This is a genomic window from Curtobacterium sp. BRB10, from assembly GCF_031844325.1.
GTDB classification, from domain to species: domain Bacteria; phylum Actinomycetota; class Actinomycetes; order Actinomycetales; family Microbacteriaceae; genus Curtobacterium; species Curtobacterium poinsettiae_A.
In genome coordinates, this window is record NZ_JAUZVA010000010.1 from 1 (window position 1) to 54,115 (window position 54,115).

The 54,115-nt window shown below is 71.7% G+C and carries 62 protein-coding genes (1 of these 62 cut by a window edge); 38 read left to right on the forward strand and 24 right to left on the reverse strand.

All coding sequences use genetic code 11. The features are described from left to right. The first annotated feature begins 95 nt into the window (after nucleotides 1-95). The 8 genes from Q9R26_RS17195 (at nucleotide 96) to Q9R26_RS17230 (ending at nucleotide 5,097) form a co-directional block, all read left to right on the forward strand. Complete coding sequence (locus Q9R26_RS17195) at nucleotides 96-272, forward strand: hypothetical protein (RefSeq protein ID WP_209132789.1); 177 nt, start codon at nucleotides 96-98, stop codon at nucleotides 270-272. Between the two features lie 49 nt (nucleotides 273-321). Further along, nucleotides 322-1,320, forward strand: coding sequence for a diacylglycerol kinase family protein (locus Q9R26_RS17200; RefSeq protein WP_311228006.1), 999 nt, complete (start codon nucleotides 322-324; stop codon nucleotides 1,318-1,320). Between the two features lie 129 nt (nucleotides 1,321-1,449). Continuing rightward, complete coding sequence (locus tag Q9R26_RS17205) at nucleotides 1,450-2,181, forward strand: S1 family peptidase (RefSeq protein ID WP_311228007.1); 732 nt, start codon at nucleotides 1,450-1,452, stop codon at nucleotides 2,179-2,181. Between the two features lie 144 nt (nucleotides 2,182-2,325). Further along, nucleotides 2,326-3,213, forward strand: a complete 888-nt coding sequence (locus Q9R26_RS17210; RefSeq protein WP_182066864.1) for an SDR family oxidoreductase — start codon at nucleotides 2,326-2,328, stop codon at nucleotides 3,211-3,213. Between the two features lie 49 nt (nucleotides 3,214-3,262). Continuing rightward, on the forward strand, nucleotides 3,263-3,562 hold the full coding sequence (locus Q9R26_RS17215) for a Dabb family protein (protein WP_311228008.1): 300 nt from the start codon (nucleotides 3,263-3,265) through the stop codon (nucleotides 3,560-3,562). Nucleotides 3,563-3,769: 207 nt separating this feature from the next. Next, nucleotides 3,770-3,964, forward strand: coding sequence for a hypothetical protein (locus tag Q9R26_RS17220; RefSeq protein WP_262139859.1), 195 nt, complete (start codon nucleotides 3,770-3,772; stop codon nucleotides 3,962-3,964). Nucleotides 3,965-3,987: 23 nt separating this feature from the next. Next, entirely contained in the window at nucleotides 3,988-4,635 is a 648-nt protein-coding gene (locus Q9R26_RS17225) for a hypothetical protein (RefSeq protein ID WP_311228009.1), read from the forward strand. A 42-nt stretch (nucleotides 4,636-4,677) separates the two neighbouring features. Then, nucleotides 4,678-5,097 (forward strand): Rid family hydrolase, encoded by a 420-nt coding sequence (locus tag Q9R26_RS17230; RefSeq protein ID WP_311228010.1) that lies wholly within the window; start codon nucleotides 4,678-4,680, stop codon nucleotides 5,095-5,097. Nucleotides 5,098-5,149: 52 nt separating this feature from the next. Here the strand turns inward: Q9R26_RS17230 and Q9R26_RS17235 are convergent, their stop codons facing one another. The 3 genes from Q9R26_RS17235 to Q9R26_RS17245 form a co-directional block, all read right to left on the reverse strand. After that, nucleotides 5,150-5,650, reverse strand: a complete 501-nt coding sequence (locus Q9R26_RS17235; RefSeq protein WP_311228011.1) for a hypothetical protein — start codon at nucleotides 5,648-5,650, stop codon at nucleotides 5,150-5,152. 20 nt (nucleotides 5,651-5,670) lie between these two features. Continuing rightward, a complete protein-coding gene (locus tag Q9R26_RS17240) occupies nucleotides 5,671-6,468 on the reverse strand; it encodes a Sua5/YciO/YrdC/YwlC family protein (protein WP_311228012.1) in 798 nt (265 codons plus the stop codon). 209 nt (nucleotides 6,469-6,677) lie between these two features. Next, on the reverse strand, nucleotides 6,678-7,520 hold the full coding sequence (locus tag Q9R26_RS17245) for a helix-turn-helix transcriptional regulator (RefSeq protein ID WP_311228013.1): 843 nt from the start codon (nucleotides 7,518-7,520) through the stop codon (nucleotides 6,678-6,680). A 102-nt stretch (nucleotides 7,521-7,622) separates the two neighbouring features. On the opposite strand from Q9R26_RS17245, the gene Q9R26_RS17250 reads away from it, so the two are divergent. After that, nucleotides 7,623-8,306 carry an SDR family NAD(P)-dependent oxidoreductase gene (locus Q9R26_RS17250; protein ID WP_182066870.1) on the forward strand — a complete coding sequence of 228 codons (684 nt, stop codon included), beginning with the start codon at nucleotides 7,623-7,625 and terminating at the stop codon, nucleotides 8,304-8,306. 66 nt (nucleotides 8,307-8,372) lie between these two features. On the opposite strand, the gene poxB is transcribed toward Q9R26_RS17250, so the two are convergent. After that, nucleotides 8,373-10,097 (reverse strand): ubiquinone-dependent pyruvate dehydrogenase, encoded by a 1,725-nt coding sequence (poxB, locus tag Q9R26_RS17255; protein WP_311228014.1) that lies wholly within the window; start codon nucleotides 10,095-10,097, stop codon nucleotides 8,373-8,375. 98 nt (nucleotides 10,098-10,195) lie between these two features. Between poxB and Q9R26_RS17260 the strand changes: the two genes are divergently transcribed. Next, nucleotides 10,196-10,510, forward strand: coding sequence for a hypothetical protein (locus tag Q9R26_RS17260; protein ID WP_311228015.1), 315 nt, complete (start codon nucleotides 10,196-10,198; stop codon nucleotides 10,508-10,510). Continuing rightward, nucleotides 10,480-10,902 (forward strand): phosphatase PAP2 family protein, encoded by a 423-nt coding sequence (locus tag Q9R26_RS17265; RefSeq protein ID WP_311228016.1) that lies wholly within the window; start codon nucleotides 10,480-10,482, stop codon nucleotides 10,900-10,902. The genes Q9R26_RS17260 and Q9R26_RS17265 overlap by 31 nt, the downstream gene beginning before the upstream one ends. Nucleotides 10,903-11,025: 123 nt before the next feature. Here Q9R26_RS17265 and Q9R26_RS17270 read toward each other — a convergent pair whose 3' ends face one another. Continuing rightward, nucleotides 11,026-12,270, reverse strand: a complete 1,245-nt coding sequence (locus Q9R26_RS17270) for a multidrug effflux MFS transporter (RefSeq protein ID WP_311228017.1) — start codon at nucleotides 12,268-12,270, stop codon at nucleotides 11,026-11,028. Nucleotides 12,271-12,316: 46 nt separating this feature from the next. On the opposite strand from Q9R26_RS17270, the gene Q9R26_RS17275 reads away from it, so the two are divergent. After that, nucleotides 12,317-12,757, forward strand: coding sequence for a MarR family winged helix-turn-helix transcriptional regulator (locus Q9R26_RS17275; RefSeq protein ID WP_216852147.1), 441 nt, complete (start codon nucleotides 12,317-12,319; stop codon nucleotides 12,755-12,757). Here Q9R26_RS17275 and soxR read toward each other — a convergent pair. From soxR to Q9R26_RS17290, 3 genes are read right to left on the reverse strand one after another with little or no spacing between them, the layout of a single operon-like run. Further along, nucleotides 12,754-13,269 carry a redox-sensitive transcriptional activator SoxR gene (soxR, locus tag Q9R26_RS17280; RefSeq protein WP_311228018.1) on the reverse strand — a complete coding sequence of 172 codons (516 nt, stop codon included), beginning with the start codon at nucleotides 13,267-13,269 and terminating at the stop codon, nucleotides 12,754-12,756. The genes Q9R26_RS17275 and soxR overlap by 4 nt on opposite strands. 10 nt (nucleotides 13,270-13,279) lie before the next feature. Beyond that, nucleotides 13,280-14,323: a YdcF family protein gene (locus Q9R26_RS17285; protein ID WP_311228019.1), complete on the reverse strand. Its 1,044-nt coding sequence runs from the start codon at nucleotides 14,321-14,323 to the stop codon at nucleotides 13,280-13,282. A 2-nt stretch (nucleotides 14,324-14,325) separates the two neighbouring features. After that, on the reverse strand, nucleotides 14,326-14,781 hold the full coding sequence (locus tag Q9R26_RS17290; protein ID WP_311228020.1) for a DUF1801 domain-containing protein: 456 nt from the start codon (nucleotides 14,779-14,781) through the stop codon (nucleotides 14,326-14,328). A 90-nt stretch (nucleotides 14,782-14,871) separates the two neighbouring features. On the opposite strand from Q9R26_RS17290, the gene mgrA reads away from it, so the two are divergent. Then, nucleotides 14,872-15,915 (forward strand): L-glyceraldehyde 3-phosphate reductase, encoded by a 1,044-nt coding sequence (gene mgrA, locus Q9R26_RS17295; RefSeq protein WP_182066874.1) that lies wholly within the window; start codon nucleotides 14,872-14,874, stop codon nucleotides 15,913-15,915. Between the two features lie 560 nt (nucleotides 15,916-16,475). Next, nucleotides 16,476-17,717, forward strand: a complete 1,242-nt coding sequence (locus tag Q9R26_RS17300; protein WP_311228021.1) for an MFS transporter — start codon at nucleotides 16,476-16,478, stop codon at nucleotides 17,715-17,717. 77 nt (nucleotides 17,718-17,794) lie between these two features. On the opposite strand, the gene mnhG is transcribed toward Q9R26_RS17300, so the two are convergent. The 7 genes from mnhG to Q9R26_RS17335 all read right to left on the reverse strand — a co-directional run bounded on the left by mnhG (nucleotide 17,795) and on the right by Q9R26_RS17335 (nucleotide 24,922). Next, on the reverse strand, nucleotides 17,795-18,151 hold the full coding sequence (gene mnhG / locus Q9R26_RS17305; protein WP_311228022.1) for a monovalent cation/H(+) antiporter subunit G: 357 nt from the start codon (nucleotides 18,149-18,151) through the stop codon (nucleotides 17,795-17,797). After that, complete coding sequence (locus Q9R26_RS17310) at nucleotides 18,148-18,486, reverse strand: sodium:proton antiporter (RefSeq protein WP_182066876.1); 339 nt, start codon at nucleotides 18,484-18,486, stop codon at nucleotides 18,148-18,150. Before Q9R26_RS17310 ends, mnhG begins: the two co-directional genes overlap by 4 nt. Beyond that, nucleotides 18,483-19,064 carry a Na+/H+ antiporter subunit E gene (locus Q9R26_RS17315; RefSeq protein WP_311228023.1) on the reverse strand — a complete coding sequence of 194 codons (582 nt, stop codon included), beginning with the start codon at nucleotides 19,062-19,064 and terminating at the stop codon, nucleotides 18,483-18,485. The genes Q9R26_RS17310 and Q9R26_RS17315 overlap by 4 nt, the downstream gene beginning before the upstream one ends. Beyond that, nucleotides 19,061-20,752 (reverse strand): Na+/H+ antiporter subunit D, encoded by a 1,692-nt coding sequence (locus tag Q9R26_RS17320; protein ID WP_209132806.1) that lies wholly within the window; start codon nucleotides 20,750-20,752, stop codon nucleotides 19,061-19,063. Before Q9R26_RS17320 ends, Q9R26_RS17315 begins: the two co-directional genes overlap by 4 nt. Then, on the reverse strand, nucleotides 20,749-21,159 hold the full coding sequence (locus Q9R26_RS17325) for a Na(+)/H(+) antiporter subunit C (protein WP_311228024.1): 411 nt from the start codon (nucleotides 21,157-21,159) through the stop codon (nucleotides 20,749-20,751). Before Q9R26_RS17325 ends, Q9R26_RS17320 begins: the two co-directional genes overlap by 4 nt. After that, entirely contained in the window at nucleotides 21,156-24,068 is a 2,913-nt protein-coding gene (locus tag Q9R26_RS17330; protein ID WP_311228025.1) for a Na+/H+ antiporter subunit A, read from the reverse strand. The genes Q9R26_RS17325 and Q9R26_RS17330 overlap by 4 nt, the downstream gene beginning before the upstream one ends. A gap of 101 nt (nucleotides 24,069-24,169) precedes the next feature. Next, nucleotides 24,170-24,922 (reverse strand): SDR family NAD(P)-dependent oxidoreductase, encoded by a 753-nt coding sequence (locus Q9R26_RS17335; protein WP_311228026.1) that lies wholly within the window; start codon nucleotides 24,920-24,922, stop codon nucleotides 24,170-24,172. A 45-nt stretch (nucleotides 24,923-24,967) separates the two neighbouring features. Here Q9R26_RS17335 and Q9R26_RS17340 point away from each other — a divergent pair, with 45 nt between their 5' ends. The 6 genes from Q9R26_RS17340 to Q9R26_RS17365 all read left to right on the forward strand — a co-directional run bounded on the left by Q9R26_RS17340 (nucleotide 24,968) and on the right by Q9R26_RS17365 (nucleotide 29,568). After that, complete coding sequence (locus tag Q9R26_RS17340; protein WP_262139885.1) at nucleotides 24,968-25,690, forward strand: SDR family oxidoreductase; 723 nt, start codon at nucleotides 24,968-24,970, stop codon at nucleotides 25,688-25,690. Next, on the forward strand, nucleotides 25,687-25,812 hold the full coding sequence (locus Q9R26_RS17345) for a hypothetical protein (protein WP_259362948.1): 126 nt from the start codon (nucleotides 25,687-25,689) through the stop codon (nucleotides 25,810-25,812). The genes Q9R26_RS17340 and Q9R26_RS17345 overlap by 4 nt, the downstream gene beginning before the upstream one ends. Before the next feature lie 67 nt (nucleotides 25,813-25,879). Then, nucleotides 25,880-26,500: a DedA family protein gene (locus tag Q9R26_RS17350; protein ID WP_259578319.1), complete on the forward strand. Its 621-nt coding sequence runs from the start codon at nucleotides 25,880-25,882 to the stop codon at nucleotides 26,498-26,500. Nucleotides 26,501-26,540: 40 nt separating this feature from the next. After that, nucleotides 26,541-27,407, forward strand: coding sequence for an SMP-30/gluconolactonase/LRE family protein (locus tag Q9R26_RS17355; protein ID WP_247737413.1), 867 nt, complete (start codon nucleotides 26,541-26,543; stop codon nucleotides 27,405-27,407). Nucleotides 27,408-27,414: 7 nt separating this feature from the next. Beyond that, nucleotides 27,415-28,566 (forward strand): 23S rRNA (uracil(747)-C(5))-methyltransferase RlmC, encoded by a 1,152-nt coding sequence (gene rlmC, locus Q9R26_RS17360; RefSeq protein WP_311228027.1) that lies wholly within the window; start codon nucleotides 27,415-27,417, stop codon nucleotides 28,564-28,566. A 303-nt stretch (nucleotides 28,567-28,869) separates the two neighbouring features. Beyond that, nucleotides 28,870-29,568 (forward strand): transglycosylase family protein, encoded by a 699-nt coding sequence (locus tag Q9R26_RS17365; protein ID WP_311228028.1) that lies wholly within the window; start codon nucleotides 28,870-28,872, stop codon nucleotides 29,566-29,568. Between the two features lie 69 nt (nucleotides 29,569-29,637). Here Q9R26_RS17365 and Q9R26_RS17370 read toward each other — a convergent pair whose 3' ends face one another. Together Q9R26_RS17370 and Q9R26_RS17375 are read right to left on the reverse strand one after the other, a co-directional pair. Then, nucleotides 29,638-30,681: an LCP family protein gene (locus tag Q9R26_RS17370; protein WP_262139892.1), complete on the reverse strand. Its 1,044-nt coding sequence runs from the start codon at nucleotides 30,679-30,681 to the stop codon at nucleotides 29,638-29,640. A gap of 75 nt (nucleotides 30,682-30,756) precedes the next feature. After that, the gene (locus Q9R26_RS17375) at nucleotides 30,757-31,164 is read right to left on the reverse strand and encodes a MarR family transcriptional regulator (RefSeq protein WP_311228029.1); all 408 of its coding nucleotides are present in this window, start codon (nucleotides 31,162-31,164) and stop codon (nucleotides 30,757-30,759) included. Nucleotides 31,165-31,241: 77 nt separating this feature from the next. On the opposite strand from Q9R26_RS17375, the gene Q9R26_RS17380 reads away from it, so the two are divergent. The 4 genes from Q9R26_RS17380 to Q9R26_RS17395 all read left to right on the forward strand — a co-directional run bounded on the left by Q9R26_RS17380 (nucleotide 31,242) and on the right by Q9R26_RS17395 (nucleotide 36,489). Then, entirely contained in the window at nucleotides 31,242-33,356 is a 2,115-nt protein-coding gene (locus Q9R26_RS17380; RefSeq protein ID WP_311228030.1) for an efflux RND transporter permease subunit, read from the forward strand. 12 nt (nucleotides 33,357-33,368) lie between these two features. Continuing rightward, a complete protein-coding gene (locus Q9R26_RS17385; protein WP_182066573.1) occupies nucleotides 33,369-34,019 on the forward strand; it encodes a GntR family transcriptional regulator in 651 nt (216 codons plus the stop codon). A 146-nt stretch (nucleotides 34,020-34,165) separates the two neighbouring features. Beyond that, nucleotides 34,166-35,668 (forward strand): LCP family protein, encoded by a 1,503-nt coding sequence (locus Q9R26_RS17390; RefSeq protein ID WP_262139893.1) that lies wholly within the window; start codon nucleotides 34,166-34,168, stop codon nucleotides 35,666-35,668. 38 nt (nucleotides 35,669-35,706) lie between these two features. After that, the gene (locus Q9R26_RS17395; RefSeq protein WP_311228031.1) at nucleotides 35,707-36,489 is read left to right on the forward strand and encodes an endonuclease/exonuclease/phosphatase family protein; all 783 of its coding nucleotides are present in this window, start codon (nucleotides 35,707-35,709) and stop codon (nucleotides 36,487-36,489) included. 136 nt (nucleotides 36,490-36,625) lie between these two features. Here the strand turns inward: Q9R26_RS17395 and Q9R26_RS17400 are convergent, their stop codons facing one another. Beyond that, a complete protein-coding gene (locus Q9R26_RS17400; RefSeq protein WP_311228032.1) occupies nucleotides 36,626-37,372 on the reverse strand; it encodes a hypothetical protein in 747 nt (248 codons plus the stop codon). 198 nt (nucleotides 37,373-37,570) lie between these two features. On the opposite strand from Q9R26_RS17400, the gene Q9R26_RS17405 reads away from it, so the two are divergent. Next, a complete protein-coding gene (locus Q9R26_RS17405; protein WP_182066569.1) occupies nucleotides 37,571-38,497 on the forward strand; it encodes an SDR family oxidoreductase in 927 nt (308 codons plus the stop codon). Between the two features lie 129 nt (nucleotides 38,498-38,626). On the opposite strand, the gene Q9R26_RS17410 is transcribed toward Q9R26_RS17405, so the two are convergent. Next, the gene (locus Q9R26_RS17410) at nucleotides 38,627-38,944 is read right to left on the reverse strand and encodes a hypothetical protein (RefSeq protein ID WP_182066568.1); all 318 of its coding nucleotides are present in this window, start codon (nucleotides 38,942-38,944) and stop codon (nucleotides 38,627-38,629) included. Between the two features lie 169 nt (nucleotides 38,945-39,113). Here Q9R26_RS17410 and Q9R26_RS17415 point away from each other — a divergent pair, with 169 nt between their 5' ends. Both Q9R26_RS17415 and Q9R26_RS17420 read left to right on the forward strand, forming a co-directional pair. Then, nucleotides 39,114-39,797 (forward strand): TetR/AcrR family transcriptional regulator, encoded by a 684-nt coding sequence (locus Q9R26_RS17415; protein ID WP_027467173.1) that lies wholly within the window; start codon nucleotides 39,114-39,116, stop codon nucleotides 39,795-39,797. Nucleotides 39,798-39,888: 91 nt separating this feature from the next. Then, nucleotides 39,889-40,083 (forward strand): DUF2795 domain-containing protein, encoded by a 195-nt coding sequence (locus Q9R26_RS17420; protein WP_027467172.1) that lies wholly within the window; start codon nucleotides 39,889-39,891, stop codon nucleotides 40,081-40,083. Between the two features lie 94 nt (nucleotides 40,084-40,177). Here the strand turns inward: Q9R26_RS17420 and Q9R26_RS17425 are convergent, their stop codons facing one another. The 3 genes from Q9R26_RS17425 to Q9R26_RS17435 all read right to left on the reverse strand — a co-directional run bounded on the left by Q9R26_RS17425 (nucleotide 40,178) and on the right by Q9R26_RS17435 (nucleotide 42,561). Next, entirely contained in the window at nucleotides 40,178-41,695 is a 1,518-nt protein-coding gene (locus Q9R26_RS17425; RefSeq protein ID WP_209132830.1) for a threonine/serine exporter ThrE family protein, read from the reverse strand. Nucleotides 41,696-41,752: 57 nt separating this feature from the next. Continuing rightward, nucleotides 41,753-42,007, reverse strand: a complete 255-nt coding sequence (locus Q9R26_RS17430; RefSeq protein ID WP_209132831.1) for a hypothetical protein — start codon at nucleotides 42,005-42,007, stop codon at nucleotides 41,753-41,755. 113 nt (nucleotides 42,008-42,120) lie between these two features. Continuing rightward, entirely contained in the window at nucleotides 42,121-42,561 is a 441-nt protein-coding gene (locus tag Q9R26_RS17435; RefSeq protein ID WP_182066564.1) for an OsmC family peroxiredoxin, read from the reverse strand. A 137-nt stretch (nucleotides 42,562-42,698) separates the two neighbouring features. Here Q9R26_RS17435 and Q9R26_RS17440 point away from each other — a divergent pair, with 137 nt between their 5' ends. Continuing rightward, the gene (locus Q9R26_RS17440) at nucleotides 42,699-43,298 is read left to right on the forward strand and encodes a DUF805 domain-containing protein (RefSeq protein ID WP_182066563.1); all 600 of its coding nucleotides are present in this window, start codon (nucleotides 42,699-42,701) and stop codon (nucleotides 43,296-43,298) included. 21 nt (nucleotides 43,299-43,319) lie between these two features. Then, nucleotides 43,320-44,363 (forward strand): NAD(P)-dependent alcohol dehydrogenase, encoded by a 1,044-nt coding sequence (locus Q9R26_RS17445; protein ID WP_209132832.1) that lies wholly within the window; start codon nucleotides 43,320-43,322, stop codon nucleotides 44,361-44,363. Nucleotides 44,364-44,472: 109 nt separating this feature from the next. Here the strand turns inward: Q9R26_RS17445 and Q9R26_RS17450 are convergent, their stop codons facing one another. Next, nucleotides 44,473-46,353: a gamma-glutamyltransferase family protein gene (locus Q9R26_RS17450; protein ID WP_374222204.1), complete on the reverse strand. Its 1,881-nt coding sequence runs from the start codon at nucleotides 46,351-46,353 to the stop codon at nucleotides 44,473-44,475. Between the two features lie 159 nt (nucleotides 46,354-46,512). On the opposite strand from Q9R26_RS17450, the gene Q9R26_RS17455 reads away from it, so the two are divergent. From Q9R26_RS17455 to Q9R26_RS17495, 9 genes are all read left to right on the forward strand, one after another. Next, nucleotides 46,513-47,709 (forward strand): peptidoglycan DD-metalloendopeptidase family protein, encoded by a 1,197-nt coding sequence (locus tag Q9R26_RS17455; protein ID WP_182066560.1) that lies wholly within the window; start codon nucleotides 46,513-46,515, stop codon nucleotides 47,707-47,709. Nucleotides 47,710-47,859: 150 nt separating this feature from the next. Continuing rightward, nucleotides 47,860-48,663, forward strand: a complete 804-nt coding sequence (locus Q9R26_RS17460) for a sulfite exporter TauE/SafE family protein (RefSeq protein ID WP_311228033.1) — start codon at nucleotides 47,860-47,862, stop codon at nucleotides 48,661-48,663. Then, on the forward strand, nucleotides 48,660-49,295 hold the full coding sequence (locus Q9R26_RS17465; RefSeq protein ID WP_182066558.1) for a DNA alkylation repair protein: 636 nt from the start codon (nucleotides 48,660-48,662) through the stop codon (nucleotides 49,293-49,295). The genes Q9R26_RS17460 and Q9R26_RS17465 overlap by 4 nt, the downstream gene beginning before the upstream one ends. A gap of 139 nt (nucleotides 49,296-49,434) precedes the next feature. Further along, nucleotides 49,435-50,628, forward strand: coding sequence for a zinc-dependent alcohol dehydrogenase (locus tag Q9R26_RS17470; protein ID WP_071404842.1), 1,194 nt, complete (start codon nucleotides 49,435-49,437; stop codon nucleotides 50,626-50,628). Then, nucleotides 50,628-51,707 carry an NAD-dependent epimerase/dehydratase family protein gene (locus Q9R26_RS17475; RefSeq protein WP_259578287.1) on the forward strand — a complete coding sequence of 360 codons (1,080 nt, stop codon included), beginning with the start codon at nucleotides 50,628-50,630 and terminating at the stop codon, nucleotides 51,705-51,707. Before Q9R26_RS17470 ends, Q9R26_RS17475 begins: the two co-directional genes overlap by 1 nt. Nucleotides 51,708-51,911: 204 nt before the next feature. Then, nucleotides 51,912-52,265 carry an SHOCT domain-containing protein gene (locus Q9R26_RS17480; protein ID WP_209132839.1) on the forward strand — a complete coding sequence of 118 codons (354 nt, stop codon included), beginning with the start codon at nucleotides 51,912-51,914 and terminating at the stop codon, nucleotides 52,263-52,265. Next, a complete protein-coding gene (locus tag Q9R26_RS17485) occupies nucleotides 52,262-52,519 on the forward strand; it encodes a hypothetical protein (RefSeq protein WP_209132840.1) in 258 nt (85 codons plus the stop codon). Before Q9R26_RS17480 ends, Q9R26_RS17485 begins: the two co-directional genes overlap by 4 nt. 9 nt (nucleotides 52,520-52,528) lie before the next feature. Next, on the forward strand, nucleotides 52,529-52,939 hold the full coding sequence (locus Q9R26_RS17490; protein ID WP_311228034.1) for a DUF6314 family protein: 411 nt from the start codon (nucleotides 52,529-52,531) through the stop codon (nucleotides 52,937-52,939). Between the two features lie 35 nt (nucleotides 52,940-52,974). Beyond that, a complete protein-coding gene (locus Q9R26_RS17495) occupies nucleotides 52,975-53,640 on the forward strand; it encodes a pentapeptide repeat-containing protein (RefSeq protein WP_209132843.1) in 666 nt (221 codons plus the stop codon). Here the strand turns inward: Q9R26_RS17495 and Q9R26_RS17500 are convergent. Further along, nucleotides 53,625-54,115 carry the end of an NAD(P)/FAD-dependent oxidoreductase gene (locus tag Q9R26_RS17500; protein WP_311228035.1) on the reverse strand. 517 nt of this gene lie beyond the right edge of the window, so only the last 491 of its 1,008 coding nucleotides appear in the window; the start codon falls outside the window, past its right edge; the stop codon is at nucleotides 53,625-53,627. The genes Q9R26_RS17495 and Q9R26_RS17500 overlap by 16 nt on opposite strands.

Genomic DNA, 54,115 nt, shown 5'->3' on the forward strand with positions numbered 1-54,115 from the left:
TCTGCCCCATGGTGACCGAGCTCCGGATCCACTGACACGCCCACCCCCCCCCACCCCACCCGCACGCACCACACCCCACTGAAGGAACCACCACCGTGAAGACCGTCATCGTCCTCGTCGTCCTCTGGGCAGTCCTGTCCATCGTCGGCTTCGCCCTGAAAGGCCTGCTCTGGCTCGGCGTCATCGGCATCGTCCTGCTGCTCGGCACGATCGTCTTCGGGGCCGTCCGCCGAAGCGGCAACAAGGCCCGCAACGCGGGCCGGACCAACTAGTCCGCCACTGGCGAAGCGCACCACCAGCAGGATTCCCCGCACCGACCGCATGCCGAACCTCCCGAACGAACCCCAGCAGCTCCGAGCAGCGGTGGTCGTGAACCCGACGAAGATCGAACAGGCCCGCCTCCGAGCGGTGCTCGGCGAGGAAGAGCGCGCACACGGTTGGGCCGAGTCGCTCTGGTTCGAGACGAGTGCCGACGACGACGGGCGTGCTGCTGCGCGGGCCGCGCGCGACGCCCACCCGAGCGTCGTCCTCGTCGCGGGTGGTGACGGCACGCTCCGGGTCGTCGCCGCGGAGCTCCGCGGCACCGGGACGCCGGTGGCGCTCGTCCCCAGCGGCACCGGCAACCTGTTCGCTCGGAACCTCGGTCTGCCCCTCGGCGACCTGGTGCGCTCGGTCCGAGCGGGCTTCAGCGGGACGGACCGCCCGATCGACGTCGGACTGGCCGACCTGACCGACCCGGCGGGCACCACGACGTCGCACGCGTTCCTGGTGATGACCGGCATCGGGCTCGATGCGAGCATGGCCGCGGACACGAACGCGTGGGTGAAGAAGCGGTTCGGATGGGTCGCCTACTCGGATCCCATCGCACGGTCCGTGATCGGCAACCGGCAGATCCCCGTGCACTACGGGATCGACGACGGCCCGCTCCGCAGCATGAGCGCCCACACGATCATCGTCGGGAACTGCGGCACCCTGACCGCGGGCATCCTGCTGCTCCCCGCGGCCCGACCGGACGACGGCATCCTCGACGCCGTGGCGTTCCGGCCGACCGGGTGGTTCGGCTGGACCAAGGTCGGGTACGCGCTGACGCTCAACCGCTTCTTCGCGCGCACCGGGTTCGGACGGCTCCTCGCTCGCGTGTTGCCGACCTCACGCGCGCTCCGGTACACGCGGGCACGAACGCTGCGGCTGACCGTGGACACCCCGGAGCGCGTGCAGCTCGACGGCGATGCGTTCGGCGAGGTGGTCGCGGTGACGCTCACCACGCACCACCACGGACTGCTGCTCCGCACCGAGTCGCGACCGCGGGGCTCGGCCTGACCCGTCCCGACGGGGTCACACGTCGCGTCCGTCGAAGTGCGGACTGGTGCGACCCCTCGACCGGGGGTCAGGATGACGCATCAGTTGCACAGAGCAACTGGCAGGTGCTTCACCGACAGAGGAGTCGTCATGAAGAAGTCCATCGCAGCCGCGTTCGCCGCGGTCGCCGTCATCACCGCCGGCGTGTTCGCCGCTTCGCCCGCCTCCGCGCTGCCCGTCAGCACGAAGGTCGTCGGCGGCGAGAAGGCCCCCACCACCTCGTGGGCGGTGCAGCTCGAAGCCTCCGGCGGCAGCATCCCCTCCGGCTACGTCAGCAACTGCACCGGCGAGCAGCTCAACGCCTCGTGGATCCTGACCGCCCGGCACTGCATCGACGGCATCGGCGCGATGAACGTCTACCACTCCAACTCCACCGTCAACCGCGGCACGGCCGTCGCCGTCGACCGCGTCAGCGCCTCGCCGGCGGGTGACATCGCGCTCGTGCACCTGCGGACCGCGTACTCGCTGTCCACCTACGCCCCCCTCGACCTCACCGCGACGGCCAAGTCGAGCGGCACCGGCACCATCCAGGGCTACGGCCTGCGTGCGAACGCGACGCAGTCCGACGGCCTGTACCAGGCGACCGTCTCGCTCACCGGTGCGAGCACCGACGCGTACAGCGGCCGTGCCCAGCACCTCACCGGCGTGACCGGGGCCTCGAACCACGGTGACTCGGGCGGCCCGCTGCTCGTGAACGGCAAGGTCGTCGCCGTCTGCTCCACCGGCGACAGCGCCGACCCCGGCGCGAACACCAAGGCCGGCTCGAACTACGCCCTGCTGTCGCAGGCCTCGTCCTGGATCCGGACCACGGCCGGCGTCTGAACCACCTGACGGACGGGAGGCGCGGTGCGGGCCCGCACCGCGCCTCCAGTCCGTCCCGTCCACCTGCAGGGCGGTGCTCGCCTGTTCAGCGTCCGTCACCCACCAGCTGAGCGCCCGTGCGGGCGCGACGACGACAGTGGGGCCATGAGCCAGTACGAGAAGCGCGATCCGAACACCCTCTACCCGGCCCCGCCGTACCCGAAGCAGGAGCAGTCGCTGCCGGGTGCCGCGTGGAAGATGGACCCGAAGCCCGACCACGGCGAGGAGAGCTACGTCGGTCTCGGTCGGCTGAAGGGCTTCCGCGGCATCGTCACCGGTGCCGACTCCGGCATCGGCCGTGCCGCCGCGATCGCGCTGTCGCGCGAGGGCGCCGACCTGGTGCTGTCCTACTTGCCCGACGAGCAGGAGGACGCGGAACAGGTCCGCGACCTGCTCGAGTCCGAGGGCCGTCGCGCCGTGCTGTTCCCCGGTGACATCGCCGACGAGCAGTACTGCATCGACCTGGTGCAGAAGGGCGTCGACGAGCTCGGCGGTCTCGACACGCTCGTCATGGTCGCCGGCCGCATGGACAGCAACGAGGACATCCTGACGCTCGACACGTCGATGTTCGACTCGACGTTCAAGACCAACATCTACTCGCTGTTCTGGCTGACGAAGGCCGCCGTGCCGCACCTCGAGCCGGGATCGACGATCGTGACGACCGGTTCGATCCAGGCGTCGACGCCCTCGCCGGACAAGATCGACTACGCCGTGTCGAAGGGTGCGATCAAGCTCTTCACCGAGGCCGTCGCGCAGCAGCTCGCGCCGAAGGGCATCCGTGTGAACTCCGTGGCGCCGGGGCCGGTGTGGACGCCGCTGCAGCCGGGTTCCGACGATGCCGAGACGGTGTCGCACTTCGGTGAGAGCTCGCCGTTCGGCCGTCCGGGTCAGCCCGCCGAACTCGGTGCCGCCTACGTGCACCTGGTCAGCCCGGAGTCGAGCTACCAGTCCGGGTCGACCATCACGATCGCCGGTGGGACGCCGGCGTTCTGATCCGACGCTCTGGGGTTCTGGCGTTCTTGCATCCGAGGAAGGGGACCACGTGTCCGGAGTGACGCACACCGTGCTGGTCGAGTGGGACGCGGAGGACCGGTCGTCCGAGGCCTCCGCCCTGTCGCGTGCGCACCTGCCACGGATCGAGGGGGTCGAGTCGGTGCAGTCCGGAACGAGCGTGAGCACCGAGGGGCTGGAGGGCGGGTTCCACTGGATGCTCGTCGTCCGGTTCCGCGATCGTGCCGCGCTCGCCGGGTACCTGCCGCACCCGGAGCACCGGCCGGTGGCCGAGTTCATCGGTGCGGCGAGTGCGCGGGTCGTCGTGTTCGACGTCGAGGACGCCGACTGATCGCTGCGTCGGAAGCTGTGTAACGCTCTGGTTGCGATGGCGGACGAGGGGTTCCGTCCCTCGTGGAGGCTCGACGTACGGTGGACCGGCCATCGCAACGGCGCGGGGGTGACCGGCCGGCGCTGCGGCTCTCCGGAGCCCGCGCCGGTCGGGTCCCCGCCTGCGGGCGGGGGCCGTTCGACATCTGCCGACGGAGGGAAACAGACGATGCCCGGCAACCCGGACCCGTTCGTCCACGACGACGCGAAGATCCTGCTCGGCGAGGCGGGAGCGGCGCACTGCGACGAATGCGGGGACGCCGTCCGGCTCGACCCGCGGATCGGCAGCTGGAGGACCGTGCGGCAACCCGGCCCCCAGCTCCCGCCGGATCGGAAGCCGCGGAGTTCGGCGGGGGCCGCGTGAACGGTGCGGCCCGGACCGCTGGGGTGACCCTCGGGCTCGTCGCAGCGATGGCGCTGACCGCCTGTTCCGGCTCGCCGGCTGCGACGCCGACCCGGACCGTGACTGCGACTGCGACCCCGGAGACGCCGTCTGACCCCGACACCCCGACCCCCGCTGCGACCCCGACCACGACGGACACGGCCTTCAGTCTGTCGGACCCCGCGACGTGGACCATCTCGACCGACGAGGTCGGACCGATCGCCCTCGGTGGTCCGGTGCAGGGCGAGATCGACGACCTGACAGCTGCCTACACGCGGAGTACGGATGCGTGCCCGGCCAGTCCGGAGACGACCTTCTGGGAGCGGTCCGACGCTCCCGGCCTCATCGTCATCCCGCGCGACGGAAAGGTCGCCGGGGTGACCATCGGTGGGCTGGGGCCGGACCCGGTGACGACGAACTCGCCCGAGACCGACGCCGGGATCGGCATCGGAGCGCCCCTGACCGAGGTGCGCTCCGCGTACCCGGACCTGCGGTACACCGGCACCTACGGTGAGGAGCAGGGGCCGTACTCGATGTGGAGCGTGCAGGCCGACGGACGCTTCATGACGTTCCAGCTCGGGACGGACGGCACCACCGTGGGTGCGATCTGGGTTGGGCCGGTCGCGATGTTGCCGTACGAGTACTGCGCCTGACGCTGGCGAGGGGTGAACGCCGCTGCTGGCAGGATGACCGGCATGGCCAGCGCTGTCCGTCTCATCCGATCTGACGTCCTGAGCGACGCGGCGCAGTACGCGTACGCATCCACCGTGCCGGCTGGAACGCGGCTCGTGTTCCTCGCCGGGGCCTGCCCGCTCGCCCCGGACGGCTCGACTGTGGCGGTGGGTGACTACGCGGGCCAGGCGGTCAGGTGCATCGAGACGATGCAGGAGGCGCTGCGTGCCGCAGGAGCGTCCATCGAGGACGTCGTGAGCACCCGGGTGCTCGTGGCGTCCTCGCGGCAGGCCGACCTCGTCACCGCATGGCAGGTGGTGCGCGATTCCTTCGGCGCGCACGACGTGCCGAGCACCCTGCTCGGGGTGACGGTGCTCGGCTACGACGACCAGCTGGTCGAGATCGAAGCCGTCGCGGCCGTCGCCGACGGACAGGCCACGTGACGGCGCGAGGTGTCGAGGCTCCCGTACCCCCGTGCTCCCGTGCACGCTCGCCTCAGAAGCCCGGACCCGCTTTCACCAGGGCGATGCCGACACCGACGAGCGCGAGGACGAGGCCGGCCACGAACGTCCGCGGGGACGGCTTCTCCCCGCGGAGCCTGGCCACGACGGGCCCGAGGAGGGCGAGTCGGACCACGAGGTACCCGATCGCGATGATCTCGGCCGCGAGCCCGGACGTCCCGGTCAGCCAGGCGTAGGCGAGGACGGCAGCCGGGAGGAGCCCGGAGGTGAGGACGGGCAGCGAGTCTCGCACCTCGGCGCGGACGGTCTCCCCGGTGAGGCGGTGATCGCTCCGCGCACGTCGGCCGACCGACTCGGCGAAGGTGTGTGCGAGGAAGGTCGAGAACGCGGTGGCGAGCACGTACCAGAGCCCCCGACCACTCTCGGCGGTGTCCGGGACCATCGGCGCGATCGTCCCGAGGATCACGATGTTGCCGTACACGAACGCGGTGATGCGGCTCGCGGCGTCCTCACGCGACAGGCGGTTCCGGCCCACGGAGGTCCGCTCGTGCGGGCTCAGTAGTACTCACCCTGCCGGTAGTCCCAGCTCGTGAACGTGTCCGCGAGCAGCCCCATGATCCGGTCGACGTCGAGACCCTTGCGGATGAGCGTCGGTGCGGGGACGACCGATCGGCGTCCGTCCTGCAGCGGGATCAGGGCTCCGGTGCTGTCGACCATCGACACCATGACGCCCTGCTCGTAGCGGGTCTCGGCGGTCTGCTCCGGCTGGATGGACGCGACGTAGTCGTCCGCCTCGACGATCACGTCGGCGCGCTCGGCGATGCGCTCGCCGATGCCGTCGACCACGCCACGGTTGCCGGTACCGGACGGGTTGGCCGAGCTCGCGAAGGCGAACTTGCCGTGCTCGGTCCAGAGTTCGCGGGCGGCGAGCTCACCGGGAACGCCGAACTTGATGACGAAGCAGGACGTGCCACGGGTGTCCATCATGAGTTCGTCGGAGCCGTCCGACGGCAACGCCGCTCGACCCTCTTCGCTCCAGGGCAGGATGCACCCGAGCAGGACGTCCTCGTCCCAGCACCGCTGGTACAGGGCGTCGATCTCGGGGGTGAGCTGCGCGATGCTCCGGAGCATCTCGAGCGAACTCACGAGCACGACGCCCGGCTTGTTGCGGTTGCGTTCCTTCGCGTCGAACTTGCGCTCCAGACCCGCGCGGTCCGAGGTCATCAGGATGTAGCCGACCTTGGTCGGGACCACCGCCAGTCCGCCGTCGTGCAGGAGTGCGTCCACCGCACTGCGCGGCACGCCACCGTTCCAGTGCACGCGGTTCATGCTGACCTGCGTCTCGTCGTTCATGCCCGTCCTCGTCCCGTTCTGGAGTCAGACGATCGTCTGACAGCGGGAGCCTATGGACGACGTCCGGGCCGGACAAGGGCGAAGGACGCGACCTGTGGGCCTTCTCCGAAGGGTTCAGGCGGGCTCGCAGCGAGCGACCGCGGCTGGCCGGTGCTGAACCGTGCACAAAGACTGAGCCGCGCACAACCAGAGCGCCCCCGCCCCGAGCGTCACTCCACCAACGACTGCGTCCCCACGACGATGGCCAGGGCCAGCCGCTCCGCGTCCACCGACCCGGGCTCGGCCGTGTACGCCAGGATCCGCAGGTCCTCCGGTCCGACGACCAGGGTGTCGCAGTCGAGCGTGATGAGCCCGACGTCCGGGTGGTCGATCACCTTCCGCCGGGCGGTCTCGCCGAGCGCGGTCGCGCCGGAGTCCCACAGCTCGACGAACCGCGGGCTCGCCGCGCGCAGCTCCCGCACGAGCTGCTGCAGCTGGCGGTCGAGCGGGTAGCGCGCCGCGGTCATCCGGAGCCCGGCCACCAGGTTCGCCTCGAACGCCGCCTGCTCCTCCGGCGTGTGCACGGCGCGGCTGCCCGAACCGACCAGGTGCCGCCACGCGGTGTTCCGGTCGTTCCCGCGCAGTGCCCCGATCGGCCCCATCAGGGCGTCGTACGGGGCGTTGGCGACGAGCAGGTTCCCGGCGGCGTCGAGGACAGCGACGGGGGTGTCCGCCAGCCGGTCGAGCAGTCGCTGCACGCTCGGCGGGATCCGCGACGGCACCACGTCGGCGCCGGGGACCGCGTGCCCGGCGAGTCGGTAGAGCAGCTCGCGGTCGGCATCGACGACCCGTAGCGCCCGCGCGAGCGCCTCGACGACCTGGGCGGACGGCGAGGTCGCCCGCCCCTGCTCGAGCCGGGTCAGGTAGTCGGCCGAGATCCCCGCGAGGCCGGCCAGTTCCTCTCGCCGCAGACCGGCCGCACGCCGACGCGGCCCGACGACCACGCCCGCCGCCTCGGGGGAGACGTGGTCGCGCAGCCGCCGCAGGGTGTGCCCGAAGTCCGTGTCCGCCATGTCCCCAGTCTGCGCGCGACGAGCGACCCCGGTCCTGGCCCTGCCGGTCCTACGACAACGGGTCGACTCCCTGCGGTCGCCGCCGAGCACGACGCTGGACCCATGACAACGACACTCATCACCGGGGCCACCCGCGGCCTCGGCAAGGAAACCGCCCGTCAGCTCGTCGAGGCGGGCCACACCGTCTGGATCGGCGCCCGCGACGCCGACCAGGGCGCCGCGGTCGCCGCCGAGATCGGCGCACGCTCCGTGCAGCTCGACGTCCGCGACGACGACTCGGTCGCCGCGGCCTTCGCCCACGTCGACGCGAACGGCGGCCTCGACGTCCTCGTGAACAACGCCGGCATCGCCGTGTGGGGGCAGGACGGCCCCCAGGCGCTCGACGTGTTCGACACGAACGCCGTCGGCACGATCCGCGCGACCGAGGCCGCGCTGCCGCTCCTGCGTCGCTCCGCGAACCCGATCGTGGTGAACCTGTCGAGTGCGCTCGGCTCGTTCACCGCCACCCACGACCCGTCGAAGCCCGCGTTCACCGTGCCGGCCGTGGTCTACGGCGCCTCCAAGGCGGCCGTCTCGATGCTGACGGTGCAGTACGCGAAGATCGCGCCCGAGGTGCACTTCGTCGCGATCGAGCCCGGTTACACGGCCACCGAGTTCGGGGGCATGCCGAACCCGCACGGTCGCCCCGTCGAGGTCAGCGCCGCGACGATCGCGGCCGCCGCGAGCGCGGGCCCGGAGGGCCCCACCGGCGTCTTCCTGGAGGACGGCCAGCCGCTCGGGTGGTGACGCCGTGACGGCCTGGAGGCCCGTGGCGACGCCGCCACGGGCCTCCAGGCCGTCCTCCGGTCGCGTCTACAGCAGCTGGCGCGCGTTGGTCGACGCGAGGTCCAGCAGCTCGTCACCGCGACCCGACAGCACCGTGCGGATGGCGTAGAGCGTGAAGCCCTTCGCCTGCTCGAGGGCGACCGCCGGGGGCATGGAGAGTTCCTGGCGGTTCGCGCGGACCGACACGAGCGCGGGACCGTCGTGCGCGAGCGCGGCGGCCATGGCGTCCTCGAAGTCGTCGGACACGTCGACGTGGAACCCCTTGATGCCGATCGCCTCGGCGACGGCGGCGAAGTCCGGGTTCTGCAGCTCGGTGCCGTAGTTCACGAAGCCGGCGGCCTTCATCTCGAGTTCGACGAAGTTGAGCGACGAGTTGTCGAACACGACGATCTTCACCGGCAGCTTGTTCTGCACGATCGTGATGAGCTCACCGAGGAGCATCGTCAGGCCGCCGTCGCCGGCCAGGGCGATCACCTGCCGGTCCGGGAACGCGGTCTGCGCACCGATCGCCTGCGGGACGGCGTTCGCCATCGTGCCGTGCACGAACGAGCCGATCAGTCGGCGCTTGCCGTTCATCGTGAGGTAGCGCGAGGCCCACACGACGGGCGAGCCGACGTCGGGGATGAAGACGGCGTCCTCGGCGGCGAGCCGGTCGAGCACCCGGGCGACGTACTGCGGGTGCACCGGCTTCTTCCGGCCGGCCGGAACGGCCAGGTCGTCGAGCTTCTCGCGGGTCTTCCGGTAGTGCTTGAGCGAGTCCTCGAGGTGCTTCGCCGGGTGCGAGCCGGTCAGCAGCGGGATGAGTGCGAGGGCGGTGTCCTTGACGGTGCCGACCAGCCCGATGTCGACGGGGTGCCGCCGGCCGAGCTGCGAACCGCGGATGTCGACCTGCACGTGCTTCGCCTCGGCGGGGAAGAACTGCTGGTACGGGAAGTCCGTGCCGAGCATGAGCACGACGTCGGCGTCCTCCATGGCGCGGTACCCGGACGAGAAGCCGAGCAGTCCCGTCATGCCGACGTCGTAGGGGTTGTCGTACTCGATGTACTCCTTGCCGCGCAGCGCGTGCACGATCGGGGCCTGCAACCGCTCGGCCAGGGCGACGACCTCGTCGTGGGCGTCCGCGACGCCGGCTCCGGCCAGGATGGTGATCCGGTCGGCACCGTTCAGCAGGTCGGCGGTGCGCTGCAGCTCGGCCTCGCTCGGGACGATGCGCGGGGTGGCCCGCTCGATGCGGGTGACGCGGTCGTCCTTCGCCTCGGCGAGCAGCACGTCGCCGGGGATCACGAGGACCGCGACGCCGCGCTTCTCGATCGCCTCACGCATCGCGATCTCGAGCAGGCGGGGCATCTGCACCGGGTCGGCGACGTACTCGACGTAGACGGAGCACTCGCGGAACAGCTCCTGCGGGTGCGTCTCCTGGAAGTAGCCGGAGCCGATCTCCGCCGTGGGGATGTGGGCGGCGATCGCCAGCACCGGCACCCGCGAACGGTTCGCGTCGTACAGGCCGTTGACCAGGTGCAGGTTGCCCGGGCCGCAGCTGCCGGCGCAGACGGCCAGGTCACCGGTCACGGCGGCCTCGGCGCTGGCGGCGAACGCGGCCGCCTCTTCGTGACGGACGTGCTCCCACCGCATCGTCCCGTCCTTGCGCAGGGCGTCGGTGAAGCCGTTCAGGGAGTCCCCGGGCAGGCCGTAGACCCGGTGGACGTCGTTGGCGCGGAGGGTGGCGACGATGTTCTCGGCAACGGTTGGCATGCGTCCTGTCTACTCGCGACCGCTGCGCTGAACGCTTTCGGAGCATCGCGCGTCCCACTCGCGCCCTGATGCCCGGGTCGTGCTGCGACGATGGCAGGATGACCGACGCCGCGCCGCTCCTCCGTCCCCGCCGACGGGAGCTCGCCGCGTACGGGATCCTCGAGCGCTCGCCGTACCCGCTCGTCTCGGTGGCGATCGCCGTCATCGCGGTCGTCGTCATCACCATCGTCGGGTTCACGCTCGGCACCGTCGACCTCGGCCTGTCCAAGGCCCTGAACGCGCTGCACACCGGGTTCGTCGGGGCGTTCAGCACCGCGGTCTACCACGTGATCAGTCCGGCGCCGGCGATCGGGATCACGGTCGTCGTCGTCGCCGTGATCTGGTGGCGACGCGGGACCTGCGCCCGGCCCTAGCGTTCGGCGGCACCATCGCGATCACGTGGGTGCCGTCCGCGATCGTCAAGGAGATCGTGCACCGCGCCCGCCCCGACGTCGCCGTGCTGCCGCACCCGTTCCCCGTGCAGCCGGACCCCGGGTACCCGAGCGGGCACACGGTCTACATCACGGCGTTCGTCGTCGCCCTGATCTGGCTGCTCCGCGAGACCCGGTGGCACCGGCTCGCCCTGACGCTCGGGGTCGTGGCCATCGTGATCGTCTTCTTCGCGGTGTCGATCGACGCGGTCCACTACCCGACCGACGCCGCCGCCTCGATCCTGTGGGCACTGGCCGTGGCGCCGGGGGTGCGGGTGGTGTGGGTCGACTGGCTCATGCCGCGGGTGCCGTTCCTGCGGCCGGGGCGGGGCTGACGCCGGCGCTGCCGGGCGCTGCCGGGCCGGGTGGTCGCGGGTGGTCTGGTCGACGCGGAACGCCACTGTCGATGTCGTGCGACGACGGTGTCGTTCCGCGTCAGCGGGCGGTGTCCTGCCAGGTCAGCGGAGCGTGCTGGTCCGGCCCCGCGCCGCGAGCAGCGCCACGACGGCCACCACGGCGGCGGCGAGCATCACGATCGCCAGCGGCGCCGCGGTGTCCGAGCCGCCGATGCTGACGAGCGGGGACACGAGCGCCGCGAGTCCGAACTGCAGGGCACCGAGCACGGCCGAGGCGCTACCGGCAGCTGACGGCACGGCACCGAGCGCGAGCGCCGTGGCGTTGCCGAGCACCAGACCGAGCGAGCCCACCGCGGTGAACAGCGGCACGGCGAGCCAGATGACCGGCGCCCCGGAGACGACGAGCAGCGCGAACGCGACGGTCGACGCGAGCACCAGCACGATGCCGAGCGACAGCACGCCGGTGACCGAACGGGTCGCGGTGAGCTTGGCGGACAGGATGCTGACGCCCATCAGCGCCAGGGCGTTCAGCCCGAAGGCCAGGCCGTAGCCGACCGTGCCGAAGCCGATCATGTCCTGGTACAGGAACGGCGACGCGGAGATGTAGGCCATCATCACGGCGAACGCGAAGCCGAACACGGCGGTGTACCCGAGGAACGTGCGGGAGCGCAGGGCGCGGAGCGCCGAGCCGGAGCCACGGCGTTCCGCACGCAGCGCGTCGCGGTGTTCCTTCAGGTGGGTCTCGCGGATCACGGCGAGGACCGCGATGAGCATGACGACCGACAGGCCGAGCACGATCGAGAGCAGGCCGCGCCAGCCGATCGGGCCGGTGAGCAGGCCGCCGAGCAGCGGTGCGACGACCGGGGCGACCCCGCCGACGATCATCATGAGCGAGAACGCGCGGGCGGCGGACTTGCCGGTCGCCAGGTCGGAGATGACCGCACGGCTGATCACCATGCCGGCCGCACCGCCGAGGCCCTGCAGCAGGCGGGCCGCGATGAGCACGCCGATGTTCGGCGCGAGCACCGCGGCGATGCTGGCGAGCACGCACACCGCGGCACCGGCGATGAGCGGCGGGACGCGGCCGAACCGGTCGGACAGCGGACCGAACACGAGCTGGCCCGCGGTCACACCCACCAGGAACGCGGTCAGGGTGAGCTGGACGGCGGTGGCGCTCGCCCCGAGCCCGGTCGTCATCTGCGGGAACGCCGGCAGGTACAGGTCGGTGGCGAAGGGGGCGACGGCGCTGAGCAGGCCGAGCACCAGGAGCAGCGCGGTCGTGATGCCCTGCTGCTTGGTCGTGGGTGTCGCGATCGTCGCGCGGATGGTTCCGGTGTCCGTGGTCATTGTTATGAAAGCATAACTCATCGCCGGAGATCGGTACAGTACGGACATGCACTCCGCCGTGTCCGACCACGTCCTCGCCGAGTTCGCGGACGTCCTGCTCCGGATCGCGCGCGACATCGACCCGCACGGCTCGGAGACCCTCGACATCGTGCCGCTCACCGGCACCGAGGCGCTCGTGATGCGCTGGATCAACCGCAACCCGGGCACCTCGCCCAGTGCCACCGCCGAGGCGACCGCCCTGCAGCGCAGCAACCTCAGCGTCGCACTCCGGTCGCTCGTGGCGAAGGGCATGGTCGAGCGGCGCCAGGACCCGGCGGACGCCCGGACCGTGCAGCTGCACTCGACCGCCCTGGCCCAGGAGAGCGTCGACCGTCTGTACCGGCACTGGTCCGGCAAGCTCCGTACGGCCCTCGGTGGCGACGAGCGGGGCGCGGTCGAGGCGCTGGAGCTGCTGCAGCGGATCGACGACGGATTGCGCGCGGGCTAGGCGACGGCTTCCTCGGCGGTGGTGGCGGAGTCGTCGGCTGCGGCATCGTCCTCGATCGGCAGCAGGCGACGCGCGCCGTGCCCCTCGTCGCCGAGGGCGTCACCCGGGTTCACGACCGAGCACGCTCCGAGCGAGACGCATCCGCAGCCGATGCACTGCGTCATCTCCTGCTGCAGCCGCTCCAGCTCGAGCTGGCGGGCCCGCAGTCGTGCTCGCCACCGCTCGTGCAACCGGTTCCAGTCGCGCAGCGACGGCATGCGGTCGGCGGGCAGCGCCTCGAACTGCTCGGCGACCTCGCTGAGCGGGATGCCGAGGCGTTTGGCCACCTGGATGATGGCGATCCGCCGCTCGACGTGCCGCGGGTACATCCGCGTGCCGCCGTCGGTGCGCTCCGGGTGGATCAGGCCCTTGCGCTCGTAGAAGTGCAGGGCCGAGGCGGCGACGCCGGTACGGCGGACGATCTCGCCGATGGGCAGCAGATCGGTCGGCCGCGGCGCCGGGATCTCGACCATGGTGGAGATCCTACTGCTGGAACGACTCCCAGAGCAGGAACCCCGTGAACAGCACGAACGGCGTGCAGGCGACGACGTTCAGCCAGCGGTGCTCGACGATGACCGCGGCGAACTCCCGCAGGAACGCACTCGGGACGTAGTACGCCGCCGTGCGCGCGCCGACGACCTGGGCCGGTAGGCCGAGGCGACGGGACAGGGTCGCCGCCCGCAACACGTGGTAGTTGTTCGTGACCACGACCATCTGGCCGTCCCGGCCGGCGGCCGTCTGCACGTCCCGCGAGAACCGGAGGTTCTCGCGGGTGTTCCGCGACGCGGTCTCCGCCACGACGTCGTCCGGGTCGGCGCCGTGCGCCACCAGGTACTCGGCCATCGCGGTGCCCTCGGGGCGGGGTTCGTCGTCGCCCTGTCCGCCGGACGGCACGAGGAGCGGGCGGCGTCCGGCGGCCCGTTCGGCCCGGTAGACGCCGAGGGCCCGGTCGAGCCGGCTCTGCAGCAGGGGCGGGACCTCGCCGTGCACGAGCCCGGAGCCGAGGACCACGATCGTGTCGGGGACGATGCCGTGCCGGGTCCGCCCGTAGACGACGGAGTACAGGGCGAACGCGACCAGCGACAGCGCGAAGTACCCGCAGACGAACACCATCAGGACCGCGATCGCGATCTTCGTGCCGTCCCACAGCGTGAAGCCCTCGCCACTGCCCGAGACGAGCAGGGCGATGGCGATCGCCGGCAGCACGAACACCGCCACGCCGGCGGCGAGCGACAGCAGGTTGCCGACGCTGCGTCCCTCGGCGCGGAGCATCTGCAGGCCGTTCGCGACCAGGGCGACGCCGAGCACCACCACGGCGAGCGGCACGAGCAGCAGCACCACGGCGACGAGCAGGCTGAACCCGGGGACCACCCTGGTCAGCACGGCCACGACCGTCGCGAGCCCGAACAGCACGGCCGCCGTCAGGAACACCCCGTTGCGGAGCATCCGCGGGTCCCGTCGCCGCCCCAGGACGTACAGCACCAGGAACAGCAGGGCGAAGACGGGAGCGGCGCCCAGCCCGAGCACCGTCAGCCGACCGCGCGACGGATCAGGTCAGCCACCCGTGCCTCGTCGGCCTCGGAGAACTCGGGGCTGATCGCCCACGACGTCGGCCAGAACGTGCCGTCGTCGAGCGCGGCCGAGTCCTGGAACCCGAGTGTCGCGTACCGGGCCTTGAACTTCGCAGCATCCTGGAAGAAGAACACCGCCTTGCCGTCCCGCGCGTAGGCGGGCATGCCGTACCAGAGCTTCGGCGCGAGCTCCGGCGCGACCTCGAGCGCGATGCGGTGGACGCGCTCCGCCAGGCCGCGGTCCGGCTGGGGCATCTCGGCGATCTTCGCCTCGACCGCAGCGGCGTCGGCCGCCGCCTTCTCGGCCTTGGTGCCCTTCGTGCCGCGGGCCCGCTTGACCTCTGCGGCGTGCTCCTGCATCGCCGCCCGCTCCTCGTCGGTGAAGGTGGTCTCGGTCTTCGTCGTCCGTGCCATCGTCGTCTCCTCGTGGTCTCGTGCACCCATCATGGGTCCGCGAAGCGAAGCATGCGAGGCCCGAACCCGAACGAGTGCCAGGCTCGTCCCATGACCTACATCGCCAGTGACGACCGCTACGACTCGATGACGTACCGCCGGACCGGCCACTCGGGCCTCGACCTGCCGCTGCTCTCCCTGGGGTACTGGCACAACTTCGGGGACGACATGCCCTTCGAGAACCAGCGCGCCATCAGCCGCCGGGCGTTCGACCTCGGGATCACCCACCACGACCTCGCGAACAACTACGGCCCGCCGTACGGTGCCGCCGAGGTGAACTTCGGCCGCCTGATGCGCGAGGACTTCCGGCCCTACCGCGACGAGATGGTCATCTCGACGAAGGCCGGCTGGGACATGTGGCCGGGGCCGTACGGGCAGGGCGGTGGCTCGCGCAAGTACGTGCTCGCTTCGCTCGACCAGTCGCTGCAGCGGACGGGCCTGGACTACGTCGACGTCTTCTACTCGCACCGCCTCGACGCCTCGACCCCGCTCGAGGAGACGATGGGCGCGCTGCACACCGCGGTCCAGCAGGGCAAGGCGCTGTACGTCGGGATCTCGTCGTACGACGCCGAGCGCAGTCGGCAGGCAGCCGAGATCCTCCGCGACCTCGGCACCCCGCTCCTGATCCACCAGCCCTCGTACTCGATGCTCAACCGCTGGATCGAGACCGAGGGGCTGCTCGACACCGCCGGCGAGCTCGGCTTCGGCGTGATCGGCTTCACCGCGCTGGCGCAGGGGCTGCTGACCGGCAAGTACCTGAACGGTGTGCCCGAGGACTCCCGCGCGGCAGCGGGCAAGTCCCTCGACGCGTCGAGCATCACCCCCGAGGTCGTCGAGCACCTCCGCGCCCTGAACGACGTCGCGGCCGCCCGCGGGCAGTCCCTCGCGCAGCTCGCCCTCGCCTGGGCGCTCCGCGACGAGCGGGTGACATCGCTCGTGATCGGTGCCTCGCGGGTGTCGCAGCTCGAGGACAACGTCGCCGCGCTGTCGAACACGTCGTTCACCGACGAGGAGCTCCGCGTCATCGACGAGCACTCGGTCGGCATCACCGACGTCGACCTGTGGGCGGGAGCCCGCGCGGGCGAGGTCTCCTGACCTGAGCGCCATGCCGGATCAGTCCCTCGGCCGGTCGCATCTCGTCGCTCTGCGGGTTGCGCCGACCGGTCACGACACGTCGCCGGTCGCATGCCGTCCGGTCACGAACTGTCGGCTGGCGGCGCCGCAGGCGACGGTCTGCGACCGCACCGCGCACGGCCGACGGGGTGTCGTGACCGGTGCGGGGCCCTGGGCGCGCGGCGCGCCGGCCGGGAGGCACGGGGCACCCCGCCACGCGCCTCCCGTCCGTCGTCCCGTCACGTAGCGTCGCGTGGCCGGCCCCGGCGGGCCGGCCACGACACGTCGCGGGTTGCGTGCCGTCCGGTCACGAACTGTCGGCTGGCGGCGCCGCAGCCGACGGTCTGTGACCGCACCACGGCTGACCGGCGGGACGGCGCCCGGAGCGAACTCCTCCGGTGCGCGGTGTCCGGTTGGTACCATCAACAGCGTTCGACAACACGCAGTGTGTATCTACCGGCCGCCGGCATCCCGGCGGACAACGGCGGCACCCGATGGGTCCGCCGCCACCGAACCGGGCGGGCCGAGAAGGCACAACCCCGATGCTCCAGACCCGTCCCACCGACGCCCCGCCCGCTCCGGACCGCTCGCTCGTCTCCCTCGCCGGACGCTGGTACTTCCCCGTGGCGTTCATCGCCCGGCTCCCGTTCGCGATGATGGTGGTCGGCGTCCTGACCCTCGTCGTCGCCGCCCGTGACTCCGTCGCCCTCGGCGGCGTCAACTCCGCCGCCGTCGGCATCGGCTCCGCGATCTTCGGCCCGATGGTCGGCGCCGCCGCGGACCGCTTCGGACAGCGCGCGGTGCTCGTGCCCGTCGGCCTGGTGAACGCGGCGCTGCTCGGGCTCTTCCCGTTCGTCGTCAGCGGCACCGCGCCCGACCTGGCCGTCCTCGCGGTCGCGTTCTGCATCGGCGCCTCGGCCCCGCAGGTCGCCCCGATGTCCCGCACCCGGCTCGTCGCGATCATCCGGCAGCGGATGGCCCCGGCGCGGCGCGAGAAGACCCTCAGCGGCACGATGGCCTACGAGTCCGCCGCCGACGAGACCGTGTTCATCATCGGCCCGTTCCTGGTCGGCATCCTCGCCAGCGCGATCGCCCCGTGGGTGGCCGTCGCCGGGGCCTCGGTCCTGACGTTCGTGTTCGTCACAGCGTTCGCGCTGCACCCGACCGGCAAGCTCGTGGTCGGCCAGCACGCGGAGCACACGCGGGCCCCCGCCCGGCAGCTCCTGCGTCCGCGACTGGTCGTCGTGGTCGTCGGCATCCTCGGCATCGGCCTGTTCTTCGGCTCGACGCTCACCTCGCTGACGGCGTTCATGGAGACCCACGGCGAGGCCTCGCAGGCCGGCCTGCTCTACGGCCTGATGGGCATCGGGTCCGCCGGCTTGGCACTCGGGTCGGCGGCGTTCCCCCGTGCCTTCGGCCTCGGCTGGCGCTGGCTCGTGTTCGGTGTCGTGCTCCTCGGCGGTGCGATCGCGTTCGCCAGCGCCGACTCCGTCGTCGCCGCGGGCGTCGTCCTCGCGATCATGGGCATCGGGATCGGCCCGACCCTGGTCGCCCAGTACAGCCTCGGCTCGGACCGGTCACCCGTCGGCCGCTCCGCCACCACCATGACGATCCTCGGGTCCGCCGTCATCGTCGGCCAGTCGATCGCGTCCGCCGTCACGGGTGACGTCGCCGAGCACCACGGCACCGCCGCCGCGATGCTGCTGCCGGCGGTCTCCGCCGCGATCGTCGTCGTCGCCGCGGTGTGCAACCTGCTGCTCCCGCGTCGGGTCGCGACCGCCTGACTGCGAACGTGGCCACCTGACGGACCGGAGGCCCGTAGCGACGCCGCCACGGACCTCCGGTCCGTCAGATCGGTGCGTCAGGACTCCGTGTCGTCGACCAGCAGGTCCTCGTGCCGGTAGTCGTCGGCGCGCAGGCCGGCACGGGCGATCATGTGCGTCGACACCGGCACCAGGAACAGCTGGAACACCATGATCGGCAGCACGACCCAGAACGCCGTCCACGTCCACACCGCGACGACGATGGCGGCCAGCGCGAGTGCGAGCCCGAGCACCTGCGGCTTCGCCATCGCGTGCAGACGGACGAGCGGGTCCGGGAACCGGACGATGCCGACCCCGGCGCCGAGCGACAGCAGCGACCCGACGAGCAGCAGCCCGACGGCGATCCAGGCGCGGACGCCGGCGTCGTCGACGAACGACTCGATGATCTCGATCACGACTGGTCCTCCTCGGCGCGCTCGGGGGTGGTGACGGTCAGGCCCTCGTCGGACGGGTCCGCCGAGGGTGTGACGGCCCGGGCCACGGCGACCGTGGCGAAGACGCTCGTCGCCGAGATCACCACGAGCACGGGGATGCCGGTCAGGTCCTGGCGGATGACCATCGCGGCCGCGATCACCACGAGCACGGTGGTCAGCACCATGTCGGAGCCGATCATGCGGTCGAGGATGGTCGGACCGCGCACGATGCGGAACACCGCGAGGGCGAACGTCACCCCGAGGAGCGCGAGCACGAGCGCGACGGCGATGCCCATCACGACGACTGCGGGGCTCACTGGGTCACCTCCGGCAGCGGCTCGGACAGCTCGGAGACGTCTTGTTTGGAGCCGAGTGCGCGGATGACCATGGCCTCGATCCGGAGTGCGACGCGGCGTTCGTCCTCGACCTGCTCCAGGCGCTCGGTGTCGAGCACGTGGAGCAGCAGACGACGGCGCCGCAGGTCCACGTCGGCGACGTACGAGCCGGGCACGAGCGAGATCGCGAGGGTGGCCAGGGTGAAGGTCATCTCCGATGTCGAGTGCAGCTGCACGAGCGTGATCGAGCTGCGCCGCACACCGCGGGGTCGGAACGCGACCCACGCGACCCGGAAGGACGCCACGACGACGAGCCCGGACCACACCACCAGGAACCGCAGCACGTGCACGATCGAGAACCGTGCGGACAGCGGGACCGGCGGGAGCGGCAGTGCCTGGGTGACGAGGAGCGCCACGACGATGCCGCACAGCAGCGTCAGCGGGGTCCACGATCCCCAGAGCAGCGCCCACAGCACGGTGAGTCCCGCGACCAGGGGCACGTCGTAGCGCCACGCCAGCGCGATCCGCCGGGCGTTCGAGATGCGGCGGACGTCGGTCATCGCTCACCTCCGAGCACGGCCTGCACGTAACGGTCGGGCGACTCCAGCGACTCCGCTGCGCGGGTCGCGTAGCCGTAGAGCGGGCCGGCGACGACGGTCAGGGCGACGGAGCCGAGCACCGCGACGGTCGTCACGCCGACGAGCATGCGCGGCAGGCGCACCTTCTCGGGTGCCTCGCCGACCGCCTCGGTCGCGCCGGTGGTCGGACTGGAGGCGGTGGCTGCGTGCGGTGCGTCGGTGACCGTCACCGAGCCTCCCGGGTGGTAGGTCTCGCCCGTCTCCTCGGAGACCGTGAGGGGCGCCGGTTCCGGCGACCGCAGGTGGGCGTGCGGTTCCGCGCTCGTCGCGTGCGGGGCGGCGGCCTCGGCCGCCGGCTTCGGCCGCCAGAAGGCGGCGTCCCAGACCCGCATGAGCGCGTACAGGGTGAGCAGCGACGTGACGACGCCGGCGCCGATGGTGACGTACGCCATCGGGGAGCCGTCCTCGGCGGCGGCGCGGAACAGGCCGAGCTTGCCGATGAAGCCGGAGAACGGCGGGATCCCGCCCAGGTTGAACGCGGGGATCAGGTACAGGGCGGCCAGCAGCGGTGCGGCCTTCAGCAGCCCGCCGAGCGACCGGGTCGAGGTCGTCCCGCCGACGCGTTCCATCAGACCGGACACCAGGAACAGCGTGGTCTGCACGACGATGTGGTGCACCGTGTAGAACACCGCTGCCGCCGTCCCCGCGACGGTGCCGAGTCCGACACCCATCACCATGAAGCCGATGTGGCTGATCAGCGTGAAGGACAGCAGCCGTTTGACGTCGGTCTGCGACACCGCGCCGAGCACCCCGACCACCATCGTCAGCGCGGCGACGACGAGCAGGACCTCGTTGAGTTGTGGTCGCGGGAAGATCACCGTCTCGAGCCGGATGATCGCGTAGATGCCGACCTTCGTCAGCAGGCCCGCGAAGACCGCGGTGACCGGCGCCGGGGCCGTCGGGTACGAGTCCGGCAGCCAGAACGCCAGCGGGAACACGGCCGCCTTGATGCCGAACCCGATCAGCAGCATCGTGTGCAGGAGCAGCTGGACGTGCTCCGGCAGATCGGCGACGCGCTCGCTGATCTGGGCGATGTTCACCGTGCCGGTGGCACCGTAGACCAGGCCGATGGCGGCGAGGAAGATCGCCGACGCGATCAGGCTCGTGACGATGTACGTCGTGCCGGCCCGGACGCGCTGTTCGCTGCCGCCCAGCGTGATGAGCACGTAGCTCGCCACCAGGAGCATCTCGAACGCGACGTACAGGTTGAACAGGTCACCGGCGATGAACGAGTCGAGCACACCCGCGGCGAGCACCAGGTACGTCGGGTAGAAGATCGTGACCGGGGCGTCCTCGTCGTCGGCGGCCAGGCCCTGCCCGATCGAGAACAGCAGGACGAGCAGCAGGACGCTCGCACTGACGGTGAGCAGCAGGGCGCTCAGCCGGTCGACGACGAGCGAGATGCCGTACGGGGCGTCCCAGCCGCCGACCTGCACCACGATCGTGCCGTGCCGGTCGACCAGGACCATGAGCGTGGCGGCGACGGCCAGGGCCACGACGAGCACCACGACGGTGATCGCACGCTGGAGCTTCTGGTGCCGGAGGAGTCCGAGCGCGACCGCGGCACCGAGCAGCGGGACGAGGACGAGGAGCGGGACGAGCCAGGTCATCGGGTCGCCTCCTGTTCTGCGTCGGTGGTGGTCTCCGGGTCCTCGTCGGCCGACTCGTCGCGGTCACGGCCGATGGCGGCGTCGGCCTCGTCGACCTCGACCTCGTCGGCGCGGGACAGCTGCCACGACCGGTGGATCAGGGCCAGCAGGAACGCGCTGACGGCGAAGGTGATCACGATCGCGGTCAGGGCGAACGCCTGGGGGAGCGGGTCGGTGATGCCCTCGGCGCTCCCGCCGATCGGCGGGTCGCCCGCGGCGCCGGACATCACCAGCAGCAGCAGGTTGAGCGAGTTGCCGAGCAGCAGGAAGCCGAGGAGCATCCGGGTCAGGGAGCGTTCGAGCAGCAGGTAGACGCCGCACGAGAACAGCACCGCCATGGCGATCACGAGGACGAGGGTGACGGTCATGTGGCGCTCCCTTCCGGGGTGGGGGCATCGAGGGCGTCGCTGACGGACCCCTCGGTGGTGTCGCGGGTCGGGGTCGAGGCGTCCTCGAGGCGCTGCCGGTCGACCTCGGCTCCGAGGCTGCGGAGGACGTCGAGCACCAGGCCGACGACGACCAGGTACACACCGATGTCGAAGAACGTGGCGGTGACGAACTCGACGTGTCCGAGGATCGGGACGGTGGCCTCGAAGAACTCGGAGTACAGGGCTTCGCGACCGAAGAACAGCGGCACGATCGCCGTGACGGCGGCCGTGGCGACCCCCAGCCCGAGCAGGCGACCGGCACGCACCGGGGCCGCCGCGCCGAGCTCGGCCGGGCCGCCGGCCAGGTAGCGGGCCGCGAGGGCGATGCCGGCGACCAGGCCCCCGGCGAACCCGCCACCGGCCGAGTTGTGCCCGGCGAACAGCAGGTAGAGCGAGAGCACGACGAGGCCGTGGAACAGCAGTCGGACGACAACGTCGAGCAGGGCCGAGCGGCCGGTCGGGATCGCGGCGCTCGTCGGCAGCCAGGCGCGGGGCTCGCCGTCGGTGCGCTCGCCGTTCGCGGTCAGGGTCTCCGGCAGGTCCCGCAGCCGGGGCAGGGTGTCCTCGCGCGAGTTCACGAAGATCAGGCTCGCGACGCCCGTGGCCGCGGCGACCACGACGGTGAGCTCACCGAGGGTGTCCCAGCCGCGCAGGTCGACGAGGGCGACGTTCACGACGTTCAGACCGTGCCCGAACGAGCTCGTCAGTGCGGGCAGGTCGGGCCAGAGGGGGCGCGCGGTGCGGGCCGAGGCGGCCACGACGACGACGATCGCCAGCGTCAGCCCCGCCAGCCCGGCGAAGAGCGCCCGGACGACCCGGAACCGCGACGGGTTGGTCGTGGCGATGCGCGGGGGCAGCCGTCGGAGGACCAGGACGAAGGCGATCAGGGTCACCGTCTCGACCACGAGCTGCGTCAGGGCGAGGTCGACGGCACCGTGCAGCACGAACAGCACCGAGAGGCCGTAGCCGGTGACGCCGACCAGGACCGCGGCGGCGAACCGGGTCTTCGCCGTGAGCACTGCGATGCCGGCGATCGACATCACGATCATCACCGGGATCTGACCCCACGAGTCGGCGAACCGGACGTGGAACTCCCACGGCCCGCCGAGCACCAGGTTGGCGAGCGCCCCGGCGACGAAGACCGACAGGATCACCGTCAGGTAGTAGGGGAGCGAGCCGCGCTGCAGGCTCGCGGTGAGTCCGGTCGCTCCACGGTCGAGCAGCCGCATGCCGTGCCGGTACGCGCCCGCGGCGCTCGGGAACCCCGCGAGCCGGTGCTGGAGCGCTTCGACCGGGCGGCGCAGGGCGAACAGCGCGAGGCCGCCGACCAGGGTGATGGCGGACAGGCCGAGTGCGGGTTCGAGGCCGTGCCAGAGCGCGAGGTGCGGGACCTCCTGGCCGCCGAGCGCTGCGGTCGTGGCAGCGGGCTCGATGCCGTGTGCGACCACCGGGGTGAGCAGACCGAGTGCGAGCCCGGCCAGTGCGAGCACCGAGGGCACGACGCCGAGGCCGTGCAGGGCGTGCGGCTCGGTCGTCGCGACGCCGGGCTTACGGGCGAAGGCGCCCCACAGGAACCGCAGCGAGTAGGCCACGGTGAGCACCGATCCGACGGTCACACCGATCAGGGCGAACCAGGCCCAGCCGGCGTCGGAGCCGTGCAGGGACTCGGTGAACCCGGTCAGCACGGCTTCCTTCGCCACGAACCCGATCGTCGGCGGGATCCCGGCCATCGACAGCAGTGCCAGCACCGCGACGACCGCCAACCACGGGCGGGCGCGGCCGAGCCCGCTGAGCCGACCGAGGTCGCGCGTGCCGGCGACGTGGTCGATCGCGCCGACGACCAGGAAGAGCGTCGACTTGAAGGCGGCATGGGCCACGAGGAGCGCGACCCCACCCAGAGCGACCGCGGGGGCACCCCAGCCGGCGGCGAGCACGAGGAACCCGAGCTGGGCCACGGTGCCGTAGGCGAGCAGGAGCTTGAGGTCGGTCTGCCGCAGTGCCCGGTACCCGCCGACGAGCATCCCGGCGACACCGAGCAGCGTGATCGTCTCGCGCCAGCCGTCGAGCAGTGCGAACGCGGGGGCGAGCCGGGCCACCAGGTAGATGCCCGCCTTCACCATCGCGGCGGCGTGCAGGTACGCGCTGACCGGGGTCGGCGCGGCCATCGCGGCGGGGAGCCAGAAGTGGAAGGGCACGATCGCCGACTTCGTGAGCGCCCCGAGCAGCACGAGGACCACCGACACCGAGACGACCGTGCCGCTCGGGGGATCGGCGACGATCGCGGACAGCGAGGTCGTGCCCGCCGTGACCGAGAGCACCACGAGGCCCGCGAGCATCGCCAGACCACCGGCGGTGGTGACCACGAGGGCCTGCATGGCGGCGGCACGACTGGCACGCTTCGCGGCGTCGTGCCCGATGAGCAGGTAGGAGAAGACCGTCGTGGCCTCCCACAGGACGAACAGCACGATGACGTCGTCGGCGATCACGAGTCCGTACATCGAGCCGGCGAAGGCCGTCAGGACGCCGGCGAACCGCCCGAGCCCGGGTTCGTCCCGCTCGAAGTACGAGGCGCAGTAGACCAGCACCAACGCGCCGACGATCGACACCACGAGGGCGAGCACCCACGACAGGGCGTCCATCCGCAGCGTGACGTCGAGGTCGAGCTGGGGGACCCACCGGTGCCGTTCGACGACGCTGCCGTGGAGGGCCGCGTCCGTCTGCACCACCGTCAGCACGGCGGCCGCTGCGGGCGCGAGGGCCGCCACGTAGAACACGCGGCGTCCGAGGACGGGGGTCAGGGCTGGGACGATCAGGGCGACGATCGCGAACGCGACGAGGACGAGGACCATCGGGCACCTCCTCGGGGTCGGGCTGCAGTCCGGCTCACTGGGCCCTCACAGCCTACGAGGAGGGCGATGTGGAGAACCTGTGCGGTCGGACAGCCGCGTGCTCAGGGACGGCCGTACGCGCGAGCGGGGATCTGCGTCGCGAGCTTGCCGCCGGAGACGTCGAGCAGGGTGCCGGTGATGTACCCCGAGGCGTCGCTCGCCACGAAGACGAGCAGGTCGGCGACGTCGTCGGCGGTCTCCCACCGGCGCAGGGACAACGTGTCGAGCAGGCGGTCCTGTGCATCGGTCGGCATCGTGGCAAACCCGTTCATCGCCGTCGGCACCATGCCCGGGGCGTACGCGTTGACCGTGATGCCCCACGGGCCCAGCTCGGACGCGAGCACCCGGGTGAACGAGACGACGGCGGCCTTCGACGCGGCGTAGGCGGCGCTCCCGACGCTCGGTACGATCGCGGCGAACGAGGCGGCGTTGACGATCCGACCGCGGCCGGCCGCCTGCATCACCGGAGCCACGGCCCGGCTCATCAGGAACGTGCCGCCGAGGTTGACGTCCATGCAACGGCGCCAGGCGTCCCACTCGAGTTCTGCGACCGTGCCCGTGACGTTGATGCCGGCGTTGTTCACCAGCACGTCGATCGTGCCGTGCCGCCGGACGACCTCGTCCACGGCGTCGCGCACCGACTGTGGGTCGGCGACGTTGCACACGACGTGGTCGAGCGGGAAGTCCGGTTCGAACGCCAGGTCGAGCGCGACGACGCGGCACCCCTCGGCGACGAAGCGGTCGGCGAGCGTGCGGCCGATCCCGCGCGCTGCGCCGGTCACGACCACCACGCGGTCGGTCAGGTCGAGGTGCATCGTTGCTCCCGTCGTCGGTGCCTTGTGTAGGCATACCATCCGAGCATGACGGATCAGCGTGTGCTCTGGGTCACGGGTGGGGGCAGCGGCATGGGGGCCGCGAGCGCCGAGGCAGCGGCGTGTGACGGCTGGACCGTGGTGCTCAGCGGGCGCCGTGCCGAGCGGCTCGAGCAGGTCGCACGCACGATCCGAGCCGCCGGGGGAACCGCGGACGTCCTGCCCCTCGACGCGAACGAGCCCGACGCCGTCGCAGCCGCGCGGGACACCGTGCTCGAGCGGCACGGGCGGCTCGACGGGCTCGTGCTGGCGGCCGGGCTCAACGCCCCGCGACGCCGGTGGGACGACCAGTCGCTCACCGACTTCCGCGCGATCGTGGACACGAACCTCACCGCCGTCGTCACGATGGTGGACGCCGCGCTGCCGGCTCTCCGCGCGGCCGGAGGCGTGGTCGTGGTCGTGTCGTCGTACGCCGGGTGGTCCTTCCAACCGGGCGCGGGTGTCGCGTACTCGGCGAGCAAGTCCGCGCTCGCGTCGGTCGCACGGACGCTCAACCAGCAGGAGGCCGCGCACGGCGTTCGCGCCACCCACCTGTGCCCGGGCGACGTGGCGACCGACTTCCTCGACCAGCGGCCAGAGGTCCCCGACGCGGCCGCCCGGCAGCGGATGCTCCGACCGGAGGACGTCGGGCGGACGGTCGCCTTCGTGCTCGGGGTGCCGGAGCACGTGCGCATCGACGAACTCGTGCTGTCGCCGGTCTCGCAGCGGTGACGAGCACCTTCGAACGGGTCCTCGACCAGATCGGTACCGCCGTCTCCGGTGCCATCGCCGTGGGCAGCCGCCGGAGCATCGACGAGGCCTCGGCCGTGCGGGCGAACGTCGACCGCACGTGAGCGGAGTGCCCCGGACCTGCGAGGATGGAGGCCGGCGCGCCCCTCCGGCGCTCGTGGAGGGTGAGTCGTGGACGCAGCACAGGACCTGGTCGTCCAGCTCGTCGGTACCCCGTGGGCGTTCTTCGTGGTCGGCCTCGTGCTCGCCGTGGGCAGTGTCGCGGTCTTCCTGCCCAGTCAGGCACTCGTCGTCGCGATCGGCACGCTCCTGGTGGGCGGTGACGGCGGTCTCCTGCCGGTCCTCTTCCTCGTCGTCGCGGCGTCGATCGGGATGGTCCTCGGCGACCTCGGGCTGTACCAGCTGGCGCGGTCCGTCGACCTCGGCTCCAGGTCGTGGTTCGCGCGTCCGAAGGTCCGCGCGGCACGGGACGCCATCGACGGCCGCTACCGTGCGGCTCCCGCGCGCATCGCGGTGCTCGGACGCTTCATCCCGATGGGCCGGTTGACGACGAACCTGGTGGGCGCGGACAGCGGGCTCGACCTCCGGCGGTTCCTGCTCAGCTGCGTGCTCGCCGACGTCGTGTGGGCCGCGTACTGCGTCGGCATCGCCTCGGCCACCGGGCGTTGGAGCCGCGAGCAGCCCTTCCTCGTCACGACCCTCGCGGTCGTGGCGTCGATCCTGCTCGGCCTCGCGATCTCCGCGATCGAGAAGGCCGTCCGACGACGGAGCGAGGCTGCGTCCGCGGCCTGACGAACGTAGGCTGGGCACCCCGTTCGAAGGAGAACCCGTGCTGCTCGACGACCTCGTACCGGACCCCGACGCGATCGAGCGCATCGCCACCGGCAGCACCTGGGCCGAGGGGCCCTGCTGGATCCCGTCGACGCGCACGCTGCGGTGGTCCGACATCCCCGGCGACCGGATCCTGCAGTGGCACGCCGACTCCGGGGAGACCTCGGTGTACGCGGACGGTGTCGAGTTCACCAACGGCCGCACGCTCGACCGGGACGGCAGTGTCGTGCAGTGCTCGCACGGCCTGCGTCGGGTCGAGCGCGACCGGGACGGCGTCGTCACGACGATCGTCGACGCGTGGGACGGGGGTCGGTTCAACTCCCCGAACGACGTCGTGATCGCGCGGGACGGCGGCGTCTGGTTCACCGACCCCGCCTACGGCATCACCCAGCCGCGTGAGGGGCACCCGGGCGTGCGTGAGTACGGCGACCACTGGGTGTTCCGGTGCGGACCGGCGGGTGAGGACCTACGGCCCGTGGCGACCGACCTGGACGAGCCGAACGGGCTGGCCTTCGACCCGGACGAGCGGGTGCTGTACATCGCGAGTTCGTCCGGCGACGAGCCGGTCATCCGCGCCTACGACCGCCGAGGCGACCTGCTGAAGAACGGCCGGGTGTTCGCGCGGCTCGAGCCCGGAGAGGGTGCGCCGGACGGCATCCGGGTCGACGTGCACGGCAACGTCTGGTCGTCCTCCCACCGCGGCGTCGTCGTGTTCGACCCCGATGGTGGCCGGATCGGTACGGTCGCCGTGCCGGAGGTCACGTCGAACCTGTGCTTCGGCGGCGACGACGGTACGACGCTGTTCCTGACCGCGACGACGTCGGTGTACCGGATCGCCACGACGACGAGGGACGCTGCCGTATCCTGACTCGGCCATGCAGTGCGACTACTTCGACCGCGGGGTGTGCCGGTCCTGCACGCTCATGGGCCAGCCCTACGCCGACCAGGTCCTCGACAAGGAACTCCGCACGCGCGAACTCCTGCACGCCGCCATCGAGGCGGCCGGGGGGCCTGGAGCGGTCTCCTGGTCGCCCGCGATCACGAGCCCGGAGTCGGGGTACCGGAACAAGGCGAAGATGGTCGTGGGCGGGTCCGTCCAGCACCCCACCGTCGGCATCCTCGACCACCGGCAGCGCGGGGTGGACCTCCGGCACTGCGGCATCTGCACGCCCGGCATCCGGCACGCGTTGCCCGTGCTGGCCGAGTTCGTCTCGACCGCCGGGCTGATCCCGTACGACGTCGCCGCGCGCCGGGGCGAGCTCAAGTACGTCCTGGTCACCGAGTCGCCCGACGGCGAGCTGATGATCCGGTTCGTGCTGCGTTCCGAGGGGCAGCTCCCGCGGCTCCGCCAGCACCTCGACGCCCTGCGTGCCGCACTGCCGAACGCGGTCGTGGTGACCGTCAACCTGCTGCCCGAGCACAAGGCCGTCACCGAAGGTGACCGCGAGGTCGTGCTGACCGAGCAGGAGACCCTGCCGATGCGGCTCGGCGGGATCACGATGCACCTGCGGCCGCAGAGCTTCTTCCAGACGAACACCGGCGTCGCGACCGAGCTGTACGCGCAGGCCTCGGCGTGGATCGACGAGCTCGACCCGGCATCGATGTGGGACCTGTACTGCGGCGTCGGTGGGTTCGCACTCCACGCTGCCCGTCCCGGCCGCGTGGTGACCGGCATCGAGACGAGCGCCGAGGCGATCCGCTCCGCGAAGCAGTCCGCTCGTGAGGCCGGCCTCGAAGGCCTCCGGTTCGCCGCAGACGACGCGACCGAGCACGCCGTCCGCGCCCGTCCGGACGCGGTGCCCGAGCTCGTCGTCGTGAACCCTCCGCGTCGCGGCATCGGAGAGCGCTTGTCGACCTGGCTCGAGGAGTCGGACGTCCAGCACGTCGTCTACTCGAGCTGCAACCCGGTGACCCTGGCGAAGGACCTCGCGCGCATGCCGTCGTTCCGACTGCGTCGCGCCCGGGTGCTCGACATGTTCCCGCAGACCGGCCATCTCGAGGCCGTGACCCTGTTGTCGCGGACGTGATCCGGGCCTCCCGGTCGTCATTGCCAGGGAATTGCCAAGGACACGTACCCGGGTACGGCTCGATCACCATGGCCATGGGGATCGAGCCGTTCAGGTTCCCGGGAGGGGTACATAGCATGCACGGGTAGAACCGTTTGTCTCGGTTTGATAACGGTCAAGAGTTTCCTATGGTTGCCGACCGAGGTGCCGCCGGCCCGATGACCACTGCCCCCGGTGGCGCACCCCCACAACTGACCGCGATCGGTCGGGGTGGGCAGTGGATCCCGCAGCAGATGCGGCTCGTGACCCCGGTGGAGCAATCACATGAAGAAGCTTTCCCGTACCCGCACCATCGTCGGCGGCCTGGCGTTCGCCGGCATCGCCGCGACCGGTGTCGGCCTCGCGGCAACCCCCGCGAACGCAGCGTCCGGTTCGACCTGGGACGCCCTCGCGCAGTGCGAGTCCGGCGGCAACTGGGCCATCAACACCGGCAACGGCTACTACGGCGGCCTGCAGTTCAACCTCGGTACCTGGCAGGCGAACGGTGGCGCGGGCAACCCCGCCGCCGCCAGCCGCGAGGCCCAGATCGCCGTCGCCGAACGTGTCCTCGCCTCGCAGGGTTGGGGCGCATGGCCCGCCTGCTCGGCCCAGCTAGGGCTGATCGGCACCAGCGGTGCAGCCCCCGCCGCGGCGGCTCCGGCCCCCGCACCGGCTCCGGCGCCCGCACAGCAGGCCGCCCCGCAGCCTGCTGCTCCGGCGCCCGCCGAGCAGGCCGCCCCGCAGCCGGCCGCGCCGAGCACGACCGAGTCGACGCCCGCCCCGGCAGCGACGACGCCGAGCAAGCCGGCCCCGGTGAAGACGAGCGGCAAGACGTACACGATCGCCTCGGGTGACACGCTCGACACGATCTCGACGAAGCTCGGGATCGAGGGTGGCTGGAAGCAGCTCTGGGCCGCGAACACGTCGACCATCGACGACGCGAACCTGATCTACGCCGGCCAGGAGCTCCAGCTCCCCGCCTGATCTCTCCGCAGACCGAACACGACGACGCCCCACGACCCCGAGTCGTGGGGCGTCGTCGTGCGTGCCGGGCTACTGCGGGTCGTCGGCGAGCCAGCCGGCGACGTCGTCGGACCGGAGCGCCTGGGACAGGGACCCGACCGCGAGCTCGTTCAGCGTCACGACCGACTGCCCGTCCGGTGACGTCCCGGAGCCCGCCGTCGGTACCGTGAAGGTCACGAGGTCATCGGCCCGGACCGTGCGGAGCGACCACCCGAGTTCGGCCATCCGAGTGAACGTGAACCCGGCGTCGACCGACAGGTGTGCGCTCGTCGCAGCGACGAAGTCCTGGATGCGCCCGGGGTTGGTGACGGTGCCGCGGGACAGCAGTCCGTCCACGACGCCGCGCATGAACGCCTGCTGGTTGCGGACCCGGGTGTGGTCGGCGTCGGCGAAGGCGTGGCGCTCCCGCACGAAGGCGAGTGCCTCGGCGCCGTCGAGCCGGTTCGTCCCCGCCACGAAGTCGTGGTGGGTGGTCGAGAAGGCCTGCGGGGACGTCACGGTCACGCCGCCGAGGGCATCGGTCATGTCCTCGAACCCGGTGAAGTCGATCTCGGCGACGTGGTCGACCCGGACGTCCAGGAGATGCTCGACGGTCTGCACCGTGAGGGGTACCCCGCCCCAGGCGTACGCGGCGTTCATCTTGGCGCGCCCGTGCCCGGGGACCTCGACCCAGGAGTCCCGCATGATCGACATCAGGTAGACGTGCTGACGATCGGCGGGCACGTGCGCCAGCATCAGGGTGTCCGAACGCCCGCCCGCCGCCGCGGGTCCACCGTCGGGGTTGCCCTGCGCCCGGGAGTCGGAACCGATGAGCAGGACGTTCTCGCCCGCCGTCGGCGTCGGCCGGGTACCGCTCGGGAACGGGTTGCTGATGGTCTCGCGTCCGGCGTCGAAGCTCCGAGCGAGACCGCCGACGAACGCACTCGCGACGACGGCGACGACCAGGGCGACGCCGACGAGCGAGCCGAGCGTCGCGATCAGCGCGACCAGGAACGGCCGCCGTCGCCGTCTGCTGCCGGCGGCGGCGTGCTGAGCGTGTGCAACGGCCGCGCGGGCGGCTCGGCGTTCGGACATTCGGGGCTCCTGTGGTCAGGTCGGCACGAACCGACCACGGGATACTACCGCATGTGGTATTTCAACGACAGTGTTTCAATCAGTCGCTAGCTTGGCGAGTAGCTCACCCAGCGCCGACCGGAGTGCGGGGTCCTCCGGCAGGACCTCGCGCTCGATGTGCCGCGCGGTCTCCCAGGCGGACCGGCCGGCGGCCGTCACGCTCACGATGCGGCGCCGACGATCGGCGGGGTGCGGAGCGCGCTCGACCAGGCCGTCCCGCTCCATCCGCTCGAGCGTGCGGGACATCGTCTGCGGCTGGACCCGGGCCGTGCGGGCGATGGTGTCGGCGCCGGTCGGACCGGTCCGGATCAGGATGTCGATCGCGACGACCGCGGCGTGCGAGAGCCCGATGGCGCGGAGGCGTTCGTCCCAGTCCCGCTCGACGGACCGTGCAGCCGCGGACAGCAGGCGCCCGAGGGGCCACTGCTCGCTCGTGTCCTGCATGCCGTGATTCTATGGTCGCCGAGCGCCCTCGACGGTCAAGTAGTCAGCATGCTGACGATCGGTGTACGCTCACCGACGTGTCCCGCTCCCTCCGCATCGTCCTCCCCGCGCTCGTCATCGTGGTCTGGCTCGGCATCGCCTCGGTCGGCGGTCCCTTCTTCGGCAAGATCTCCGAGGTCTCCACCAACGACCAGACCTCGTTCCTGCCCGCATCGGCCGACGCCACGAAGGTGCAGGAACGGTCCTCCGAGTTCCGCGACGAGTCGGGGGCGCCCGCGATCATCGTCCTCGAGCGCGACGGCGGCCTGACGTCGACCGACCTCGCCGACGCGAAGGCACTCGCCACGACGCTGTCCGACCGGGCCGACGTCGAGGCCGTCAGCCCGGTGATCCCGAGCGAGGACGGCGACGCGGTCGAGATCGTCGCCACGCTCACACAGGACGCCGAGACCGGGGACGCGGTCGAGGCCATCCGGTCAGACGTCGACGATGCGCTGCCGTCCGGTGTGAGCGGCCACGTCACCGGCCCGGCCGGGTTCACCGCGGACCTGACCGAGGCCTTCGCCGGCATCGACGGGCTGCTGCTCGGGGTGGCGCTCGCCGCGGTGTTCGTGATCCTGATCATCGTCTACCGATCACCCCTGCTGCCCGTCCTCGTGCTCGGTACCGCCACGTTCGCCCTGTGCGCCTCGATCCTCGTGGTCTGGTGGCTCGCCGAGGCCGACATCGTGACGGTCAACGGGCAGGTGCAGGGCATCCTGTCGATCCTGGTGATCGGTGCGGCGACGGACTACGCGCTCCTGTACACCTCGCGCTTCCGGGAGGCCCTGCGCGACCACCGCACGGGTTGGGACGCGACGAAGGCCGCCCTGCGGGGGAGCCTCGAGCCGATCCTGGCCTCGGGCGGCACGGTGATCGTCGGGGTCCTCTGCCTGCTGCTCTCCGACCTCAACTCGAACAAGGCGCTCGGCCCCGTCGCGGCCATCGGCATCGCCTTCAGCCTGCTCGCCGCCCTGACGCTCCTGCCCGCGCTGCTGCTCGCGTTCCGCCGCGCGGCGTTCTGGCCGCTGCGTCCCGCGTTCGGCAGCGCCCACCCCGAGCTCACCGGTCCGGACGCCCGTGGCATCTGGGCGCGCGTCGGCCGGCTCGTCGCCCGGCGGTCGCGAGTGGTGTGGATCGTCTGCACGGTCGGCCTGCTCGCGATGGGTGCCGGCCTGTTCGGACTCAAGGCGGACGGGGTGCCGCAGAGTGACCTCATCATCGGATCGTCGCAGGCGCGTGACGGGCAGGACGTGCTGGCCGACCACTTCCCGGGCGGCTCCGGCAGCCCCGCGCAGGTCATCGGCGCGGAGCGCGACCTCGACCAGCTCGTCGACGCGATCACCGCGGTGGACGGGGTCGACGGTGTCGTCGTCGCGGCGAAGGACAGCCCCGCCGGGACCGTCCCGGTGACCGGGGACGCCGCCGGCAGCAGCACGCCGACCGTCTCCCGCGGTGACGTCCTGCTCGAGGCGACCCTGTCCGACGCCGCCGACTCGGACGCCGCCGAGCAGACCGTCCGCGACCTCCGCACCGCCGTCGAACGGGTCGACCCGGGAGCGATCGTCGGTGGCGTCACCGCGACGGCGGTCGACACGAACGACACCGGCATCCGTGACCGCACGTTGATCATCCCCGTGGTGCTCGTGGTCATCCTGCTGATCCTGATGCTCCTGCTCCGCAGCATCGTCGCGCCGCTCGTCCTGATCGGCAGCGTGATCGTGTCCTTCGCGGCGGCCCTCGGTGTCGGAGCGCTCGTCTTCGACCACGTGTTCGACTTCCCGGGCGCGGACCCGAGCGTGCCGCTGTACTCGTTCGTGTTCCTGGTGGCACTCGGCGTCGACTACAACATCTTCCTCATGACACGAGTGCGCGAGGAGGCGCTGCGACACGGTCCACGCGAGGGTGTCCTGCGCGGACTCGGCGTGACCGGCGGGGTGATCACGTCGGCGGGCGTCGTGCTCGCCGCCACGTTCGCCGCCCTCGGCGTCATACCGATCCTGTTCCTCGTGCAGATCGCGTTCGTCGTCGCGTTCGGCGTCCTGCTCGACACGATCGTGGTCCGCTCGCTGCTCGTGCCGGCGCTGGCCTACGGCCTCGGGCACCGCGCCTGGTGGCCGTCGCGCCTCTCGCGGACGAACCCTGACATGTGACACGCTGGGTCCATGCCAGTTCCCTCGACGCAGCCCGCTGCCGAGCGCAAGCTCCTCCGTGACACGGTGCAGGACAAGATCCGCGACGCCATCATGGACGGCACGCTCGAGCCCGGGGAACGGCTCAACGACGACGACCTGATCGCCTGGCTCGGGGTGTCCCGCACCCCGATCCGCGAAGCCCTCGCCGAACTCGCCCGGGCCGGGCTGATCGAGATGGCACCGAACCGCTACACCCGCGTCGCGGCGCCGACGAAGGGGGAACTCCTCGACGCGTACCGCACCCTCGGCGTGATCTACGGCGGCGTCGTGCGGCTCGCGGTGCCCCGGTTCACGGACGCCCAGCGCAGGAAGATCGTGAAGATGCTCGACGACGTGCACGCGCGGGTGAGCGCCGACGAGCAGGACCAGGTCGCGCGCGACGGAGCCGGCATCTACTCGATGTGGGCCGACGCGTGCGGCAACCCGTCGCTCGTGCAGCTCTGCAACTCGACGACCGACGGGCTCTCGTTCAAGCTCCGGGTGCCGGAGCTCGCCGAGCTCGTGCCGGCCGACGTGATCCTGCCCGAGCTCACGAAGCTCAAGGACGCCGTCGTCGCGAAGGACCCCATCGCTGCCGAACTCGCCATGGAGGCGATCCACCTGCTCCCGTCGCGCGACTAGCGTCACGAGCGCGACGGGGTGACGGACAGGAGGCCCGTGGCGGCGCCGCCGACACCGTTCCGTGATCCAGGTGGTGACGGCCACTCCGGGGCGACCTTCCAGGCGCATCCCATGTCCGTTCCCCGCGCGGCGGTTATGGTTTCCCGGTGAGCAACGAACCCGAGCAGACGACCGAGCCCGCACACCGCGGTGCCGCGACGCCGCGCCACGGGCGCCAGAAGCGACGCGCAGGCGTCGTGTTCCCGGCGGTCGCGGGGGTGCTCACCATGGCCCTCCTGCTGAGCGGTGGGTACGCGGCATTCGCCTACAACCGCCTCCAGAGCGGGGTCACGCGCATCGACGCGATCGCCGGCACGAAGAACGCGAAGGACGACGTCGACGGCAAGGCGCAGAACATCCTGCTCGTCGGCGACGACCACCGCCCGGACAACGCGACGCCGGAACAGCTCGCCGAACTCAGCACCGAAGAGGACGGCGGTGCCACGAACACCGACACGATGATCGTGCTGCACATCAACGCCGACGGCAGCCAGGCGACGATGATCTCGTTCCCCCGCGACTCGTACGTCGACATCCCGGACGTCGGCAAGGGCAAGCTCAACAGCGCCTTCTACTACGGCACCCTCAACGGCGGCGGGGACACCGGCGGTGCGAAGATGCTCATCAAGACCATCGAGAACCTGAGCGGTCTGCAGATCGACCACTACGTGCGCGTCTCGCTGCTCGGCTTCTACCAGGTGGTCAAGGAACTCGGGCCGGTGCAGGTCTGTCTGAAGCAGGCCACCAACGACCCGTACTCGGGCGTCAACCTGCCCGCGGGCAAGTCCTCGCTCAACGCCAAGGAGGCGCTGTCCTTCGTCCGACAGCGTCACGGCCTGCCGAACGGTGACCTCGACCGCAACGTGCGGCAGCAGTACTTCCTGTCGCAGGAAGCCCGGAAGGTCCTGTCGGCGGGGACGCTGCTCAACCCGGTGAAGATGAACAACATCCTCGGCGCCATCGGCGACTCGATCCAGACCGACACCGACCTGGTGTCCCTGGCCTCGCAGATGCGCAACCTGCGGCCGGGCAACATCCAGTCCGCCACGATCCCGACGCTGGGCACGCCGACCATCTACGTGAACGGCTCCGCCCTGTCGATCGTCGAGGTCGACACCGTCGGCCTGCCCGCCTTCGTGCAGGGCCTGGTCGGCGAGCCCGAGGCGTACACGAAGGCCGGCCGCGCGCAGCCGGCGAACACCTCGGTCACCGTGCTGAACGGCAGCGGGGTCGAGGGTGCCGCGACGGCTGCGGGCCAGGTCCTGACCGCCCGGGGGTTCCAGGTCGCCCCGGCCGGCTCCTCCGAGACGACCAAGACGACCCAGGTGCAGTACCCCGCCGGCCAGGAGTCGCAGGCGAAGGCCATCGCCTCCGCGGTGCCCGGCGCCGTCGCCGTCCGCACCAACGCGGTCACCGGTGTCACGCTCGTGCTCGGTACCGACGGCAAGACCGCGAAGCCGATCGCGACCGAGCCGAGTGCCGGAGCATCGACGCCGTCGACCGGCGGCTCGAGCACCGGCTCGAAGCCGACGAAGCAGCCCGCGAAGGAGCCGACGCCCAAGTCGACCGACGTGCACAACTACGGGAACGACAGCACCTGCATCTACTGATGGGAACCCGCCGGGCAACCGGTCGGTAGGTTCACGGTGTGACCAGCGCCGCACGCCCGATCGTCCTGATGACCTACAACATCAAGAACCCGGACCCCGCGCACGACTGGCCGGCCCGCCTGCCGGTCGTGCTCGACCTGATCCGCCGACACGACCCCGACCTGCTGTGCGTGCAGGAGGCCTTCGCGCACCAGATGGACGACCTGCGTGTCGGCCTGCCGGACCACGCCGACGTCGGGCAGGGGCGCGAGGGCGGTGACGCCGGCGAGCACGCGGCCGTCTTCTACCGCCGCGACCGGTTCCGGCCGTCCGACGAGGGGTCGTTCTGGCTGTCGGACACCCCGGACGAGCCCGTCTCGAACACGTGGGGCAGCCTGTACCCGCGGATCGCGAACCACGCCCGGTTCCTCGACGCCGAGGGACCCGCGTTCACGCTGGTCACCACGCACCTGGACCACGAGCCCGGTCCGCACGGCGACGAGGTCCGCGGCCGGAGTGCCGCACTCATCGCCGAACGGCTGGCGGGCGCCACCGGCCCGGTCGTGTTCGCGGGGGACTGCAACGAACCCGCGGGCAGTGGGACGGCCTCGCGGGTGTTCGCCGAGGCCGGGTTCGCCGACGCCTGGCTCGCCGCGGGGGACCCCGCCGACCGCACTGCCACGTACAACGACTGGCAGCCACCCGTCGACTCGGGCGAGCGGATCGACTGGGTGCTCACCCGCGACGTCAGCGCCGTGGACCGCGTCGTCATCGACCACGACGGCCCCGAGACCTGGTTCGCCAGCGACCACTTCCCGGTGATCGCGACCCTGCGGGTCTGAGACACCTCAGCAGCTGCGCGCTCTGCTCGCTGTCAGCAGCTGCGCGCTCTGCTCGCTGTCAGCAGCTGCGCGCTCTGCTTGCTGTCAGCAGCTGCGCGCTCTGCTTGCTGTCAGCAGCTGCGCGCTCTGCTTGCTGTCAGCAGCTGCGCTGCGCGTGGACCGGCATCGGTGAACCGAGCACCGTGACCGTCGTCTCGTCCGTCAGGGCGGAGACGCCGTTGGTACCGGCGTCGTCGGAGTGCTTGCTCGACTCGTCGTCGTCGTCCTCGTCGTGCCGGTCCATCCACCCCTCGCGGAGCAGGAGCTGCCAGGCGCGTGAGTCGTCCGAGCCGTAGGACACCCGCTCCGAGCGGGGGGCATCGGCGATCTCGTCCGCGATGTCGTCGCCCACCCGGACACCGCCCGGGCCGGTCAGCTCGATCTGTCGGCCGAGCACGCTGCGGACCGAGTCGCGCAGCACCCGGATCTCGACGGCGTTGCCGGCCGCCGCGTCGGTCGTCAGGGCTGCGACGCGGATGGCACCGCCCCAGGTGTAGGTGGTGCCCGCGGGGAAGCACGCCCCACCGTCGCCCTCGGCCGTCTGGGTGCGGGACGGTGTGCCGAGCAGACGGTTCAGGACGCTCACGGTCAGACCGGAATCGCGCATCGAGGACTCCACCACGGCGTCGTCGTCGTCCCGGAGCACGAGTGCCTCGGCGTCGAGCTCGATCGAGTCCACCCGTCGGAGTTCCGCCTTCGTCACGTGCACCGGAGCGGCGTCGCGCGAGGTCTCGGCGGCAACGGCCACGTCCGCCCCGAGCCCGGTGGAGCCGTCGAACGCGAGCGCACCGGCGGAGAAGGCCAGCACGGCGGCGCCGAGCGCCAGCAGGGTCCGAGGAGTCACCGTTCGACGGTAGGGCCTCGACCGGGACAGAACGACAGGTGTTACCGAATCGGAGCCTGCCCGTCACCGGACCGTGACAAACGAGGATCACGCACCTGCGGCCCTGGAGTGGCGCGGTCGACGGGCGTAGGCCGCTCCGCGCAACGGGGGACAGCCTCCTGGACGGCCCGCAGCGACCCCCTGCGTACCGTCGGCGGCATGACGGACCAGCAGAACGACCAGACCGGGCCTGACCAGTACGTGATGCAGGACCCCACGAAGATGTACGCCGACAAGAAGCCCGACGAGCAGTACCTCGAGGGTGCCGGCACCGACGCGGAGATGGCGCAGAACGTCCCCGCCGACCACGGTGAGGACACCTACCGCGGCTCGGGTCGTCTGACCGGCCGCAAGGCGCTCGTCACCGGTGGCGACTCCGGCATCGGTGCCGCCGTGGCCATCGCCTACGCCCGCGAGGGAGCGGACGTCGCGATCTCGTACCTGCCCGAGGAGCAGGAGGACGCCGACCGCATCGTCGGGCTCATCGAGGCAGCCGGACGCAAGGCCGTCGCGCTGCCGGGCGACATCACCTCGCTCGAGGTCTGCGAGCAGCTCGTCGCCGACGCGGTCGACCAGCTCGGGGGCCTCGACATCCTGGTGAACAACGCCGGCAAGCAGCAGAACGTCGACGACATCACCAAGATCTCCGACGAGGAGTTCGACGAGACCTTCAAGACGAACGCCTACGCGACGTTCCGGATCACGAAGGCCGCCGTGCCGCACCTGCAGCCCGGCTCCACCATCATCAACACGACGTCGATCCAGGCGTACGCCCCGTCGCCGCACCTGGTGCACTACGCGGCCACGAAGGCGACCGTGAACAACCTGGCGAAGGGCCTGGCGGCGCAGCTCGCGCCGAAGGGGATCCGCGTCAACGCGGTCGCCCCCGGTCCGATCTGGACACCGCTGCAGCCGGCCGGCGGCCAGCCGCCGGAGGCGCTGCCGAGCGCGGGCGAGCAGACCTACCTGGGCCGCTGGGGGCAGCCGGCCGAGCTCGCGCCGGCCTACGTGTTCCTGGCGAGCGGTGAGTCGTCGTACGTCGTGGGTGAGACGCTGCACGTCGACGGCGGGATGCCGACGCCGTAGGGCGCCTGTTCCCGACGGGGCTCTGACGGGAGGCGCGGTGCCGGTGGGTACCGCGCCTCCAGTCGTCCGTGTGGTCGGGTCGACGGCGCCTGGTCGCGTCGGCGGGTCCGCTGCGGACCCGTCGTGGCGTCAGCAGCTGACCGAGCGCGCCATCCGCTCGAGGAGCTCGCGCGCCGACAGCGCAGCGGCCAGCTCGACCTCGACGGGGTTGATGCCGATCGCCCGCTCGAACGCACGACGGCGGGCCTGGTCGGCGATCGGCACCTCGGGCCGTTGGGGCAGCACGGCGATGGCCCGAGCCGCCGCCTCGAACGCACCGGTGGGGCGTCCGAGCTGCTCCCACATGGCCCGGACGTCGTGCGCCACCTGGTCGGGGTCGCCGCCGAACTCGAAGCCGGTCGAGGCCATGGTCGCGAGTCCCTGGGCAGTGGGGTCGTTCGGGGTCATGGCGGCATGGTCGCACGGGCGGCCGCGAACCGGCTCGACGTCGTGGACTGTCCCCCCTTGTGCCGACACCCGTACCGGGGATTCTGGTGTCCCCCGTTCTGCGTTTGGATGGAGGTGCCCCGGACCCGGGGTGACACGGACAGGACGTCCGGGGACGACGGAGGGCACGATGCTCGAACACACCAGCGCCGACACGCAGGCCGCTGCGGCCGCGGCGGCCACGCTGCACCTGCGGATCACGATCGTGGGTGCCACCGTCGACCTGCTCCGGGACGTCCCCTTCCACGAAGCCCGGCCCGTGCAGGTCGCCGAGCGGATGGGCATCAGTGTCGCTGAGCTGGAGCAGCACTTCCCGTCGTGGGACGGCCTGGTCCTCGCCGCACTCGACCGCTGGAACGGTGCCCGGATGGACGAGGTCACGCACGAGGTCGGTGACGGCTCCACCGTGGACCTGCTCCGCGCCATCGTCGCCTCGAACGCCGAGGACCCGGCCCTGATGCGCCTGCTCGTCGCCCTGCTGTCGGTCGCGGGCAACCCGGCGCACCCGATGGCGACCTACCTGCGGTCGCGGTACCAGCTCTTCTTCGCGCAGATCAAGCGCGGCCTGGAGCACGACGTCGCGATCGGCCGTGCCCCGCACACGATGGACCCCCGCCGCGGCGCCGAGCAGCTCATCGCCCTGTACGAGGGACTGCAACTGCAGGCCCTGCTGCGCGCGGAGCTCGACCTCGTGGCGGCGTTCGACCGCGCGGTCGCCCGGCTCGAGCGCGGCTGGATGGAGCGGTACGAGCCGCAGGCCGCCCGCCGCCTGGCGATGTGGGACGACGACGACTCGGGCAGCTGGGAGATCTGACCGGCGGTTCGTCCGCGGAGCGCGTTCCCCGCGCCGTCGTGCAGCGCCCCGCGGGTACATCGGGAGTCGCAACCCGACGGAAGGAACCGACATGGCAGCACCGAACCCCATCCAGGTCCAGAAGTACCTGAGCGGCATCGACTACCCGGCGTCCAAGGACGACGTGGTCTCGACGGCCGAGCAGGAGGGCGCCCCGGACGACGTCCTCGAGGCGCTCCGCGCGATCCCGGACGGCGAGTACGACGCCCCGACCGCGGTGTCGAGCGCGGTGTCCGACGCCGGCTGAGCGCGGCACATCCACTCGGTGAGCAGAAGCGGTCGCGTGCGTGCGTCGCACCCGACCTCTTCTGCTCACGGAGCGCGGCCCGGACCGATGCCGATCACGAAGCTCCGCTCGAGCGCGACCCGCGCGGCACCGACCCGTCGCCGGGGTCGTACCCGGTGTCACGGATGACCCGCAGCGCCGTGGTGTCGTTGTGGACCGAGTGCACGACGACCCGGCGCGTCCGGCGGAGCGCTCGACGGGCACCGGGCGTCGCGAAGAGCCCGCCGAGCACCAGGCCCGCGCCGATCCCGAGTGCCACGGACACCGCCGCCACGAAGTCGAGCGCGGCGCTCGACGACCCGGACATGAAGTTCAGCAGGGCGTTCGACACGGCGACACCTGGCAGCAGTGCCCCGCAGAACGCTGGCACCGCGATCGCCGCCACGGCCGTGCGCATCCGGACGGCCGCGTAGGTCGAGAGCACCCCGAGCAGCACCGCCGCCAGGAACGTCGCCCCGAGCAGTGGCAGCCCGGCCTGCCGCAGCGACCACAGCGCGGCACCGGCGGCGACGGAGAACACCACGGCGACGGGGATCACGCGGGCGCTGGCCTGCTGCACGAAGCAGTTCGCGCCGGCCGACACCACGGTCAGCGACAGCGACGCCCAGAGCGGCAGCGTCTGCGTCACGATGCCGGTCGGGTCGACCTCGATCCGCAGCCAGTGCGTGATCGCGATCCCGGCCGGCACCCCGACGACGATCGCCGCGATGACCAGCCCGATGTAGAACGCGCGGGCCACCGCCATCGCCCGGAACCCCGAGATGGCGTCCTGCGCCCAGGTCACCAGGGACGGGTGCGGCAGCAGCAGCACCACGAGCGCTGCGACCATCGTCGCGGCACCGTTCGCGGTGAGCACGCCGGCCCAGATGGCCAGCGTGCCGATCGCCGAGGCCACCGCGCCCTGCGCACCGGACACGAAGAACTGCGGGTACCCCCGGTCGGTGAGCCAGCGCCCGGAGACGATGATCCCGAGCATCAGCACGAACGCCCCGAGTCCGGCCCGCCACCCGCCTCCGGCCTGCACGGCGATCGAGATGCCGAGGATCGACAGGCCGACGTCGGACAGCCACATCGGCCACCGCGGCGGGAGTCGCAGCACGGCGACCAGGGCGCTCACCGCCGAGGTCATGTCGCGGTCGTCGTGGATCAGGTCGTCGACGATCTGGTTCGCCCGCGCGAGCTTGTCGAGGTCGGAGCCGTCCGAGCGCACGGTGCGGACCTTGACGAGCGGCGGGACGTCGGCCGGGGCGTACTGGATCGTCACCGAGCTGCCGGAGAAGTCGAGGTCGAGCGGCGCGAGGTTCCACTTCGTCGAGACCGCGACGACGGCCGTCTCGACGCTGCGGGTGTCGGCGCCGGAGGCGAGCATGACCTCGGCCAGGTCGAGGCAGAAGTCGACGATCTGGGTCGCCGTGTACTGGTCGCGCCCCTTGGCGTCGGGCTCGACGTGCTCGTAGATCGTCCCGCGCAGGCGGGCCCGTGCGTCGCGCAGGTCGTGCTGCGCGAGACTGCGGCGGCGTGGCCGGGGTGGGCGGCCCGGCTTGTGCGGGCCCGGAGGGTGCTGCTCGGCCATCACGCCATGGTGCCAGCCGACGGCGGCCGAGTCCGGACGTCCGCTGGACGCTCCGGATCAGCCCCGGCGGCGCGTGCTCAGACGACCGAGGGCGAAGGCCGCGACGACCGCGCCCACCAGCACGAGGACCGGCCCGACCGTCAGTTGCCAGGGACGGGCGCCCCCGACGAACGCGTAGTCGGACAGCGGTGCGTAGGCGAACCAGCCGGACGAGGACGGCGGTGCCGTCAGCACGAACACGATCCCGACGACGACGGCCAGCAAGCCGAGCCAGAGAGCGACGAGGGTCGGGGTGGCGAGGAATCGGGGCACGGCACCCAGCGTAGGTGGACGACGGACGGGAGGCCCGGTGCCAGCCGGCACCGGGCCTCCCGTCCGTCACGTGGTGACGACTCCTGCGGTCTGCGCTTACTGCGCTGCGTTCGCTACTGCTCGAAGGTCGCGTGCAGCGTGATCTCGACGCCGGTCAGCGCCTTGCTCACGGGGCAGGTCGCCTTGGCGTCCTCGGCGGCCTTGAGGAACGCGGCCTCGTCGATGCCGGAGACCTCGCCGCTGACGGTCAGGACGATGCCGGTGAGGCGGAAGCCGCCCGCCGGGTCCGGGCCGAGCGAGACGTCGGCCTTGACGTCGAGGGCCTCGACCGTGCCGCCGGCCTCGCCGAGGACGGCGGAGAACTGCATGGCGTAGCAGGCCGAGTGTGCGGCGGCGATGAGCTCCTCGGGGCTCGTGGTGCCCCCGGCGTCCTCGGCGGCGCGCTTCGGGAACGAGACGTCGTACGTGCCGACCTTCGAGCTCGAGAGTTCGACCTGGCCGGAACCGTCGTCGAGGCCGCCGTTCCAGGCGGTGCGTGCGGTGCGAGTGGGCATGCCCGCTCCTTTCGTGTGGGGGAGCGGTCCCGAACGGGACCACCGCTCCTGAGTCAATCGGAGAACGATCGTTCTCGCAACCCGCTCACGGCGAAGACGCAGGTCTGCCCTACGATCTGGTACATGGGGGACACGACGTGACAGGCTTCCGCGAGTCCGTGCTCGAGCAGGGCCCGGCCGACGTGACGAACCCGGTGGTCGCCTGGCTCCGGTTCTGGACCCAGGGATGGCGGTTCCACGGGCGGGCGAGTCGCTCGGAGTTCTGGTGGGTGATCGCGCTCGAGCTCGCGCTGGTCGGGGCTGCGCTCTTGATCGTCGGTGTGCACGGGACCGGTGGCCGGTGGGAGCTGTACGTCGACCCGTTCGGAGCCGTCCCGTCGCCGCGGGTCTCGTTCCACCTGCTCGACCGTGGTCAGGACGGGTGGTTCGGCTGGGGAGCCGGCGACCGGGAGGTCTGGCCGGACGCGTGGGACCTGGTGCTGCTCGTCCCGACGATCCTGACCACCGTGCCCCGGTGGTCGCTGCTCGTGCGGCGACTGCACGACCGGGACCACACCGGCCTGTGGATCCTGCTCCTCGTGTTCACGGGGCCGATCGGATGGCTCGTGGTGACGGTGATGGTGGCACGGTCGTCGCGTCCCGGTGGCGCTCGGTTCGACCGCGGGTCGTTCGCCGGGCGGCGTGGCCTCGAGGCGAATGGGCGACACATGTCGTCTTCGACGACAGGTGTAGCGTGAAGGGCGATCAAAGGAGAACCCATGCGCGCCGTCGTGTTCGAGCAGTACCAGACCTTCCCGTCCCTGACCGAGGTCCCGAAGCCCGCACCCGGGCCGGGTGAGGTCCTGCTCAAGGTCGCCGGGGCCGGTGCCTGCCACTCCGACGTCGCCGTGTACCGCGAGTTCCAGCAGGGGCAGCCGGGAGCCCAGGCCCCCGCGTTCGTGCTCGGCCACGAGAACTCCGGATGGGTCGAGGCCGTCGGTGACGGGGTCACGGGCTTCACCGAGGGCGACGCCTACCTGGTCTACGGGCCGGTCGGCTGCGGGCACTGCTCGTACTGCTCGAAGGGTCAGGACACCTACTGCGAGAACGCGGCGACGAACCCGTACATGGGGATCGGTCTCGGGCGTGACGGCGGCATGGCGGAGTACGTGAGCGTCCCGGCGCGGAACCTCGTGCCGCTCGGTGACGCCGACCCGATCGCCGCTGCACCGCTCAGCGACGCCGCGCTCACGCCGTACCACGCGATCAAGAACTCCCTGCCGAACCTGGCTGGTGGCGGTCGCTTCGCGCTCGTCGTCGGCCTGGGCGGCCTCGGGCAGATCGCGGTGCAGATCCTCACGGCGCTCACCGGCGCCACGGTCATCGCGACCGACATGAAGCAGGACGCGATGGACCGCGCCGCAGCACGTGGTGCGATCACCGTCCCCGGCGGACCGGACCAGGCCGAGCGCATCCGCGAGATCACCGGCGGTCGCGGCGTCGACGCGGCGTTCGACTTCGTCGGTGCCACCCCCACGATCAAGGTCGCGCAGGCCTCGATGGCGGTCGGTGGCCGGTTCACCGTCGTCGGGATCGCCGGCGGCACCACCGAGTGGAACTTCTTCGCGACGCCGTACGAGTCGACGATCACGAACACCTACTGGGGCACCATCGAGGACCTGCACGAGGTCGTCGCGATGTACCGCGCCGGCCAGATCGTGCCCGACGTCGAGCGGTACGCGCTGTCCGACGCGCTCGAGGCCTACCGGAAGCTCGAGGCCGGGGAGCTCTCGGGCCGCGCGGTGGTCGTCCCGACGCTCTGAGGCGCGGCATACCTGGTCGGATCGGGCGTACCTGGTCGGAAGTTCTGACCAGGTATGCCCGATCCCACTTTCCAGTGCGGGTGTTCTGGGAAGGAACGGGCGACGGGTTTCAGCGTCCCGCGGCGTAGCCCTGCGCGCCGCGGGGGTTCGCGGCAGCGCCGAGGACACCGGTGTCCGGGTCGCGGGTGACGCACGAGAGCCGGCCGAGGCTCCAGTCACCGCCGCGGGTCACGACGTGTCCGCGGGCCTCGAGTGCCGCGATGACCTCGTCGCCCAGGCGGTCCTCGACGACCAGGCCCGCGGGCTCCCACGTGCGCGGCCAGAACGACCCGGGGAACGACGTCGTGTGCAGCGCGGGTGCGTCGATGGCCTGCTGCGGGGAGTACCCGCCGACGATCCAGCGCAGCAGGAACAGCAGCTGCCACTGGTCCTGCTGGTCACCGCCGGGAGAACCGAGCGCAGCCACCGGGTGCCCGTCGCGGAGCACCAGGGTCGGGGTCAGCGTGGTGCGGGGGCGCTCGCCGGGCCGCAGGGTCGACGCGGTGTCCGGTTCGAGCCACGTCATCTGCAGGCGGGTGCCGAGGCAGAACCCGAGCTCGGGGATCGTCGGTGACGACTGCAGCCAGCCACCGGACGGGGTCGCGCTGACGATGTTGCCCCAGCGGTCCACGACGTCGATGTGGCAGGTGTCACCGCGGGTCTCGCCGTCCGGGGTCACGAACGGCTCGCCGCGGTCCTCGAGCGGAGCCGCCGGCGGGACCTCGGTGTCGGCTTCGGCGTCGCGGGCGACCTGCACGGTGGGTTCGCCCACCCCGACCGACCCGGCGGAGTCGTACGAGGTCCGGACGGGTGGCATCGCGTGTTCGACCCCGGCGACCGTGCCGGGTCGGAGCTCCGCCGAAGCGCGCTCGCCGATCAGCACACGGCGCTCGTCGGCGTAGGCGTCGGAGAGCAGGACGTCCATCGGGACCTCGCCGTCGCCGTAGAACGCCTCGCGGTCGGCGAGTGCGAGCTTCTGCGCCTCGATGATCGTGTGCGCGCCGAGCTCGGTCGACGGGTCGAGCAGGGCGTCGTCGAGCGGTTCGAGCAGCCGTAGCGTCTGGAGCAACGCCGGACCCTGGCCCCACGGCCCGGTCTTGGCGATCGTGCAGCCGCGGAACTCGGCGGTCGTCGCGGGTTCGTACGACGCCCGGAACGCCGCCAGGTCCGATGACCGGATGACCCCGGCGTGGTCGGTGCCCGACGCGTGCCGGTGCGGTTCGCGGACGAACCGGTCGATCGCGTCGGCGACGGACCCCTCCGCCCACTCGGACCGGGCCGCGTCGATGCGGCCGGTCCGGCTGCCGGCACCGGCGCCGGCGTCGACCAGCCGGTCGAGCACTGCGGCGAGTGCTTCGTTGCGCACCAGGTCCCCGGGGACCGGCACCGTGCCTCCCGGCAGCCACTGCGTGGCGGAGGTGGGCCAGTGCTGCTCGAACAGGTCGCGCACGGCGGTGATCGTCCGGACCACCGCAGGTGCGACCGGGTGGCCGTCACGGGCGTACCCGATCGCGGGGGCGAGGACGTCCGCCAGTTCCCAGGTGCCGTGGTCGCGGAGCAGGAGCAGCCAGGCGTCGACCGCGCCGGGGACGGTCGCGGCCAGCGCGCCGGAGCCGGGGACCAGGTCGAGGCCCTCGGCGCGGTAGTGCTCCGGCGTCGCGCCCTCGGGGGCGGGGCCCTGCCCGACCAGCACCGTCGGCACGGGGTTCGTGGCCGTCGCGAACACGGCCGTCAGGTCACCCCCGGGGCCGTTCAGGTGGGGCTCCACGACCTGCAGGACGAAGGCTCCGGCGACGGCGGCGTCGAAGGCGTTGCCGCCGCGCTCGAGCACCGACTGGGCGGTCGCCGTCGCGATCCAGTGCGTCGAGGCAGCCATGCCGAACGTGCCCTGCAGGTCCGGGCGGGTGGTCTGTGCTGCGGGCGGGACGAAGGCGGGGTTCGGCGTCGACATGGTCCCATCCTGTCCCGCGGCGATCGCTGCCGCGCTGTACACCCCCAGTCCAAGGGGTTGTGCACCCCGCGCAGAAAAGCGAACATCGTTCGGCGACTCGTGCAGGGCGAGCGCCGAACGACCGAGCGCTCGCACGGTCGGTTCCAGGGCAGGGGATCCATGACCACCACTCCGTCGACCGTCGCACGTGCGCGCCGACTCCCACGCATCGCCGGCGCCGTGACGGCCCTGGCCCTGGCGGCGGGGGCGCTCGTGGCGACAGCCGAACCGGCAGCGGCCTCTGCGGTCTGGGTCGGGTCGGCCCCGGCCGGCACCAAGCTCCTACCAGGCGACCAGGTCACGTCGCCGAACGGCCAGTTCAAGCTCATCATGCAGGGCGACGGCAACCTGGTCGAGTACGGCATCGGCAACCGTGTGCTGTGGGCGTCGAACACCGCCGGCAACTCCGGCGCGATCGCCGTGGTCGGCAAGAACCGCGCCCTCGACATCACGAAGAACGGCAAGCGTGTGGCCCGCTGGGCCTCGGCCGGCACCGTGAACTCGACCGCGCTGAAGGTGCGCGCCGACGGCACGATGGCGCTGCTCGCCGGCAAGACCGTCGTCGTGAGCTGGAACGGCTACCAGGACCGGGTCCCGTCGGGGAACACCATCCTGGGTGGGACCGTCCTGCGGTCCGACACCTCGAACACGCGCATCCTCAACATGCGCACCGACGGCAACCTGGTGCAGAAGGTCAGCGGTCGCGTCGTCTGGCAGTCGCGCACCGGCGGACACCCGGGCGCCTGGGCCGAGCTGCAGGCCAAGGGCAACTTCGTCATCTGGACGCGTGACGCGTCGCGCAAGAAGGTCGCCCTCTGGAGCTCGCGCACCAGCACCGCCGGGTCGGGCAACCTGCTCGTCCAGGTCGACGGCAACGTCGTGCTCTACGGCGCGAAGGACACCCGGGTCTGGTCGAGCCGACCGGTCACCGGCCTGGCCTGGCCCGTCAACGGTACGAAGATCACCGGACGGTACGGGGACGACCGCGGTGCCGGGCACGTACCGCGCTACCACCAGGGCACCGACGCTCCCGTGCCGGTGGGGACACCCGTGTACGGCTCCGGGACGGGGACGGTCACCAAGACCATCGCGAACGACGCCGCGTACGGCAACTACATCGTCGTGACGTACGGCATGACGGCGGTGCTGACGGCGCACCTCAGCAAGATCGAGGTGAAGCAGGGGCAGATCGTGAAGCTCGGCACCGAGATCGCGAAGTCCGGCAACACCGGGCAGTCGACGGGGCCGCACGTGCACGTCGAGACGCGGCGGAACGGCACCCTCGTCGACCCGCTGAAGAACATGCACTTCCGCTGACGCGGGGCGGGCGGGGCGTGGGGTTCGGCGTTCGCTTCGTGAGCAGGAATGGTCGGGTCGCCTTCGGGCACCCGACCATTCGTGCTCACCAAGCGCGGGTGACCTCGCACCGTGCGAGAGCACGCCCGCGCCGCGGATAGCCTGGGCGGGATGAGGAAGCGCGGCGGAACGATGCTCGTGTTGGTGGCGATCGGGGTGCTGGCGGGCGTGCTGTCCGGGCTGTTCGGTGTCGGCGGTGGGGTCATCGTGGTGCCGGCGCTCATGGCCTTCGCGCGGATGGACCAGCGTCGGGCCTCGGCCACCTCGCTCGTCGCGATCGCGCCCGCGGCCGTCGTCGGCGCGGTCACCTACGCCGTGCAGGGCGAGGTGCACTGGCTCGCCGCCCTGACCCTGGCGGTCGGCAGCGTCATCGGCGCCCCGCTCGGTGCCCGGCTGCTCCGTGCCCTGCCGCTCCGCGTGCTGCCGTGGATCTTCGTCGGGTTCATCGCCGTCGTGCTGGTGTCGTTGTTCACGACGGTGCCGACCCGCGGCGGCGAGGTGCACTTCGGGGTCGTCGAGGCGATCGTCCTGCTGCTGCTCGGGCTGCTGTCGGGGGTGCTGTCCGGACTCGTCGGGGTCGGCGGCGGGGTCGTCATCGTTCCGGGGCTCGAGGTCGTGCTCGGCGCCGGAGACCTGCTGGCGAAGGGCACGTCGCTCCTGACGATGGTGCCGACGTCGGTGTCCGGGACGGTCGCGAACCTGCGGCGCCGCGCGGTCGACCTGCGGGTGGGGCTGACGGTCGGCATCACCGCCGCGGTCTGCTCGCCGGGTGGTGCCGTGCTGGCGCGCCTGGTCGACCCGCAGGTCGGTACGTGGCTGTTCGCGGCGTTCCTGGTGGTCGTCGCGGTCATCGTGCTCAGCCGTGGGCGTCGGAGGGCACCCCAGGACGACGCGAGCGGCGGTGAGGTCGCGTGACGGGCCTCCCGGCAGGGCGCGACGCGGAAGCCGTGCTGACGGCGTTCGCCCGGACCACCGGTGACGTCGCCGCAGCCCGCAGGGTCGCGCGGCAGTTCCACGACCTCGACGAAGGAGAGCGTTCGGCGCTGCTGTGGAGCGAGGACGACGGCGCGAAGCTCGTCGCCGTCCTGCTGCTCGTGCAGGCGATGCGGGCGCACCCGGATCCGGAGCTCACCGACGAGTACCTGTCGGCGGCGAAGGCCGAACGGTTCGGAGATCCGGTGCTCGTCGACCTGGCGGCCGAGGAACTCGTCGGCGCCCCGTTGCTGGGCGCGTCGACCGGCCCGTTGTTCGCGCTGGCGAAGTCCGACCTGGCGATGGTCCGGCGGATCGCGGTCGTGGCGACCCTGGCGTTCGCGAAGCAGGGCGACGCCGAGGTGCCGCTCGGGATCGCCGGCCGTCTGGTCCGGGAGCGCAGCGAGACGGTCCAGTCGGCGCTCGGGCTGGTCCTGCGCGAGACGGGGAAGCGGGCGTCCGAGGCGGCGCTCGTGGCGTTCCTCGAGCAGAGCGGCCGGTTCCTCAGCCCGGCGGCCCGCCGGACGGCGACCGAGCACCTCCCGCCGGGGGAGCGCGACCGGCTGCGGGGCTGATCGGGGTCCGCCGGCCCCGCGCGCCGACGTGCGAGGGGGACGCGGGGCTGGGAGCGTCCACGGGGCGGGCGCGTACCGAGGAGGGGAACGCGAGTCGTGCCTCCAGGCAGGCTCGAAGCGACCACGAGAGGAACGCAACGTGCGCGCACTGACCTACCAGGGCACCGAGAAGGTGTCCGTCGAGACCGTCCCCGACCCGACCATCCAGGAGCCGACCGACGCGATCGTGCGGATCACCTCCACGGCGATCTGCGGCTCCGACCTGCACCTGTACCGCGTGCTCGGCCCGTACATCGACCGCGGCGACGTCCTCGGCCACGAGCCGATGGGCATCGTGGAAGAGGTCGGATCCGGCGTCACGAACCTGAAGGTCGGCGACCGTGTCGTCATCCCCTTCAACATCTCCTGCGGCCACTGCTGGATGTGCCAGCACGGCCTGCAGTCGCAGTGCGAGACCACCCAGGTGACCGAGTACGGCACCGGTGCCTCGCTGTTCGGCTACACGAAGATGTACGGCCAGGTCCCCGGTGGCCAGGCAGAGTACCTGCGCGTGCCGCACGCCGACTACGGCCCCATCGTCGTGCCGGACGACGGCACCCCCGACGACCGCTGGCTGTTCCTGAGCGACATCCTGCCGACCGCGTGGCAGGCCGTGCAGTACGCCCAGGTGCCCGAGGGCGGCACGCTCGCCGTGCTCGGCCTCGGCCCGGTCGGCCAGTTCGCCGCCCGGATCGGCAAGCACCTCGGCTACCGCGTGCTCGCCGTCGACCCCGAGCAGGTCCGCCGTGACCTGGGGGCGAAGCACGGCGCCGAGGTGTTCGACCTGACGAAGGACCTGGTGCCCGAGCTCGTCGACCTGACCGACGGCCGCGGCCCCGACGGGGTCGTCGACGCCGTCGGCATGGAGGCCCACGGCAACCCGATGGCGGGCTTCGCGCAGCGCGCCGCCGGCCTGCTGCCCGACAAGCTCGCGCAGAAAGCGATCGAGACCGCCGGCGTCGACCGCCTGGCGGCCGTGCACGCGGCCATCGACCTGGTCCGTCGTGGCGGCACCGTCTCGCTGAGCGGTGTCTACGGCGGCATGGCCGACCCGATGCCGATGATGACGCTGTTCGACAAGCAGATCACCATCCGCGAGGGCCAGTGCAACGTGAAGCGCTGGATCGACGACATCATGCCGCTCGTCTCCGACCCGTCGGACCCGCTCGGCACGCTCGACCTGACCACCCACCGCGTGTCGCTCGAGGATGCCCCGCACATGTACGAGGTCTTCCAGAAGAAGCAGGACGACTGCGTCAAGGTCGTGCTCGACCCCGCGATGGCCGCAGCCTGATGCGCGTCGTCGTCGTCGGCGCGACCGGCAACGTGGGGACGGCGGTGCTCCGTCGGCTCGCGGCCGTGCGCGCCGACGGCGACGGTGACGCTGCCGACGGTGCCGCCGCCGCTGGCGCCGCCGCCGGTGTCCAGATAGTCGGCGTCGCGCGGCGGCTGCCGGACCTGCGCGCGGAACCGTACGCCGCCGCCGTCTGGCACGCCGTGGACGTCGGCGACGCGGACGCCGTCGACCAGCTCACGGCCGTGTTCCAGGGCGCCGACGCCGTCATCCACCTGGCGTGGGCGCTCCAGCCGACGCACGACATCCCCGCGCAGCACCGCACGAACGTGACGGGGACGGCGAACGTCCTGGCGGCCGTCGCGCGCGCCGAGGTGCCCCAGATCGTCGTCTCGTCGTCGGTGGGTGCCTACCGCGGGGTGGACGTCGCCGGCAAGCACACCCCGGTGGACGAGACCTGGCCCGCCGACGGCATCCCGACGGCGACCTACTCGATCCACAAAGCCGCCAACGAGGCGGCGATGGACGCGTTCGAGACCGCCCACCCCTCCGTGACCGTCACCCGGCTGCGCCCGGGGCTGATCTTCCAGCGGGAGGCCGCCGCCGAGATCCGTGGGCTGTTCCTCGGACACCTGGTGCCGATGTCGATCGTGCGGTGGATCCGCTGGCTCGTGCTGCCGCTGCCGTACCCGTTCGTGTTCCAGGCCGTGCACGCCGACGACGTCGCCGACGCCTTCTGGCGTGCGGTCGACCGACGGGCAGCTGGAGCGTTCAACATCGCCGCGTCGCCGGTGCTCAACCCGCCGCGACTGGCCCGGGCCTTCGGCATGCTCGGTGCCGTGCGGATCCCGCTGCGCCTGCTGCGCGGGATCGTGACGGTGACGTGGCGGCTGCGGTTGCAGCCGACGGATGCCGGGTGGATCGACATCGCGGCGGGCGTGCCGATCATGCGGACCGACCGCGCCCGGTCGGTGCTCGGATGGGAGGCCCGACACACCTCCGAAGAAGCGTTGCGTGCACTCGTGGCCGGGTTCGCGGACGGTGCGAACGTTCCGGGGTCGAGGCCGCTGCGCGGCTGAGCGGGCTGGCCGGGGTTGCGGGGACGCTCTGGGTGTACCGGGTGCTCTCGGGCGTACCGGGTTGTTTCGGACGTACCGGGTCGGAAGTTCTGACCAGTTACGCCCATTTGGACATTGCATCGCGGGCGTTCTGGGAAGGAACGCCCGCTCGTGTTCCCCGTCACGCGCTACGCTTCGCTCGTCGTTGTGAGAAGGGGGAGTGCGATGGTGCTCAGTTGGTCCGCGTTCAGTGAGCTCGAGGGTCCGGGGGAGTCGGGGATGCCCGACCTGTTCGACGGTTGGTTCGGCATCGCGTTCGGGGTCGTCGCGGCGTTGGCGATCCTCACGACCCTGACGATCGTCATCCTCGCGCTCTACCGGGGCAAGCGGATGGCCGACCGTGGTCAGAACCCGCTCACCATGCAGGAGGACATCGCGTACCAGGCGATGCAGAGCCGCACGTTCGCACCGGACAAGCCGCTCGAACAGCGCCTCGCCGAGCTCGACGACCTGCACGCGCGCGGCGTGATCTCCGACGAGGAGCACCGCAGCGCCCGAGCCGAGGCCCTGCGCGGATGATGATCGCCTCCGAAGAAGTGCGCAATCCCCTGATCCCGCCGGTCTACGACCTCGTCTGGACCCTGCTGATGGTGCTCATCGTCATCGCGGTCATCGTCGCCGTGTGCATCGCGGTCGTCCGCAGCAGGCGTCCCCACGGCGCCCGCCGGAGCTCGCCGGAGCAGCGGCTCCTCGAACTCGACGAGCTGCACGCCCGCGGCGTCATCACCGACGACGAGCGCCGAGCCGCGCGGGCAGAGGCCCTGCGCGGCTAGCCTGGGCGGGTGCTGCTACCGACGGACCTGCTCGGGGTGTGGGACCTCGACCGCACCGTGCACGACCACCGTGCCGGGGCCGCGGGGACCGTCACCGGGACCACCACATTGACCCGGGTCGGTGACGACGAGGTGCGCTGGGACGAGTCCGGCGTGATGACGTTCGACGGCCGGGCGACGCCCGTGTCCCGGACCCTCGTCCTGCGGCGGACGAGTACCGGCGGCTGGACCGTGCACTTCTCCGACGGTCGGGTCTTCCACGACTGGGTGTGGGGCACGAGCGTCGCCCACGCCTGCGCTCCGGACGACTACACGGGGGCCTTCGACGGCGACGAAGACCGTTGGACGGTGCGGTGGGAAGCGCGCGGTCCGGCGAAGGACTACCGGCTGGACAGTGTCCTCACCCGACCACGGTCGTGAGCCGCGGGGTCGGCGGTCACCGCCAGACTGGGGGCATGGCACGCTCCTCCGGCACCGACGCCCCGCGCATCACCCTGACCGAACCGACGAACCTCGAGGACTGGGCGCCAGCTCCCGGTGACGTCCTGACGGGGGACCGCATCGAGGGCAAGCGCATCGACGTCCTCGACCTGGCGGGCGAGCGACTGCCCGACCTGGAGATCGAGGAGTGCGTCATCGACACGTTCCGGGGCGACGACGCGGACTTCCGTGGGCTCCGGGTCCGTGACTCGATCATCGACTCGCTCGACGCCCCGATCCTGCGGGCGTCGAGTAGTTCGTGGCGCGAGGTCCGGGTCGCCGGCGGCCGGGTCGGCTCGGCGGAGCTGTACGACTCCGGGCTGAACGGCGTCGAGTTCGTCGGCATGAAGTTCGGGTTCGTGAACCTGCGCGGCTCGACGATCACCGACGTGGTGTTCCGCGACTGCGTCATCGACGAGCTCGACATCGCCGACGCGAAGCTGCTGCGGGTGTCGTTCGACGGCAGCAGCCTCCGCGCCGCCGAGGGGTCGAACACCCGCATCGACCACGTGGACCTGCGCGGAGCGGACCTCGATCGGGTCGAGCGGCTCGAGGGGTTCCGCGGGGCCACGATCGGCGCGGACCAGCTGTACACGCTCGCGCCGCTGCTGGCCGCGCAGGCCGGCTACCGCGTCGGCTGACCGGCGCCCGCGCCAGCACCAGAGCCGACGCCAGCCCCGTCCAGCGCCGCCGCCAGGTCCGCCTGCACCAGGTCGCCGTGCACCGCCGCGCCCGTCTGGGTACCGGCAGCCGCCGACGCGATGACCGTCGCCATCGGGGCCGTCACGTTGCCGGCAGCGTAGACCCCACGAGCGACGGTCTGCCCGGCGGCGTCCACGGTCAGCGCGGTCGCGAACCGGTGGTCGCCCATGAACTGGTCGGTCGCGGCGAGGCCCAGCCCGGACAGGAAGCCCACCCGCGCCTCGGGCCGGCTCGCCGTGGCCAGGGCATCGAGCTCGACGAACGAACCGTCGCCGAGTCGGACCCCGGTCAGCCGGTCGCCGTCGGAGACCACTTCGGCGACCGGGCCCTCGACGACCGAGATGCCGCGGGCGGCCAAACCAGCCAGAGCGGTGTCGTCCATCAGCGCCGGATCGGTCAGGAACGCGGTCACCC

Bases quoted from the DNA above. Each gene is read 5' to 3' on its own strand.
- Q9R26_RS17250 (WP_182066870.1), top strand. From the start codon at position 7,623: ATGACAACGACACTCATCACCGGGGCCACCCGCGGCCTCGGCAAGGAA.
- Q9R26_RS17375 (WP_311228029.1), bottom strand. From the start codon at position 31,164: ATGCAGGACACGAGCGAGCAGTGGCCCCTCGGGCGCCTGCTGTCCGCG.
- poxB (WP_311228014.1), bottom strand. From the start codon at position 10,097: ATGCCAACCGTTGCCGAGAACATCGTCGCCACCCTCCGCGCCAACGAC.
- Q9R26_RS17300 (WP_311228021.1), top strand. From the start codon at position 16,476: ATGCTCCAGACCCGTCCCACCGACGCCCCGCCCGCTCCGGACCGCTCG.
- Q9R26_RS17220 (WP_262139859.1), top strand. From the start codon at position 3,770: ATGCCCGGCAACCCGGACCCGTTCGTCCACGACGACGCGAAGATCCTG.
- Q9R26_RS17335 (WP_311228026.1), bottom strand. From the start codon at position 24,922: ATGCACCTCGACCTGACCGACCGCGTGGTGGTCGTGACCGGCGCAGCG.
- Q9R26_RS17230 (WP_311228010.1), top strand. From the start codon at position 4,678: ATGGCCAGCGCTGTCCGTCTCATCCGATCTGACGTCCTGAGCGACGCG.
- Q9R26_RS17200 (WP_311228006.1), top strand. From the start codon at position 322: ATGCCGAACCTCCCGAACGAACCCCAGCAGCTCCGAGCAGCGGTGGTC.
- Q9R26_RS17210 (WP_182066864.1), top strand. From the start codon at position 2,326: ATGAGCCAGTACGAGAAGCGCGATCCGAACACCCTCTACCCGGCCCCG.
- Q9R26_RS17435 (WP_182066564.1), bottom strand. From the start codon at position 42,561: ATGCCCACTCGCACCGCACGCACCGCCTGGAACGGCGGCCTCGACGAC.
- Q9R26_RS17275 (WP_216852147.1), top strand. From the start codon at position 12,317: ATGCACTCCGCCGTGTCCGACCACGTCCTCGCCGAGTTCGCGGACGTC.
- Q9R26_RS17385 (WP_182066573.1), top strand. From the start codon at position 33,369: ATGCCAGTTCCCTCGACGCAGCCCGCTGCCGAGCGCAAGCTCCTCCGT.
- Q9R26_RS17480 (WP_209132839.1), top strand. From the start codon at position 51,912: ATGGTGCTCAGTTGGTCCGCGTTCAGTGAGCTCGAGGGTCCGGGGGAG.
- Q9R26_RS17315 (WP_311228023.1), bottom strand. From the start codon at position 19,064: ATGACCGACGTCCGCCGCATCTCGAACGCCCGGCGGATCGCGCTGGCG.
- Q9R26_RS17290 (WP_311228020.1), bottom strand. From the start codon at position 14,781: ATGGCACGGACGACGAAGACCGAGACCACCTTCACCGACGAGGAGCGG.
- Q9R26_RS17320 (WP_209132806.1), bottom strand. From the start codon at position 20,752: ATGACCTGGCTCGTCCCGCTCCTCGTCCTCGTCCCGCTGCTCGGTGCC.
- Q9R26_RS17405 (WP_182066569.1), top strand. From the start codon at position 37,571: ATGACGGACCAGCAGAACGACCAGACCGGGCCTGACCAGTACGTGATG.
- Q9R26_RS17420 (WP_027467172.1), top strand. From the start codon at position 39,889: ATGGCAGCACCGAACCCCATCCAGGTCCAGAAGTACCTGAGCGGCATC.
- Q9R26_RS17485 (WP_209132840.1), top strand. From the start codon at position 52,262: ATGATGATCGCCTCCGAAGAAGTGCGCAATCCCCTGATCCCGCCGGTC.
- Q9R26_RS17450 (WP_374222204.1), bottom strand. From the start codon at position 46,353: ATGTCGACGCCGAACCCCGCCTTCGTCCCGCCCGCAGCACAGACCACC.
- Q9R26_RS17240 (WP_311228012.1), bottom strand. From the start codon at position 6,468: ATGAACGACGAGACGCAGGTCAGCATGAACCGCGTGCACTGGAACGGT.
- Q9R26_RS17270 (WP_311228017.1), bottom strand. From the start codon at position 12,270: ATGACCACGGACACCGGAACCATCCGCGCGACGATCGCGACACCCACG.
- Q9R26_RS17460 (WP_311228033.1), top strand. From the start codon at position 47,860: ATGAGGAAGCGCGGCGGAACGATGCTCGTGTTGGTGGCGATCGGGGTG.
- Q9R26_RS17205 (WP_311228007.1), top strand. From the start codon at position 1,450: ATGAAGAAGTCCATCGCAGCCGCGTTCGCCGCGGTCGCCGTCATCACC.
- Q9R26_RS17325 (WP_311228024.1), bottom strand. From the start codon at position 21,159: ATGACCGTCACCCTCGTCCTCGTGATCGCCATGGCGGTGCTGTTCTCG.
- rlmC (WP_311228027.1), top strand. From the start codon at position 27,415: ATGCAGTGCGACTACTTCGACCGCGGGGTGTGCCGGTCCTGCACGCTC.
- Q9R26_RS17370 (WP_262139892.1), bottom strand. From the start codon at position 30,681: ATGTCCGAACGCCGAGCCGCCCGCGCGGCCGTTGCACACGCTCAGCAC.
- soxR (WP_311228018.1), bottom strand. From the start codon at position 13,269: ATGGTCGAGATCCCGGCGCCGCGGCCGACCGATCTGCTGCCCATCGGC.
- Q9R26_RS17425 (WP_209132830.1), bottom strand. From the start codon at position 41,695: ATGGCCGAGCAGCACCCTCCGGGCCCGCACAAGCCGGGCCGCCCACCC.
- Q9R26_RS17410 (WP_182066568.1), bottom strand. From the start codon at position 38,944: ATGACCCCGAACGACCCCACTGCCCAGGGACTCGCGACCATGGCCTCG.
- Q9R26_RS17455 (WP_182066560.1), top strand. From the start codon at position 46,513: ATGACCACCACTCCGTCGACCGTCGCACGTGCGCGCCGACTCCCACGC.
- Q9R26_RS17475 (WP_259578287.1), top strand. From the start codon at position 50,628: ATGCGCGTCGTCGTCGTCGGCGCGACCGGCAACGTGGGGACGGCGGTG.
- Q9R26_RS17415 (WP_027467173.1), top strand. From the start codon at position 39,114: ATGCTCGAACACACCAGCGCCGACACGCAGGCCGCTGCGGCCGCGGCG.
- Q9R26_RS17445 (WP_209132832.1), top strand. From the start codon at position 43,320: ATGCGCGCCGTCGTGTTCGAGCAGTACCAGACCTTCCCGTCCCTGACC.
- Q9R26_RS17340 (WP_262139885.1), top strand. From the start codon at position 24,968: ATGACGGATCAGCGTGTGCTCTGGGTCACGGGTGGGGGCAGCGGCATG.
- Q9R26_RS17330 (WP_311228025.1), bottom strand. From the start codon at position 24,068: ATGGTCCTCGTCCTCGTCGCGTTCGCGATCGTCGCCCTGATCGTCCCA.
- Q9R26_RS17495 (WP_209132843.1), top strand. From the start codon at position 52,975: ATGGCACGCTCCTCCGGCACCGACGCCCCGCGCATCACCCTGACCGAA.
- Q9R26_RS17245 (WP_311228013.1), bottom strand. From the start codon at position 7,520: ATGGCGGACACGGACTTCGGGCACACCCTGCGGCGGCTGCGCGACCAC.
- Q9R26_RS17260 (WP_311228015.1), top strand. From the start codon at position 10,196: ATGACCGACGCCGCGCCGCTCCTCCGTCCCCGCCGACGGGAGCTCGCC.
- Q9R26_RS17365 (WP_311228028.1), top strand. From the start codon at position 28,870: ATGAAGAAGCTTTCCCGTACCCGCACCATCGTCGGCGGCCTGGCGTTC.
- mgrA (WP_182066874.1), top strand. From the start codon at position 14,872: ATGACCTACATCGCCAGTGACGACCGCTACGACTCGATGACGTACCGC.